Below are 57671 nucleotides of genomic sequence, written 5' to 3' on the forward strand. Positions count from 1 at the left end.
TTACCGGCACTGCGTCCGATGTCGGCGGACGTGTGGCCGGCATCGAGGTGTCGACCGATAGCGGCAAGACCTGGCACCCCGCCAGCGGAACGACGAGCTGGAGCTACACATGGGTTGCGTCGGGCTCTGGCGCGCAGGTCGTCGAGGCGCGCGCGACCGACGACAGTGTCAATGTGCAGGCGACCCCCGCCAGTATCAGCATCAACGTCACAGGTGGGGGGAGCGGAGGAAGCCTGTTCACGGCTTCCAACACGCCGGCGCAGACCAATTTGAATGATCGCTCGGCGATCGAGGTCGGTGTCAAATTCACGTCGTCGTCTGCCGGACAAATCACCGCGTTGAAGTTCTACCGAAGCCCGGGCGACACCGGCACGGATCTGCTCGACCTCTGGAGCTCGACCGGCACCAAGCTGGCCAGCGCCACCTTCAGCAACACCACGGCCACGGGCTGGCAGACCGTGACGCTGGCAACGCCGGTCTCGATCGCCGCCAACACGACCTATGTCGCCTCGTACCACACGAGCGGAGCCTACGTCGCGACCAATAATTTCTTCACCAACTCGTTCACGAGCGGCTCGCTGACGGCACCCTCATCGGCGTCCAGCGGCGGCAACGGCGTCTACGCCTATGGCGGCACCAACACTGCCGGGCTCTTCCCGACCAACAGCTTCAGTGCCAGCAACTACTATGCCGACGTGGTGTTCTCTTCGGGTTCGACCACCGACCCGGCGCCGGTGTTGACGAACCAGACACCCGACCAGACCGCGGTCGTCGGCTCGGCCTTCTCGCTGATGCTGCCCGCCAACACCTTTACCGTTGCCGACGGAGACCCGCTCACTTATGCGGCGACACTGGCCGACGGCACGCCGCTTCCCTCGTGGTTGAACTTCAATGGGCCGACCGAGACGTTCAGCGGCACGCCGACATCGGCGAACGTCGGCACGATCACCGTCAAAACGACGGCTAAGGATCCCGCCGGTCAGTCCGCCAGCGAGACCTTCAACATCGCCGTGTCTTCGACTGCGCCGCCCGCGAGCCTGTTCACGGCTTCCAACACGCCGGCGCAGACCAATTTGAATGATCGCTCGGCGATCGAGGTCGGTGTCAAATTCACGTCGTCGTCTGCCGGACAGATCACCGCGCTGAAGTTCTACCGCAGCCCGGGCGACACCGGCACGGATCTGCTCGACCTCTGGAGCTCGACCGGCACCAAGCTGGCCAGCGCCACCTTCAGCAACACCACGGCCACGGGCTGGCAGACCGTGACGCTGGCAACGCCGGTCTCGATCGCCGCCAACACGACCTATGTCGCCTCGTACCACACGAGCGGAGCCTACGTCGCGACCAATAATTTCTTCACCAACTCGTTCACGAGCGGCCCGCTGACGGCACCCTCATCGGCGTCCAGCGGCGGCAACGGCGTCTACGCCTATGGCGGCACCAACACTGCCGGGCTCTTCCCGACCAACAGCTTCAGTGCCAGCAACTACTATGCCGACGTGGTGTTCTCTTCGGGTTCGACCACCGACCCGGCGCCGGTGTTGACGAACCAGACACCCGACCAGACCGCGGTCGTCGGCTCGGCCTTCTCGCTGATGCTGCCCGCCAACACCTTTACCGTTGCCGACGGAGACCCGCTCACTTATGCGGCGACACTGGCCGACGGCACGCCGCTTCCCTCGTGGTTGAACTTCAATGGGCCGACCGAGACGTTCAGCGGCACGCCGACATCGGCGAACGTCGGCACGATCACCGTCAAAACGACGGCTAAGGATCCCGCCGGTCAGTCCGCCAGCGAGACCTTCAACATCGCCGTGTCTTCGACTGCGCCGCCCGCGAGCCTGTTCACGGCTTCCAACACGCCGGCGCAGACCAATTTGAACGATGGCACGCCGCTCGAGGTCGGCGTCAAATTCACGTCGTCGTCTGCCGGACAGATCACCGCGTTGAAGTTCTACCGCAGCCCGGGCGACACCGGCACGGATCTGCTCGACCTCTGGAGCTCGACCGGCACCAAGCTGGCCAGCGCCACCTTCAGCAACACCACGGCGACGGGCTGGCAGACCGTGACGCTGGCGACGCCGGTCTCGATCGCCGCCAACACGACCTATGTCGCCTCCTACCACACGAGCGGAGCCTACGTCGTGACCAATAATTTCTTCACCAACTCGCTCACGAGCGGCCCGCTGACGGCGCCCTCATCGGCGTCCAGCGGCGGCAACGGCGTCTACGCCTATGGCGGCACCAACACTGCCGGGCTCTTTCCGACCAGCAGCTTCAGCGCCAGCAACTACTATGCCGACGTGGTGTTTCAGCCCCAGTTAGCAGCATAAGGAATAGTAGGATGCATGCCGAAATCTATACGGATGGAGTGGACGAAATCACGGTCGGTGGGTCGATCGTGCGCGTAGACTTGGTGAGCCTGTCACCCACCGAACGGGACGACAACAACGCTCCCAAGAAAGTCTTTCGTCAGCGGCTAATCTTCTCGGTGGAAGCCTTCGCGAACTCCGTTGAGGTGATGCAGAACGCGCTTCAGGGCCTAGTCGATGCCGGCGCGATCCGGCGCGCCCGATCAGGCTCGACCACCGAGCCTTCGCACGTCGTTTCGTCGCTGGAGCGCGATCGACCCGCGCCAAATGCAGCACGGCCTCCTAATGTCTCAACCAACTTCCGCTGAAATCGATCGCGAATGCGCCCCGACGACCTCCGACGAAGGCGCGCCGTCGGCGTCTTGGACCGCGCTTGAAAGTTTGGCAAAGGTCGCCGCCCATCACGGCATCGACTTGTCTGCGGAACGCCTTCGGCACGTCTATGCCACCGACGGCTCAATGCTTTCGATCGACCGGTTGCTACGAATGGCCCGCGAGGCGGGACTTCGTGGGCAGACTGCGCACCTCGATTGGGGAGCGCTAAGCCACCTGGGCGAGGCATATCCGGCGCTCGTCCGGCTCTCGAACGACAATTGGGTCGTTATCTTGGGTGCGCCGCGAGCCGATGGCCTCGAGGCGGCCACCATCTGGGATCCACTCGCAGAGCGCAAGGACGAGCCGCTGATCGTTGACAAGGACCGCTTTTGCGCGCGGTGGAGCGGCGATGTCATTCTGATCAAGCGTGAGCGCCCGTCGTCAGCACGCCAAAGGGTGTTCGGGCTGAGATGGTTTTTGCCCGAACTGCTGCGTCAATGGCGGCTGTTCGCGGACGTCGCGATAGCGGCCATCTTACTCTATGCACTGGGTCTCGCGCTTCCCATTTTCTTTCAATTGGTGATTGACAAAGTTCTCGTGCACGAGAGCTTCACGACGCTTTACGTGCTCGCGGCCGGCGCGACCGTAGCCCTGGCCTTTGACGCGATATTCAGCTTTCTGCGGCGATACTTGCTGCTTTATGCGACCAACAAGGTCGATATCCGGGTCGCCACCAGGACATTCGGACACCTTCTCGGTCTGCCCGTCGCCTTTTTCGAGCACATATCCGCCGGCGTTCTAGTGAAGCATATGCAGCAGGCTGCGCGGATCCGCGAATTCCTCACCGGTCGGCTATTCCTGACGACCTTGGACGCTCTATCGCTGTTCGTGTTCATCCCGGTGCTGGCGCTCTACAGCGTTAAGCTGACAGGGCTGGTGCTCGCCTTCACGATCGTAATTGGAGGCGTCGTCGCGATCTTAACGGGGCCGTTCCGCCGACGTCTCTATGATCTGTATCAGGCCGAGGGCGCAAAACAGGCCCTGCTGGTCGAGAGTGTGCATGGTATGCGAACGGTGAAATCGTTGGCCATGGAACCGCGACAGAGTAGGGCGTGGGATGATTGCTGTGCTCAGTCGGTTTCGATGCGATTTGGCGTCGAAAAAATTTCCGCGGGGGCCCAGTCGTTGACGGGCTTCCTTGAGAAGATGATGACACTCGGCATCATCGCTCTTGGTGCGTTGGACGTCTTCAGCGGCGAAATGACGATCGGCGCGCTCGTCGCTTTCAACATGCTGGCCGGTCGCGTTTCGGGACCATTGGTCCAGATGGTGACGATGGTCCATGAATATCAGGAGGTACTCCTTGCCGTTAAGATGCTCGGCGAGGTGATGAACCAGCAACTGGAACACGACGGCAACCGCGAAGGGTTGCGGCCGCACTTCGCCGGTAAGATAGAATTCGAAAACGTCACCTTCCGTTATGGAGAAGGAAGGCCGGCACTTGATGATGTGTCGTTCTCGATCAAGGCTGGTTCGATCGTCGGAGTAGTTGGCCGGAGCGGCTCGGGCAAGACGACGCTGACGCGGCTCATTGCCGGAATGTACCCGGTGCAGCAGGGATTGCTGCGGATCGACGGCTATGACTCGCGCGAACTCGACTTGATTCATCTGCGTCAGAATCTTGGACTCGTGCTGCAGGACAATTTTCTGTTCCGAGGCACGGTGCGCGAGAACGTTGCCTGCGTTAAGCGCGATGCCACTTTCGGTGAGATCGTGAGGGCCGCGCAACTCGCAGGCGCTGATGAGTTTATCGAACGGCTGCCTCGCGGTTTCGATACCCTCTTGGAGGAAGAAGCATCGAACCTGTCAGGCGGACAGAAGCAACGGCTCGCGATTGCCCGCGCGTTGATCGTCAATCCGCGCATTTTGATCTTGGATGAGGCAACCAGCGCGCTCGATTCCGAGAGTGAAACCATCATTCGGCGCAATCTGCGCCGCATTGCCGAGGGACGAACGGTGATCATCGTATCGCACCGGCTATCGATGCTTTCGGACGCGAGCCAAATCCTGGTGATTGACCGCGGCAAGATCGTCGATGTGGACGGTCACGACCGGCTACTGCACAAGTGCACGATTTATAGACATCTCTGGAACCAGCAGACGAAGCAGATCGCATGATCGGGACAGAGAAAACGCGCGTTCAACCAAGCACCGACCTACCGGCCTCTCCAAAGAAGGGCGACCGGAGGCGCCGAGGGCTGCTGCGGCCTAGCCCAGCGCCGCCGCCTGTTGTCAGGGAATTTCAGCCCGATGCAGCGGAGATCGAACAGCGCAACCCGCCACGCGTAGCACGAATGACACTCTATTGTGTTGTAGCTGTGATCGCGGCCGCGATCACGTGGGCATCCGTCTCGCGAGTTGACATGATCGTGACCGCGCAGGGGAAGCTGATCACCACGCGTCCCAACCTGGTGGTTCAGCCATTGGAAACGTCGGTAATCCGCCAAATCCACGTCAAGCTCGGCGATCGCGTCAATCGCGGCGACTTGCTGGCGACGCTCGATCCAACCTTTTCGCAGGCGGATCTCGATCAGTTGCGTATGCGCGTCGCTGCGTTCGATGCCGCCATTGCCCGGCTACGCGCCGAATTGGACGGGACAGAATATGTAGTCAGGAATTTTGAAAATCCCGATGAGGTGCTGCAGCAGAAGGTGTTCCTGCAGAGAAGGAGCGCTTATGACGCACAGTTTCAGAACTATGAGGCGCAGATAGCTTCCGCGCAAGCGAATCTGAAGACAGCGCAAAATGAAGAGACGGTTCTGGCTCAGCGGCTGGAAAACATGCAGCTGATCGAAACCATGCGAAGCGCGCTAATGGCCAAGGAAGTGGGTTCAAGGCTGAATTTCCTGCTTTCTCGTGATGCGAGGCTGGAAGTCGAGAGCAATCTCGCGCGCGTTCGGGGCAGCATTGCCGATAGTTCGCATCGTTTGGACAAATCCCGAGCGGATCAAAAAGTATTCGCCGAAGAGTTTCGCCGCTCCGCTTACCAGGAGCTTGTCGAGACTTTGAGCAAGCGTGACAGCGCCGCTGAAGAGTTCAAGAAGGCCGAGCTTCGTCGCCAACTGATCGTACTGCGCGCTCCGGCAGATGCGTTCGTACTCGAGATTGCCAATCGGACCGTCGGGTCGGTCGTTCGCGAGGCGGAAACCCTGTTCCTACTCGTTCGCCGGGACGCTCAACTCCAGGCCGAAGTCAATGTGGATGGCAAGGATATCGGCCAGCTCGCGATCGGGCAGCGGGTACGGATCAAGTTCGAGGCGTTTCCGTTCCAGAAATATGGCACGGCGACTGGTGAGGTCCGGGTCATTAGCCAGGACTCGTTCTCGCCAGACCCGAAGGTCGAAGGTGCGCGTCGCGCGTCCAGTCCCTATTACCGCGTGCTGGTCGATTTGCGGGACACGCACCTTCGGCTGCCGCCGGAACATCTTCAGCTCATTCCCGGTATGGCGGTCACGGCTGAGATGAAGGTCGGAAAGCGCACGGTGATTTCATATTTCCTCTATCCACTACTCCGTGGTCTCGATGAAAGCATCCGGGAATACTGACGGGGATTACCATGGTGCACTGTCGATGATGATGATCAGCTCGAATTCTGGTGTGAAGCTCATAATGCCGGCTCCAGCGAAGGGGTTGTCGCCAAACTCGCCTCTGGTGAACTATGCGCTCAGAGGGCTGGAACGCTGCTGGTTGCCTCGCGAGCGCCGTTGGTCGCATATCTATCACCTCGACGGGCGGGCTTCGCCAAACGAGTCGATAGCGCATAGCGACGTGTTCTATACCCTCAATGTCTTGCTCGGGATGTCACGGGTCGCGGAACTTCCGGCTGACATTGATCTCCCGGAGATCTTCCATCGAAATGCCATGAGTCTCACCGCGCTTCCCGTGCGGAAATATGCGTTCGGCATGGCCTTGTGGGCCGCCGCCGAGCTCCGCCTTCCCATTCCGGAGCGGGTGAGGTCCGAGCTGAAAGCGATTCTCTCGGATCAGTCGCAATGGTCCGCGTTTCGGGCTCAGGACCTGGGCATGCTGCTGACGGGGGTCATCGCGCAGGCCAGGGCAGGCGAGAGGGAGTGGCTATGCTTCGCCAGCCCGCTCTACCGTTTCCTGAAGGAGCGTTTCCATAGCGAATCCGGATTGTTTTTCGATGCGCCGTCCGGCTTCCGTCGCCGCTTTGCGTCATTTGCGACGCAGACCTACCTTTCAATCGCCTGCTATCAGTACGGCGAATTCACCGCAGACGTGTCCGCGCTCGTCATGGCCGACACCTGTGTGCGCAATCTGATCGCGCTTCAGGGACCCCAGGGTGAATGGCCGTGGTTCTTCGATGCGAAGAGTGGCCGCGTCCTCGATTTCTACGAAGTCTATTCAGTCCATCAGTATGGAATGGCCCCGGCGCTGCTGGAATGGGCCGAGCGTTTCGGACGACGAGGAGCGCGGGATGCCCTGGTCAAGGGATTCAACTGGGTGCTGGGCCACAACCAACTGGGCCGGACAATGCTTGTGCCGGAGCTCAGCCTGACGCTCCGTTCGCAGGTTCGCAAGCATGAACTGAAGAGCAGGGCTCGGCGGATGTTGCGCGCGCTCAGAAACACCTGGCTCGAGAACGATGAAACCCTGATCGACAGTGCTGACGTGAGAGTTCGCCTCGAGTGCCGCAGCTACGAACTCGGATGGATTCTGTGGTCATTCGGCCGGCGTACCGACTTGCGGGACCTCAGCCACAACGACGTTTTCGAACAGCCATCGTGCCCGCCTGGTGACTAGTCGCAGCGCAGCGGCAGCGGCATCAGTTGCGATTCCAGACGACCGCGCCCTCTCCCCGAAGCAGGGCCAGCATCTTGGCCGTTCGATGGCTGCGAATTGCGCAGAGAACGGCGATCGCCTTGAGGCGGGCGCCTATGCCATGGACGCGCCGGCTCGTCATAACAGTGATCGCGCCGGCCGCCGGTGAGGCAAGGACGAGCAGCGCCAGGGCAAACCAGCGCAGCCGCCAGCCACGCGCGCCCTGTGCCATGTTGCGGTAGTGCGTGATTTGGCGATCCCATTTTGCATAGAGCTCCCGAAGCGACCGCCGCGCAGGATGGAACACGACCATTCCGGGGATGTAGCGAAATTCGCAGCCGGCGCGGATGGCCATTTCTCCCCATTGCATGTCTTCCGCGAACTGAATGCCCGGGAAAGGTCCGACCTTCGCAAAATCGGCGCGGCGGACCGCGAGATTTGCCGTGACCGAGTAGCCGTGTTTGGTGACGTACAAGCGATTGCGGAAGCCGAAAACGCTTTCGTAGGCTTCGATCGCGGTGAAACGTCCTTCGACCTCGGGCCGGATGCGGACCTCTCCGCCAAGGATCGTCGCCGGCCTGACTTGCTGGAACGCCTCATGTATGGCGGTCAGCCAGTCCGGATGAGCCCGACAGTCGGCGTCCATGAAAGCGAGAATGTCACCTCTCGCATGGGCTGCGCCGGCGTTTCGCGCCGGACCGGGACCGGGATGCGATTGGTACGTCAACCTCACGTCGGGATGGCCGGCAACGACCTCCACCGGGGGCATCGCCGAGCCGTTGTCCACCACGATGACCTCGAACAGGTCGCGGGACAGGGTCTGTGCATCCAGGCTCCGCAAGCAGGCTTCCAGAGCCTCCGCCTGGTTGAGGTGGGGAATGATCACCGAAATCATTTTATCAGCGCCATATTTAATTTTCCTTTGGTGCGCAGCGGGTCCGCCGGCGGTAGGGCCCAGTTTCACACTCGTTTGGCAGCCCGCATTTAATCCTTGCAATTAAATATTTGCCATTTATTATCGTTATTATAATCTTAAATGCAACTTAAACAAAATTGCATTTTGGAGGTCGATTCAAATGCGTGCATCGTTCCTGGCGTGCCCCATCGACCTGCTGACAATGGCGGAAACCGTGGAGCTGGCGCGCGGCGCCATGCGCAGCCGCCGACGACTGCAGCATGTGGCGCTGAACGTTGCCAAGTTCGTCAAGATGCGGTCCGATCCTGTGCTCGCGGCCGACGTCGCCGACAGCGATATTGTCAGCATAGACGGCATGGGGATCCTCTGGGGCGCGCGAGCGGTGGGGCTTCCGGCGACGTCGCGAGTCACCGGTGTCGATCTCCTGGCCGAATTACTCGCGGTGTGCGCGCGGGAAGGCTTCAAGCCGTATTTCCTGGGAGCCACCCAGGCGGTACTGCAGGAGGCAATGCAACGCGCGCGCGTGAGACATCCTTCACTTGTCTTCGCGGGTTGGCATGACGGCTACTTCAAACCCGAGCAGGAGAGTGACGTCGTCCGGGATATCCGGTCGAGCGGGGCCGATTGTCTCTTCATCGGCATGCCGACGCCGCGCAAGGAGCGCTTTCTGGCCGCCCACCGCGACGATCTCGGCGTCCCTTTCATCATGGGCGTGGGTGGGGCGTTCGACATTCTTGCGGGCACCGTCCGACGCGCGCCCGCACGGATTCAGAGGCTGGGCCTCGAGTGGCTGTACCGCATCTATCAGGAGCCCGGGCGAATGTGGTGGCGATACGCCACGACGAACACGCTGTTTGCGGGCATCCTGGTGCAAGCGCTCATCAAGCAGGCGATTCAGCACACGCCGGGAGCGCCGGGCCCCGTGCCGCCGGGCCCGAGTCGGATCGGAGGGTGAGACGTGCCCAAGCATTTTTTCATCCTCTTGGGGACCCGGCCCGAAGCAATCAAGCTCTTCCCGGTCATCAACCGGCTCAAGGCCGAGAATCGCAAGGACATTTCCCTGACGATCTGTGCGACGGCACAGCATCGACAGCTGCTTGATCAGGTCCTCAAGCTCGCCAAAGTGGTCCCGGATTTCGACCTGAACGTCATGACGGCCAATCAGACGCTGGACCATCTAACCGCGCGGCTGCTCGGAGAGGTCGGTGAGCTGCTCGAGAAAGTGAAGCCTACCAGGGTGATCGTCCAAGGCGACACGGCGACCGCCATGGCCGGCGCACTCGCGTCCTATTATCACCGGATACCGGTCTCTCACATCGAGGCCGGACTGCGCAGTGGCGACATCTTTTCGCCTTGGCCCGAGGAGGTGAACCGCAAGATCGTCGGCTCGATCGCAGATCAGCATTTTGCCCCGACGGAGCGCGCGGCGCGCGCGCTGCGCTCTGAAAACGTCTCGGACGACCGCATCCACGTCACCGGAAACACGGTGGTGGACGCTCTCATCCTGGCGAAAGCCATGGTCGAATCCGATCCCGGGCTCGCGGGCCGCTGGGATGGTATCAAGAAGCGTCACGGCAACCGGCGCATCATCCTGGTGACCTGCCATCGCCGGGAGAATTTCGGCGGCGGCGTAATCAATATCGTGAACGCGTTGGAAACGATCCTGCGCAGGGAAGACGTTGCGGTGGTGCTTCCCGTGCATCCGAATCCGAATGTGCGCGACTTGTTTGCGTCCCGATTGTCGGATCACCCGAGGGTCGTCCTCATTTCCCCGCAGGAATACACGGATTTCGTCAGCCTGCTCTCGTTGTCTCATCTGGTCCTGACGGATTCAGGCGGCGTCCAGGAGGAGGCCCCCACGTTCGGAAAACCGGTCCTCGTGATGCGCGACACGACCGAGCGCCCCGAGGGGGTGGAAGCCGGGACGGCGCGTCTCGTCGGTGCGAACTACGACAGGATCGTTGCGGAGACATTTCGCCTGCTCGACGACGACGAGACTTATGCTGCCATGGCCCGTTCGCATAACCCGTTCGGTGACGGGCACGCGAGCGAGCGTATCGTGAAGGTTCTTCTCAATGCCTGAATTCCAGAAGATCAATGTCGTTGGGCTTGGCTATATCGGGCTGCCGACCGCGGCCCTGATTGCGAGCCGCGGATTGCAGGTGGTCGGTATCGACACCAACGAGCGTATCGTCGATACGGTTGCATCGGGAAGGATTCACATCGCTGAGCCCGATCTCGATGGCCTCGTTTCCAAGGTCGTGTCGAGCGGCGCCCTGACGACATCCACCAAGCCGCAGGCGGCCGACGTCTTCATCATCGCAGTGCCGACGCCGATCGATCGCGACAACCGTCCAGACTTATCAAGCGTGAATGCCGCAGTCGACCAAATCGTCGATATCCTCGCACCGGGCAATCTCGTCATCCTCGAATCGACGTCGCCGATCGGAACGACCGAGGCGATCGCGAAGCGGATCGTTGAACGCCGGCCAGATCTGCACATCGGCGTCAACGGCAAGGAAGACGGGGCGATCTACGTCGCCTACTGCCCGGAACGCGTGTTACCTGGCCGGATCCTGACCGAGCTCATCAACAACGACAGATGCATCGGGGGCATTACGCCAACCTGCACGCGCCGTGCTCAGCGCTTCTACAAGATGTTCGTCCGCGGGGCCTGCGTCGGCACTACGGCACGCACGGCCGAGTTGGTCAAGCTGACGGAAAACGCCTTCCGCGATACCAACATAGCATTTGCGAACGAACTCTCGCTGATTTGCGACAGGTTCGACATCAATGTCTGGGAAGTGATCGACATCGCCAACCGCCACCCTCGCGTAAACGTATTGCGGCCAGGACCGGGAGTAGGCGGGCACTGCATTGCGGTCGATCCCTGGTTCATCATCGACTCCGCACCGGACCTGGCTCGGGTGATGCGAACCAGCCGAGAAGTCAACAACGCCAAAACGCGGCAGATCATCGAACGCACAGAGGCGCTGATCGACGATCATCCCTATGCAAACATCGCCTGCTGTGGATTGACGTTCAAGGCCAATGTCGACGATCTGCGCGAAAGTCCCGCCATGGAAATAGCCACGCATCTCGCGGCAAAGTACGGAGAACGAGTCAAGGTCGTTGAGCCGAACCTTCGGCGCCTGCCGCCCCAGCTGGCCGATCACCGTGTCGCTTTCGTGAACATCGAGGAGGCTCTGCGCAGTTGCGAGATCGCGGTTCTCCTCGTCGATCACGACGAGTTCAAGATGGTGCCCCTCTCGGAGCGTCGGCATCTCGACGTCATCGATACGCGGGGCATATGGCAGGACATGCCGGCGCGGACCTGATGCCCGGCGTGATGTGATCGTCTGCAACGGGATGATTGGAAGCGTACTCTCTGGATGCATCGAGGTTAGCATGCGAGACAGTCAGCTGGGAATCGGCGTCGTGGGCTACGGCTATTGGGGCCCCAATCTCGTTCGCAATTTCTCGGTCAATCCGGCCACGCGCGTCGTCAGCGTGAGCGACCTGAACCCAGGACGGCTCGACGCGATAAAGCAGCTTTACCCCGCGGTGGAGACGACCAGCCGCTACGAAGATCTGCTCAAGGACGCCCGTATCGATGCAATCGCCATCGCTACGCCGGTGCATACGCATTACGAGCTGGCAATTGCGGCGTTGAGAGCCGGAAAGCATGTTCTGGTCGAAAAGCCGCTTGCGCCGAGCGCTGAGCTCGTGACCCGCTTGATCGAGGAAGCCGACCGGCGCGGATTGACGCTCATGGTCGATCATACCTTCCTCTACACGCCGGCGGTCCAGAAGATCCGGGAGCTCCTGCTGAGCCGCGAGCTCGGAGACATCTACTACTACGACAGCACGCGCGCGAGTCTCGGGCTGTTTCAAAAGGACGTCAATGTGATCTGGGACCTGGCGGTGCACGACATCTCGATCATCCACCATATCCTCGATCGGGCGCCGATCGCCGTCTCGGCAACGGGGTCGTGCCACGTCGTCGGATCGCCGGAGAACATGGCGCACATCACGCTGTTCTTTGCCGACGCGTGCGTGGCCCACGTCAGCGTCAATTGGCTCTCGCCCGTCAAGGTGCGCCAGACCTTCATCGGTGGCAGCAAGAAGATGATCGTCTACGACGATCTCGAGCCGACCGAAAAGATCAAGGTCTATGACAAGGGAATTACGCTCGATGCGCCTCCCGAGGATGCGCATCAATTTCGGATTGGATATCGCGCCGGCGACATGTGGGCACCGCACATCTCGCCGACGGAGGCGCTACAGACGGAGGTGGAGCATTTTGTCGATTGCGTATCCACCGGCCGCCAGCCGATTTCCAGCGGCACCTCCGGACTCCGCGTGATCGAAGTCCTGGAAGCGGCATCGTGCTCGATCGCAAAACAGGGGGCGCCGGTATTGCTGCGAGAGCCTTACGGAACCCGGCAGCGCGCGAGAGCGATCGCATGACGCGCGCGGCGGCCTAGCTGACCTAATCGCCATGGCAGACGATGCAATGAGGTCCGTGCAGCGCTCGATCCTGTTCTCCGCGCTCGATCGTTACATCGGCCTCATGCTGGTCTTTGTCGCGACCGCCGTGCTCGCCCGTCTGCTGTCCCCTGAAGAATTCGGCATCTATGCCGTCGTAAACGCCATCACATCCATCATTGCCGCCTGCTTCCAGGAGTTTGCAGGTGCAAGCTATCTCATTCAGAAGCGCGAGTTGTCGCGGGCAAGCGTGCAGACCACGTTCACGGTTAACCTCGTGATATCGGCGGCCACCGCATTCATGCTGTTCGTGTTTGCGCAGCCCATCGCGCGTCTCTTCGAGCTTGACGGCTTGCGTCAGGGCATCGAGATCTCCGCTCTGAATTTTCTGTTGCTGCCGTTCTCCGGAACCATAGCCGCATTATTCCGTCGTGAGATGCAGTTTGGAACGCTCGCAATCTGTAACCTCGCGGCGGGTGCGACTATCGCCGTCGTTTCGATCGCTCTCGCGTTGGCCCACTTCAGCTACATGGCCCCACTTTGGGGAGCGGTGGCCGGCAATGCGGTGCTGGCCGTGATGCTGCTGATATGGCGGAGAGAGTTTGGCGCGATGCGCCCGTCCCTGGTCGATTTCCGGGAGATCATCGGCTTCGGCCTCTACTCGGGCGCGGTTAGTGTTGTGAACGTGTTCTATGGCCTAGCGCCGCAGCTCTTCCTGGCGAGGGTACTCGACTTCACGGCCGTCGGTCTTTACAGCCGCGCAATCGCATCGACGCAGATATTCGATAAGCTGGTGACACAAGTCATAAGTCCGGTCGTCATGCCAGCGGTTGTTGCGCGAAGCAAATCAGGGGGCGATCTCAAGGCCGTCTATCTGGAGGCCATTCAGTTGCTCTCCGCGGTGCAGTGGCCGTTCTTGGCCTTCATGGCCATCATGGCCCGGCCAATCATTCTGATCTGGCTCGGTCCGACGTGGCTGGAGATCGTCCCGCTCGTGCAACTGCTCTGCGTCGGCAATCTTGCGCTTTTCGCCGCCTGCCTGACCTATCCGGTGTTTGTTGCGGTCGGAAGGGTGCAGGATGCGCTGATCTCGTCCTTGATTTCGCTGCCCCCCTCGCTTCTGGTCGTCTTCGGTGCATCGTTTCTGGGCGTGCACGCCGTTGCAGCAACCGCCCTTGTCACATTGCCATTTCAAGCCGCAGTGGCGTTCCATTTTCTTGGGCGACATCTCGACATTCGGCCCGGTGAATTTGTACGCACCCTGCTCAGAAGCGGAGCTGTAACGGCACTCGTGATTGCAGGCGCGTCGATCTGTGCGGCGCTGACGGATGCGCAAGGACTTTCGCCGCTTGCTGGCTTGGCATCAGCCTTCTCCGTCGCTGCGCTTTGTTGGTGGCTGGGACTGGCGGTGACCGGGCACCCGCTCTTGCAGCAGTTCCACTACGCAGCAGCCGGCCTCGCGAGAATGGCGCCGGGGCTGTGGCCTTCGCGGACGGCGCCATAGCGGCTTCGGCCACATCATTCGGAGTTCGGACATGCCTATCAAAGAAGACGTCGAACTAGGTCGCGATGTCCGTATTCCTCACCCGGAACTGGTCAATCTGTACGGCTGCACTGTTGGTGACGAGAGCAGGATCGGAACGTTCGTCGAAATCCAGGCGGGGGCGAAGATAGGTGCGCGCTGCAAGATATCCTCGCACAGCTTCATCTGCGAGGGCGTCACGATCGAGGACGAGGTGTTTATCGGTCATGGCGTGATGTTTACGAATGACAAGCATCCGAGAGCAACAACCGCGGATGGTCGTCCTCAGCAAACGTCGGACTGGACCTTGGAGCGCACCCACGTCGGTAGGGGGGCCTCCATCGGCTCCAATGCCACCATTTTATGTGGTGTGACAGTCGGTGCGGGGGCGTTCGTTGGCGCGGGCTCGGTGGTGACGAAGGACGTTCCCATGGGCGCTACCGTCGCGGGAGTGCCGGCCCGGATCATGTCCGCAGTCGAAAATATGGCCACCGCCGCCAGTGCCTTGATCAGCGAGGCCTCCTAGCCGGGACCAAATTAATCGCGATTTATTTTCTTGAAAATGATGCTTGATTTAATATTATAATGCGAGTTAATTTTTAATATATAGTCAGCCAATCCAAGGTGTTGAATCTTGATACCCTTCCTGGATCTGAAAGCCCAGTACCGTCAAATCAAGCCGGAAGTCGACGCCGCGGTGGCCAGGGTCGTCAGCAGCGGGCACTTCGTGCTCGGGCCGGAGGTGAGGGCCTTCGAGGGACGCTTTGCCGAATATTGCCGGACTTCGCATTGCCTTGCGGTGAATAGTGGGACGTCGGCGCTCCATCTTGCTCTGCTGGCGGCGGGTGTTGGACCCGGTGACGAGGTCATCACGGTGTCCATGACATTCGTGGCGACAACCGCAGCCATTCTCTACAGCGGCGCCAAGCCGGTGTTCGTCGACGTTGACCCGGTCACGTGGACGATGGATCCCGGTCTGATCGAGGCTGCGATAACACCGCGAACCAAAGCCATCCTGCCGGTCCACCTCCACGGCTTGATGGCCGAGATGGATCCCATCATGTCGATCGCGCGGCGTCATGGTCTGGTGGTCATTGAAGACGCCGCGCAGGCGCACGGCGCGGAGTACCGGGGACGCCGTGCAGGCTCGATCGGGGATCTGGGGTGCTTCAGCTTTTATCCGGGCAAGAATCTGGGGGCGTTCGGCGAGGGTGGGGCGGTCGTCACTGATCGGCCTGAATTCGCACGCCGGGTGTCACTGCTGCGGGACTGGGGGCAGGAGGCGAAATACGACCACGTCATTGCCGGATACAACTATCGCATGGATGAGATCCAGAGCGCGATATTGAATGTCAAGCTGGACTACATCGAGCGCTGGACCGAGGCTCGCCGATCGCTCGCAGAACGATACGACGAACTGCTGTCTGAGCTCCCATTCGCGCGTCCGCAGCCGCCCAGGCACTCCCGCCACGTGTATCATGTCTATGCGGTCAGATTGCAGCGGCGCGATGATGCGCTAACGATATTGCGGGACGCCGGCATCGGTGCAGGGATTCACTATCCCATTCCGGTGCATCTGCAGAAGGCCTATGCAGAACTCGGTTGTCGGGCCGGTGATCTGCCGGTAACCGAGCAGCTTGCCAACGACGTTCTCTCGCTTCCCATTTATCCCGAGTTGCGGCCGGACCAGGCGACCGCAGTTGTCTCCACTTTGAGGAACGCCGGAGCATTGCGACCCAGCGAGGCCGTCAGCGAACGAACGCCGCATTCACAAAGCTTCATAACGAGGTCCTGCAACAGGAGGGCGTCTTGATCGAGCTCAAGGGAAAACGCGTTCTGGTCACTGGCGGGGCGGGGTTCATCGGCTCCCACATCGTTGATCTGCTCTGCGATGAGGGTTGTATCGAGATCGTTGCCCTCGACAACATGGTGCGAGGCCGACCGGAGAATCTCCGGCGCGCGCTCGGACGCGGCCCGGTGAGATTGGTTCACGGCGACATACGCGATCGCAAGCTGATGGAAGCCCTGGTGAAGGCTGCCGACATCGTTTTTCACCAGGCTGCACTCCGCATCACGCATTGCGCGGCAGAGCCGCGCCTGGCCAAGGAGGTCATGGTAGACGCCACCTATGACCTCCTGGAGCTGTGCATCAAGCACGACATTGAGAAGATCATCGCAGCATCCTCGGCATCCGTCTATGGCATGGCCGAGGAGTTTCCGACAACCGAGCGGCAGAACCCTTACAACAATCGGACTCTCTACGGAGCGGCCAAGGCATTCAATGAGGGCCTGCTGCGCGCCTTCAACGACGTGTGCGGCCTTGATTACGTGGCATTCCGGTATTTCAACGTCTATGGCAGCCGGATGGATATACACGGACGGTACACCGAGGTCTTGATCCGCTGGATGGAGCGGCTCGAGGCCGGATTACCTCCCGTCATCTTTGGCGACGGTCGTCAGACCATGGATTTCGTTCACGTCCGGGACGTCGCGCGCGCCAACATCCTCGCGGCCCGGGCAAAGATTACTGACGAGGTCTTCAACGTCGGAAGCGGCACCGAGACCAGCCTGACGGAATTGGCGACGGTACTTGCGTCGGTGATGGGGCGCCGCGGCCTGACACCCGAATTCGCACCTGAGCGCTCGGTCAATCCGGTGCCGCGACGGCTGGCATCGACGGGCAAGGCCGAGCGCCTGCTGGGATTCCGCACCACGGTTTCGCTCGAGCAGGGGCTCGCCGACCTCGTCAAATGGTGGCGATCGGAACGCGATCTCGCTTCGGATCGCCAGCGGCAGGCGGCAGCATCGTGATCCCGATCGCAGCGCCGCTGCTCGCGGACGAAGAGGCCGATGCTGCACGCGCCGTCGTGCTGTCGGGCTGGGTATCGCAAGGCCCGCAGGTGGCTGCGTTCGAGGACGAGTTCGCCGCACTCATCGGCGCACCGCACGCCTGCGCCGTCGCGAATTGCACGACGGCCCTGCAGCTCGCCTTGGCAGCGCTGGGTATCGGCAGGGGCGACGAGGTGATCACGGTCAGCCACTCCTTCATCGCAACGGCCAACGTGATCCGATATCAGGGTGCCACTCCGGTTTTTGTCGATATCGAGCCCGAGACGTACAATTTGGATTGCGCTCGGCTGGCCGAAGCAATCACCGAGCGCACCCGCGCGATCATCGCGGTCCATCAGATGGGCATGCCGTGTGACATGGCAGCACTCATGGCCGTGGCGCGCCGCCACGGGATCGCTGTCATCGAGGATGCGGCTTGTGCCGCCGGCTCGCAGATCCGGATGAACGGGCAATGGGAAGCAGTCGGCAAGCCGCATGGCGACATTGCCTGCTTTTCGTTTCATCCGCGAAAGGTGATCACGACAGGTGAGGGTGGCATGCTCACCACCGCCGATGCCGAGCTCGATCGCAAGTTCAGACTGCTACGTCAACACGGGATGAGCGTTCCGGATATCGTGCGTCACGGGTCGCAGCGTGTCATTTTCGAGGAGTACGTCCTCGTCGGCTACAACTATCGAATGACGGACATGCAGGCCGCGATCGGGCGCAAACAGCTCGAGCGTCTTCCGCAACTGATTGCGTGGCGGCGTGCGCTGGCATCCCGTTACGCCGAACTGCTTGGGAACATAGAGGGGCTGCGGCTACCGTTCGAGCCGGCGTGGGCCCGATCGAATTGGCAGAGCTACTGTGTGCGCTTGCCCGATCGAATGGATCAGCGGGCGACGATGCAATCGCTGCTCGATCAGGGCATCGCCACGCGCAGGGGCATCATGTGCTCGCATCGCGAGCCGCCTTATGCGGGCGCTGAGCCGCGCCACGATCTGCGACAATCCGAGCTCGCCCAGGACCACGCGATCCTGCTTCCGCTGTATGCGCAGATGGAGGAATACGAGCAGGTTTGTGTGGCCAAGGCTCTCCGCGCCGAACTAGCGAAGGACTCGTGAGTGCGCGGGGTCGTCTGGAGGCTGACATTGAGTGAGCTTGTCGAATGACTGGCGGAGTGGGAGCATGGCCAAGGTCGACGTTCTGGTACCTTGCTACAATTACGGCCGGTTCCTGACGGATTGTGTCAAAAGCGTGCTCACTCAATCGATTCAGGATGTAAGGGTTCTCATCATCGATGACGCGTCGTCGGACGATACTGTTGAAGTGGCAACCCGCTTAAAGGCCGCTGACGCTCGCGTAGAATTCATGCAGCACGCGCGTAACAGAGGCCATATAAGAACCTACAATGAAGGTATTGAATGGGCGAGTGGCGAATATTTTTTGCTGCTCTCCGCCGACGACTTGTTGGTTCCGCATGCTCTCGAACGCGCCACTTCAGTAATGGATCGAAATCCCGACATTGTGCTTACTTTTGGTGAGTGTGCCACGTGGCGAGAGTGCAGCCCGTTCCCCGAGGTCTGGCCCATGCGAGACTACTCGTGGACGCGCTTCAACCTGCTGAACGAGATGTGCACATTCGCAGCGAACCTCGTCCCGACGCCAACCGCCATCGTGCGAACAAACGTCCAAAAGACGATCGGTGGCTATCGGGAAGCGTTGCCCCACAGCGGCGACATGGAGATGTGGCTTCGATTCGCGGCTAATGGCGCTGTCGCCCGTATAGATGCGGTGCAGGCCATCTATCGAAAACACGAAACGGCGATGTCCAATTCTTATTGTGCCGAGATGCTGTTCGACTATCGGCAACGCTACTTGGCGTTCGAGAGCTTCTTTATTGAATATGGCCCTCGGCTTAAGGGAAGCGGCGAATTGAAGTTGCTGGCCCAGCGCAAGCTCGCTCGAAAGCTGTTCCGTGATGGAGTCGGACTTCTTCGGCGGGGACAGTTGAGTAGGGGCTTGCGATACCTTCGGGAGTGGACGGAATTGAATCCTCGTGCGAGTTCTTTCTGGCCGGTGCCGGCCCGGAACGTCGCCAATAGCCTACATCCTTCGTCACGGACGACGGAGGAAGGGTGATCGGCAGGGCACGCCAAGTAAGCAGATCGCCACACGGCGGAGCGGACCCTCCTGGCGATGACCTCTGGAAGTATTTCGCGCGAAGAGGCGCGGACCTACCGGAAGGTGCTCGTCATCCGTATCTGAGGTCGGAAACGACTTTGATCAACGTGCGAATGGTCTGAAACTGCCGCAGATTGAGCTTTGCAAGCGCCCAGTAAGTTCGAAGTGAGTCCCGCGATATTTCAAGCCCGCTTCTGGCGAACTTCGTACGCTTCCGAAACGAGTCGAAGAAGGCGCTGTTGGCGTTGAGGGCCCTTGCATTCCAGGGCTTTCTCCAGGTTGCGAAATGGACAATGCCCGGCCGTCGCTCGGGTGGGAGACATCGGAGATCTATCTTCTCATAATGGTCTATAAAATTCCAGCGCGAGTCCAGCTTCTTCCAAGCGCCATTGCAAGCGACGTTGAGGGCGTCCTGATCGGAAAACGGCGACTTGGGATTCTGCTCCAGATACCGCAGAGCTCTTTCCGAGACACGGCTTTCGCGCCACCTCGGAAGATTGATCAATAGGACCCCCGCGTTAAAGTAATTGTCTACCTTCGGGATGGCGGTTACGGCTAGGTCGCCGGCCTTGATCTGAGCGTCCAATCCATCCAAGACCGCCCCTACTGCGGCATTGCCGAGATTGGTGTCCCAGAGCGGCGCCAGGTCGCTCAAGACTAATGTATCGGAATCAAGATAAAGAACTTTGGTGACCGATCCCGGAAAAAGCGCTGGAATCAAAAGCCGGGCGTAGGTCGCCTTTGAAATGTGGTCTTGAGTCCATAAAGCATCGAATTGCCTCTCTTCGACCGAAATCCAGCGGAGCTGCGCGGCCCCTTCCGGAAGAGAGCGCGAGACCTTGCGTCTGGTTGCCGCCGAAATGCCAAACGCGAGAATGTGAATCTCCAGCGGCCACCATCGCTGATTTGCCTCGGCGAGGGAAAGCAACGCCGCGGCTAACGGCATTCCATATGCTTCATCGCTCGCGAGAACAATGGGACAGCGCATTGGAGATAGAATATCCATTTATTTTCATTAATTCTACATTTATATTGCGAATAAAAATGGTTTACACATGCCTTGTTGATTATTTAAAATCATTTTAATGCCGATGGCGTTTTACCCGGGTCCGGCGCGGCTCAGAAAGGTAACGGGTCAATGGGGCGTAATCCGCGAGTGAGCAGCTCTGGGCTGGGCGAGAATGAGCTCCGGCAGCGCGTGCTGGTCGCTATAGCGAGCTATGGGAGATCGAACGATCGCTATCTTCAGCGTCTCATCGAGCAATATCGATCCATGTCTTTCGACGTCCACATAGTGGTGCTGTCGAACATCGAGAAGAACCTGGGTTCCGGCGTGGAATGCAGAGTCGGGTTACCCAACAGCGATCCGTGGTCTTTGCCCTTTGCACACAAGAAGCTCTTTTCGGATAACGTCGCCAATTACGACCTATTTGTTTATTCCGAAGACGACATTCTCATCACCGAGAGGAACATCCGCGCCTGGCTGGATGTGACGTCGTTTCTGCCGCAGGATGAAATTGCCGGGTTTCTGCGGGTTGAATACGGTGAAGACGGCCAGCGGAACTACCCTGACATCCACGCGCACTTTCACTGGGACCCCTCATCGGTCAAGCGGCGTGGCGATTATATTCTGGCGCATTTTACCAACGAGCACGCCGCTTGCTTTGTCCTTACCCGGGAGCAGCTGGGCAACGCGCTGCGTTCGGGCGGCTTCGATGTAGCTCCGCACCAGGGGAAGTATGATCTGGCCTGTTCGGCTGCGACGGATCCATACACCCAGTGTGGTTTGAAGAAACTGGTGCCAATCTCGCATCTGGAGGACTTTACCGTTCATCACCTCACCAACCGGTATGTCGGCCGGATGGGAGTCGGGGTGAACGAGCTTGGCAGGCAGAAAGAGATTCTGCTTCAGATCGCTGACGGCCATTGCCTGCCGTACTCGTTGCTTCCAACAGAGACGCGCCTTCGTCGCGCGAATTTTTCCAAGGACTACTATGAAGCTGAATCCGAGGAGTTGATCTCGCTCGTGCCGGTCTCGGCGCGCAGCGTTCTTTCGATCGGCTGTGGTTCTGGCAAGACAGAAAGGCGGCTGCAAGCACGAGGCCTGCATGTCACGGCGATCCCACTGGATCCGGTCATTGCAGCCGGCCCGGCCGGCGACGGGATCGAGATGATCTACACCGATCTCGACACCATCGATTTCAATCGCTATGCCTACGACTGTGTTCTATGCCTCAATCTGCTGCACCTCGCTCCGGATCCGCGAAAGCTGCTTCGGAAGCTGCGATTGTTCATGCATGAGCAATCGATTGCAGTGATCCAGATGCCCAACACGATGTCCCCCAGGGGCGTTCGGTCTTATCTCAGAGCGAGTCTCCAATCCGGCCGCAGCGGCTACGAGGCCGCGGGCGCTCACTTCGCTTCGGCGCGCAGGCTGACGACTTGGTGCATCGAGTCGGGACTGCGAATCGAGACCATGTTCGGAATTCCGGCGGATCGTGGCGATGGATTGTTTGGCATGACCTCCAGGCTGAGCGGGTTCGCACCGGGATTCCTTTCGCTTGGGCTTGCGGCCTCGATCGTCGCCACCGCCTCGGGCGGAATGCCCAACTATGAGAAGACAGGCGAACTGGCTGACGAGCCAAAATCAAGTGGACGAGGCCTCGATGGCCGCGCCGGTCAAAATACCAATTTAATTTAATTGCATTCAATATTTAATATTATATAATCGGCAACGACAGACAACCGCAATACGAGAAATCCATGATTTTGGGCAGGACGACGACGATCGGCGATCGGTTTGCCGTCCTTTCGGCCCGAGGGCCCGGTTTTGATCAGATCCGACTTGTAGCCGCACTCATGGTGGTCGCTCACCATGCCTGGTGGGGCGTGAACGACGTCCTCTATCGGTTCAGCGGGGGATTCGTCCAGCTTGGCTTGCTTGCAGTCGTTATCTTCTTTTGCGTCAGCGGGTTCCTGCTCGCGCCCGGCCTGGCCCGGTCCGGGGATCTCGTTCGGTTCGCCGTAAATAGAGCGCTGCGTATCCTGCCCGCACTGTTCGCCGTCGTCGTCGCGTCCATGTTCGTGCTGGGACCGGCCCTGACTACTTATTCCCTGGCCCAATACTTCAGCAGTGCCGAGCTTTACCTGTATCTGAAGAACGTCCTTACCCTGATGTCCCACTACCTGCCCGGTGTGGTGCGGCATGGACGGGAAGTTCAGATAAATGGACCGCTGTGGACGCTGAATATCGAAGTCTGGTCATATGCTGCGCTGGCGGCGCTGAGCGCGGCAGGGTTTCTCCGCCGACGTGTGCTGGCGATGATCAGTTTCACTGTGGTCTACCTCGCCTATGTCGGGCTGGCGCTCTCGCCGGCGTTGCATGCTATCTGTCCGCAACGGCTCTTGGATTTCATCGGTCTCTTCGTCTATTTCATCGCTGGTACGAACCTTTATCTCTACCGTGAAAGTGTCCCGTTCTCCGGAGTTGGGGCCGCGGTCGCCGTGGGATTTGCGCTGATCGCCCTTGCCGGGGGGGTCGGAGCGGTAGCGCTGCCGCTGTGTGTACCCTACCTCGTGGTCTATCTCGGCCTCTCCGAGGTCGCCAGTCGAGTGCCGCTCAAGCACGATCTGTCCTACGGCGTGTACCTGATCCATTCACCAGTCATATTGGCATTCCTGACGGTATTCGATCTCGCAGCCGGCTGGCCGTTAGCCTTGTTGGCGGGATCCGTTACCCTCGTTCTGGCGTATGCGTCCTGGCGATTTGTCGAAGCGCCGGCGCTGAAGCAAAAGGTGCCGGTTTCGCGTTGGGTATCGGCGCACATGGCGCGCCTGGGTAGCGGACGAGGCGTTGAGATTCAGCCGGCCGCGCGCCGTCACGAGCAGAGCAACAGTCTGACAGGAACAATTGAGGCCGGCGCAGCGGAGTGAAATTGCGATAGCGGCGCCGGTCGGGTCTCGCGGCGACGACAAGGGCGGCAGTTGTGTCGAAAGGAGGGCAAAGTTGCTATGCGCAACGCGTGCCAAGATGACGAACGTCCGGAACTGGATCGGGAGCTGGATCTCTCCATCATCGTCGTGAGCTACAATACACGCCACCTGACGCTCGACTGTTTGGCATCGGTCGCCGCGGAGACAATGGGTTCGCGATATGAGGTGATCGTCGTCGACAACAACTCCTCCGACCAGTCGGCCGCCGCAATTGCCCGTCAATGCCCCGACGTCAGGCTGATTGCGTTGGACAACAATATCGGCTTTGCGCGCGCCAACAATCTGGCTGCAAAACAGGCGCGGGGCCGACGCTTGCTCCTGCTCAATCCGGACACGATTATTCTCGATGGCGCGATCGATCGGCTTCTGGAATTCGCCGACGCAAATCCGTCCTTTCACGTCTGGGGTGGTCGCACCCTCTTTCCGGACGGCAGCCTCAATCATACCTCGTGCTTTCGAAGAATCAGTCTGTGGAATTTGTTGTGCTTCGCGCTGGGGCTCACCTATTTCGGCCGCCGCAACCCGATTCTCAATTCCGAGGCCTATGGCGGGTGGGACCGCGATACGGCGCGGCACGTCGACATCGTTACGGGGTGCTTTCTGCTGATCGACCGGCTGCTGTGGGAGAGGCTCGGCGGGTTCGACCCGACCTTCTTCATGTACGGAGAGGAAGCGGACCTCTGCCATCGCGCGCGATCGCTGGGTGCGCGGCCCGCGGTCACGCCTGAGGCGACCATCGTCCACTATGGCGGGGCATCCGACGTCGTGCCTGTCGACAAGAGAGTGAAGGTGTTCAAAGGAAGAATCACCCTGATCAACCGCCACTTTGGCTGGCCTGCTAGGACGATCGGGCTGGCGTTGCATCTGATCGTGCCGCTCACACGCTGGTGCGGTTACGGGGCGGCAGCCGCCCTGGCGCGCAATGCGGAGTGGCAGGAGAACGCGGTGTATTGGGAGGCTGTCTGGCGGCGCCGGCGAGAGTGGGTTGGTGGTTACGAGGCACAGAGAGCCGAGTCGGCATGAGGGCGTTGTGCGGCGGCAAGCGAGAAGAACGATGAGATCCAATAGCGGAGGGACGCAGGCGCGGAATTGGCGAAGAGGCGGGGAGCGTGAGTCTGGCCGCAAGCGCCTGTGGGGCATGATTGTGCTCGACGCCGTCCGTATGGCAGCTGCGATCGCAGCACTCCAAATCCCGGCCGCCGTGGCAGCTGAACCGAACAGCCCGCCACAGCCGGCATTCGCCTCCCAATGGCCCGATGCAAGCAACACAGGGCCGCCTCGCGATCTCAAGCTGAAGCCATCGGGTCCGCTCACGATTGCTGTTGCGGGTACGACGATTTCGGGACTGGACATTCAGGGCGGCGTAACCGTCAACGCGGACAACGTGACGATCGAGATGTCCCGCATCTCGGCCAAAGCGTGGGCCGTCATTAAGATCGACCCGCATCGGACCGGAATTGTCGTCAGGGATTGCACGATCGACGGCCTGGGCGCCGGTCCCGATGGCAATGGAAACGAAGGCATCATGGGACAGGGTACCTTCCAGCGCAATAATATCTTCAATGTCGAAAACGGCATCGTGCTGACTGGAAAGGGCAATCTGATCGAAGGCAATTTCATTCACGATCTCAATGCCGGCGGGGCACCGCACTACGATGGTATCCAGATCGATGGCGGCATCTCGGACACGGTCATCCGGCGCAACACGATCATCAATTCTCACGGCGCGGCCGGCGCCATCATGATCGACAACGAGTTTGGCCCGGTCTCCAATATCGTCATCGAAGGCAATCTTCTCGCAGGCGGCAGCTATACGATCTATTCGGACGGGAAGTTCAACGACAATCCGATCTCGGATGTTTCGATCACCGACAATCACATCGGTTCCGGACAGTATGGGCCCACCCTGTTTCGGAAAAATCGTCCGTCCTATCTCCGAAATGCGACTGACGGCTGGCGCCTGGTCGGCAATCTGAACTTTGGCAACGTGGCGGCGCAGGAGGCAATCAAATGAAGCGCCCGCGTCAGCCTCGCCAACCGGACGGCCTGCCGGACTTGATGGCCTGCTTCAGCCCCTCCGGGGAGATCGCCGCATGAATCACTCCAGCGATGCTCTTCTCGCCGGGCAGCCGCGTATTCGCGCGACGGGAACGGGGGTCCAATCGACCATTCCCCAACGCAGCGGCTGGGCCGTCCCACTCCTTCTCATGGGCATCGTCTTGCCATCTGGGCTGCAGGTGCTGATTGCCGGCGCGAAGCTAACGCCGACCAGGATAAGCTTGATACTCCTGCTGCTGCCGGCGCTTGCGCGGTTATTGCAGCCCGCCCGGCGGCTCCTGCTGTCGGATGGACTGGCGGGCACCTTTGCACTCGCCATGGTGGGAGCGGCCGGTTATGCCGCCGGGCCTCAATCGGCGTTTTCCGCTGTTGCAGAGGCCCTCGACTTCGTCGCAGCATATTTTGTCGCGCGAGCCTTCGTTCTGGAGCCGCCGGCGGTCCAGCAGTTCATCCGTCTGGTCAAGGTATTCACGGCGGTTGCGGTATGCGCTGCGGTAGCGGACGTGTTGACGGGGCGTTGGATTGTCCGCGACGCCATGGCAGCACTCATGTCGCAACCTGAGGCGTTCGTCGACGACGGCACCTCGAGCGAAGATGGCGTACGAGTGGGTCTGCGACGGGCAATCGCGACATTCGATCATCCAATCCTTTATGGCGTGTTCTGCTCGCTGGCAGCAGCTATCGTGCTGTTCTCGGCGACAAGCGCCATCAAGCGTCTGTCGTGGGCTTGTCTGTGCCTCTTCGGCGGATTGCTGTCGCTATCTTCGGCTGCTGTCATGGGGATGGTCCTGGTCATGTCGTCCTACGCGTACGACCGGATGTTGTGTCGTTTCCCCTGGCGGTGGCCGCTCTTTTGGACGGGGGCGGGCATGTTCCTGGTGGCCGTTACTGCGGTGACAAACAACCCTCTCAGCTGGCTGCTGTCGCACGCAACCATCGAGCCCCAGACGGGATTCTATCGCCTCATGATCTGGGACGCTGTCTCCGCGCAGGTGTGGCAATCGCCCTTGACGGGAGCGGGGTTCGTGACGTTCGGCTATTATCTGCTCGACCGGACCGTTGACAGCGTGTGGCTCGTCACGAGCCTCCACTATGGCGTACCGGTCACCATCTTGCTGATCGTTTTGAATCTCTCGGCGATGCTGCCGGTGCGCGGGCATCGTCCGACGGACATTCAAAGGGGCTTTACGGTTGCCTGCATGGTCTTCCTGTTCACAGGTTTGACGGTGCATTTCTGGAACTACATGTGGACCTTCTGGGGCGTTTGCATCGGCGTGCGTGCTTCGCTCAGGGAATGGCAGATGTTGGGGGGGCAAGATGAGCAATTTTGACGTGGCATCATCGTCGACCGGAGGCATCAAGGGACGTTTGCGCCCCTATGTCTGGTCATTGCGCAGCGGCCTTCGGACGATCCGCTTCCTGTTCGGACGATTTGAGAGATCCTGTCCGGTCTGCGGATATCGCGGCCGGTTCTTTGCCTACGCAAATCCGCTGGCATTGGGGATCAACTTCGACTCGCTCTGTCCGAATTGTCTGTCGCACGAGCGGCACCGGTTGTTGGCGCTCTGCGACGCCGAGCAGAGCCTGTTTACGGGGAAGGATATCCTTCACTTCGCGCCTGAAGCGGGACTTACGAGGTACATAGAGGCGAGAAAGCCGCGCAGTTATGTCACTTGCGAATTTGGCGGCAAGGGCGCTGATCTCGATATCAACATTGAAAAAATAGATATCGAAAGCGACAGGTTTGATCTGATCATCTGCTGCCACATCCTGGAGCACGTGAACGATCGCCTGGCAATGCCCGAGCTCTACCGGATCTTGCGTAAGGGCGGAACCTTGGTCGCGATGATCCCGCTCATTGAAGGATGGCAGGAGACGTTTGAGGACAAGTCGAGGCAGGAAACGGTAGAGGATCGGATCCTGTATTTTAATCAGCATGATCACGTCCGCTTCTTCGGTCGTGATTTCCGGCGCCGGCTGGAGAGTGCGGGCTTCGTCGTCGATGAATATACCGCAGTCGAGCCGCAGGTCGCACAATATGGGCTCATCCGCGGAGAGAAAGTATTTTTGTGCCGGAAGCCTTAGACGCTCGGCAATGCTTTGATTGTTGCCGGCAAAACTAGGCCGTGGATTGCGGCTCTCGGAGCGCTAACTCTTGCGGACGACCCTCGTCCGCGACGACGGATCGAGTGATCTCTTTTGTCCATTCCGCTGCTCGCGCGAACTCGACGCGATCGCGCTCTATCACTCAAGTCCATTCACTGCGCCAGCCTGTGCATCGACGAAAGCGGGATCACGCCAAATCGTGCGGATTGTCGAGCTGAAATCTGCTGCAGGCGGAGGCGATTCGCGCGATGCATTTAATACTGTGTCGTTCCGTTTATTTATACATTCGTTGGTTTATTTAATGCGCGCCGACGTCGGACGGAATTGCGCTTCGGGGCCGCTCGTCGATTTGCGATCGTCGGCCAGATCACAAGCTTGAAAGAATTTTTGTGTGAAGTGCGTGGCGTGCGTATTCCGCGGCCATCTGATCGCGGCTAAAACGAAATCGCTTTTAATTTCCGTAACGTAGATTTCCGCATCGTATTTCCGGAAGCAAGATTCTGGCAGCGCTTGCGGCGAAATGACCTTAGCGGAGCCGTGGTCTTGTCAAAAAAAGGCCGTGTGCTGACGACCATTAACGCCGCGCAAGCACGGCACCGGCGTGTCTCGATCACGTTTAAATCGAAGGCGCAAACTCACAATAAAACGCTGGTGTCGATTAACGGGGATAATACAGAGAAGACGGAGAGACTGTTTTGGCGACCACAACGAATGCATGGCCTGACGCGACGAACACCGGCGTGCCGGCGGGGGTGACGCTCACTCCTTCGGGAGACGTGGTGATTACGCAGGCGGGAGCGGTGGTTTCGGGACTCAACATCACCGGAAGCGTCTACATCAAGGCGAACAACGTGACGCTTGAGAACTGCAAGATCACGTCCGGCGGATGGGCCGGGGTGACCATCGATTCCGGAGTTACGGGCGCAGTCGTTCAGAACTGCACGATCGATGGTACCGGCAGGGCACCGGATGGCACTGGCAATCAAGGCATCATGGGGAGCGGTACGTTTATCGGGAATAACATCTTCAACGTGGAGAATGGTATCGTTCCCGGGAGCAACTCCGTTATCCAGGGCAACTACATCCACGATCTCCATGCAGGCGGATCGCCTCATTATGACGGCATCCAGATCGATGGAGGCCTCTCCAACATTCAGATCAGCGGCAATTCGATCATCAATCAGTGGGGATGGACGTCAGCCGTCATGATCGACAACGGCTTCGGGGCCGTCTCGAACGTCACTGTCACGAATAACCTGCTGGCCGGTGGTGCCTTCACCGTGTACGCGGACTCCACCCTGGGCACCGCTCCGATTACCGGTGTGTCGTTCACCAATAATCACATTGGCGGCGCGCAATACGGCGATGCGATGATCCGTGGCAACAACTCGGTGTTCTCCGGGAATTACACGGACGGCGCGACGCTGGCATCGGCGCTCAATACGTCGGCAAATAGCGGTACCACGACCTCGCCGGCCCCGGCCCCGAGCGCGCCTGTCATTGCGTCGTGGTCGCCTGACTCCGGTGTGGCCGGGGATGGCATCACCGACGCCAGCCAGATCACCCTGCACGGCACCGCCGCGGCCGGCAGCACGGTGAAGATCTATGACGGTTCGACCCAGATCGGTTCGGCGACCGCGACTTCGACCGGAAGCTGGGACTATATCACCAAGGTCCTGACCGATGCGAAGCACACGCTGACGGCCACCGCGACCAACTCGTCGGGGCAGACCAGCGCCGCGTCGGCTGCGGTGGCGATCACCGTCGACACCAAGGCTCCGGCGGCACCGACGATCACCAGCGACACGGTCAACAGCGCCAATCAGGTTGTGGCGTCCGGGACCGCCGAAGCCAACAGCACGATCAAGGTGTTCGACGGCACGACTCAAGTCGGTACCGCTACGTCGAACGCTACCGGGGCCTGGACGGTGACGACGGCTGGTCTGGCGGCCGGCACACACGCCCTCACGGCCACGGCGACTGACGTTGCGGGCAACGTAAGCGCCGCGTCAGCGCCTTTTGATCCTGTCATTGGATCGTCCGGCTCATCCGGTTCGGGTACGTCCGGTTCGGGTACGTCCGGTTCGGGCACGTCCGGCTCCGGCACGTCCGGCTCGGGCACGTCCGGCTCGGGCACGTCCGGTTCAGGCACGTCCGGCTCCGGCACATCGGGCACGGGCACCACTGCGCCGGCCGCACCGCAGATCGCCTCTTTCTCGACGGACAGCGGTGTCGCCGGTGATCACATCACCAGCGACAAGACGTTGACCCTGGACGGGACTGCGGTTGCCAACAGCACGGTCAAAGTGTTCGACGGCACCACCCAGCTCGGTTCGGTCACGGCGGACGCGAACGGCGCGTGGCACTACACGACTGCCGCGCTGGCTGACGGCAAGCACAGCTTCACTGCGACCGACACGGCCTCCGGCGTCACCAGCAAGGCATCGGCAGCACTGGATGTCACGGTGGATGCCGCGGCTCCCGATGCTCCGATTTTGTTGAGCGATCCGACGACGCATAATCGCGCAACGGTATCCGGTACGGCGGAAGCCGGCAGCCTGGTCAAGCTCTATGAGGGCACGACCCTGCTTGGCACCACGACGGCTGCAACCGATGGCAGCTTCAGCGTGACGACCCCGAATCTCAAGCACGGGTCACACACCTTCACTGCGACGGCCACCGACGCCGCCGGCAACACCAGCGCCTTGTCGCAGCCGATCGATCCGCCGATCGGCTCGCACAGCGGCGGCAAGGACGCCTCGACCGTCGAAGTGACCAATGTGCGTCAGCACTGGGATCACACCGCAACCATCAAGGGCACGGCCGATCCCAACAGCGAGATCAAGCTGTTTGACGGAACGACCTCGGTCGGTTCGGCCACCACGGGAGCCGACGGCAAGTGGAGCTTCCAGACCTCCGATCTGTCGGGCAAGAGCCACGCCTTTACCGCGGAGCAGGTCGACACCACGGGCCACGTGGTCGGGACCAGCTCTGGCCAGGCGGTCATCGGCTCGGGCCACAGCGACACGCTGACCGGCACCAGCGGCAATGATGTCATGGTCGGCAAAGCGGGAGCGGATACGTTCCAGTTTGCGTCGAACTTCGGCCAGGACGTCATCAAGGACTTCGCTGTCAGCGGACCTGCTCACGACACGATCGAGTTCAGCAAGAGCGTGTTCGACAGTTTTGCGAGCGTTCTCTCCCACGCGGCCCAGTCAGGCCACGACGTCGTTATCGCGGCGGGGAGCGACACCCTCACGCTGAAGAACACCCAGCTCGACAAGCTGAACAGCCACGACTTCCACTTCGCGTAGAGGACGACTCGGCCACACTAGCTGGTACTCAACAACGGCCTCGGGGGATCTCTTGGGGGATCCCCCGACAAAGGCATGACTAAAGGGCAGGCACATGACTGACGCTGGACGGCGGGGGATGATCTCCCCGCCCGCGAATCTTTATCGAATCCCAATTATGCATTTGTCGGGACTTTGGTCGGCCGGGCGCCGGCTGACGGACGATGCCGAGCGGTCGACGTCGCGACTCGTCGGCTGGGCAAGGCGCCTGGTTGAAGTCCTTCGGCAACGGATATTCGTCGACCGCTTCCGGCCGGCGAAGAATTATGAGGAGCCGCAGTCGGAGATTTCGGCATTCCTGCAGTCGTGCCGCAGGATATTCTGGGCGCTCGCGACCTTCAGCGGGATGAGCAATCTCCTCATGCTCACCGGCTCGTTCTTCATGCTGCAAGTCTATGATCGCGTGCTGCCCGGACGCAGCATACCGACTTTGGTCGCCCTGATGGTTCTGGCTACGGTTCTTTACCTGTTCCAGGGTGGGCTCGACCTCGTCAGGAGCAGGATCAGCGCGCGGGTCGGCCGGTATTTCGATGAAAGGCTCGGCATTCGCATATTCGACGCGCTTGTTCGTCTGCCTTTGAAGACGAGGGCCGATGGCGACGGCTTGCAGCCGGTGCGGGATCTCGATCAGGTCCGCAGCTTCCTGTCGAGCGGCGGGCCGACTGCGCTCTTCGATCTGCCCTGGATGCCGATCTATCTCGGCGTTTGCTTTCTCTTTCACTTTTGGATCGGCGTCACCGCGCTGGCCGGCGCGCTGGTGCTTGTCGGCATTACGATCCTGACGGAAACCCGGACGCGGGGACCGGCCAAGGCGTCCTCGCGCCTCGCAGTCTCGCGAACGGCCCTCGCGATCGAGGGCCGACGAAATGCCGAGGTGCTGCAGGCCATGGGCATGCGGCAGCAGGCGGCGTTGCGGTGGCGGGATGTCAACGCGAAATATCTGGCGGCGCACGAGCGGGCCAGCGATGTCGCAAACGGGCTCGGGGGCGCCTCCAAGATCTTCCGAGCGATCCTGCAATCGCTGGTTCTTGCCGTTGGCGCAGTCCTCGTCATCAATCAGGAATCCACGGCCGGCATCATCATTGCCGGATCGATCCTCACCGCGCGGGCCTTGGCGCCCGTCGAAATGGCGATTGCGAACTGGAAAGGGTTCGTCGCTGCGCGGCAATCGGGACAACGGCTTGATGCTTTGCTGAAGCTGCTGCCCGGCGAGGAGGAGCGGCTGGCGTTGCCTCCTCCTGTTGAAACGCTCACGGTCGAGCATGTCTATATTGGCGCTCCAAACTCGGAGAGGCCCACCATCAACGAAGTCTCGTTCCAACTGCGGAGCGGCCAGGCGGTCGGAATCATTGGGCCGAGCGGATCCGGAAAATCGACGCTGGCACGAGCGCTGGTGGGAGTATGGCCGTGCATTCGAGGCCGGATACGGCTGGACAATGCCGCGCTCGAGCATTGGTCTTCCGACGCCCTCGGCAAGCATATCGGCTACCTGCCTCAGGATGTCGAATTGTTCGACGGCAGCATTGCGATGAACATCGCGCGGTTCGATCCGCAGGCGACGGCCGCCGCCGTTCTGGAGGCCGCGCATGCCGCGGGCGCGCACGATCTCATTCTCTCCCTTCCGGATGGCTACAGCACGAAAATTGGCGAGGGAGGATTGGCACTGTCGGCGGGGCAGCGGCAGCGCATCGGGCTCGCACGTGCCTTCTACGGCAAACCGTTCCTGGTCGTGCTCGATGAGCCCTCCTCCAATCTCGATGCCGAGGGCGAGGAGGCGCTGACAGAGGCGATCCTGAACGTGCGTCGCCGCGGCGGGATCGTCGTCATCGTCGCCCATCGTCCGAAGGCGCTCGAAGCCGTCGATCACGTCTTGTGCCTCGGGGACGGCAGGGTTCAGTCCTTCGGCAAGCGAGAGGAGGTGCTCAAGAAGGTGTTGCGAAATCCCGTGCCGCTCAAGGTGGTCGCGGAAGCTCAAGGAGGCAGCCGATGAACAGCCAGGTGGCGCCGGCGATGCAATCCATCCAGCGTTACATGATCGTGGGCATGATCATGTTCGGTCTGGTGACTTTTGGGATCGGCGGTTGGGCGACAACGAGCCAATTGTCGGGCGCGGTGATCGCTCAGGGCGTGGTCGTCGTGGATTCGAGCGTCAAGAAGGTCCAGCACGCCACTGGCGGAATCGTGGGCGAGTTGCGCGTGCGCCAGGGCGATCGCGTCAATGCAGGCGACGTCTTGATCCGCCTCGACCAGACGCAGACGCTCGCGAATGCGACGATCGTCACCAACAGCATCGATGAGCTGCTGGCACGGCAGGCTCGTCTCGAGGCCGAGCGCGATGGTGCCGAGCAGGTCGTGTTTCCCAAGGCGCTGCTCGACCGGGCCAAGGAGAGCAACTCCGAGGCGAGCCGTGCGATCACTGCGGAGCGGAAGCTGTTCGACCTTCGCCGTCAGGCAAGGAGCGGCCAAAAAGCGCAGCTCCAGGAGAAAAGCGCGCAGCTGGAAAACGAGATCAAGGGATACATGGGCCAGACCGAAGCCAAGCAGAAGGAAGTCGAATTCATCCGCCAGGAGCTGGAGGGCGTGCGCAGCCTCTGGCAGAAAAATCTGGTGCCGATCACGCGGCTCAATTCCCTCGAGCGCGACTCCGCCCGCATCGAAGGGGAGCGGAGCCAGCTTGCAGGAATGATTGCTCAGTCGAAGGGCAAGATCTCCGAAATCGGGCTCCAGATCATTCAGATCGACCAGGATCTGCGCACGGAGGTCGGCAAGGACCTGATCGAGACGCGCTCGAAACTCTCCGAGCTGGGCGAGCGCAAGACTGCAGCGGTCGACCAGTTGAATCGCGTCGATATCAGGGCGCCACAATCCGGCCGCGTCCACGAGCTCAGCGTCCACACCGTCGGGGGTGTTATCTCGCCCGGCGAGCAAATCATGTTGATCGTGCCCGACGCGGACTCGCTTGCGGTCGAGGTCAAGATCGCGCCGAAGGATATCGACCAGGTCTATGTGGGGCAGACCGCGACGATGCGCTTCGCGGCGTTCAACCAGAAGACCACGCCCGAAATCGACGGCGAGGTCAGCATGGTCTCGGCAGACATCACGCAGGATCAGCGTGCGGGCACGAGCTACTATACGGGCCGCGTCCTGCTGAAGCCGGACGAGCTGGCGAAGCTCGGCTCGGCCAAGCTCGTGCCCGGCATGCCGGTCGAGGTCTTCATCAAGACGGCAGGTCGGACCGCGCTTTCATACCTGCTCAAGCCGCTGCAGGATCAGGCGGGGCGGGCGTTCAAGGAGCGCTGAGTTGGTGCAAGATGGCAGCAGCGCTCGACCGCATGTCTTCGGCACCGGCGCCCTTTCCCTGGGCGTCGGTGTTGCGGCCGGCTGCTGGATGCCTGTTTTCTCTGGGGAACACGAGGGGGTGCTCGAACGATCGCCCGCTCAACACGTCCATTCGCCTGGCATGCAGGCTCATTGCGGCCACGAAGCCGAGTAGTGAAGCTTCAGCTCCCAGAATGACGAATAGCTCGACCGGCATGTGAAATAGGTCCCGCCCGAGAAAGCCTGATCGACCGTTTGGCTCCGGAAAATATTTAAATCAACCATAAAATTGTATGGTGGCTGATAATTGGCCGCCGCGGTGCGGAGCGTGGCGCGCTTCGACGCCTTCTACCGAGGGCAAGCGGCGCCGATCGAGGCCGTCTCTCCCCATTCCTTCTATCCATTCCCACCCGTCCTTGCAGGCGCCGGCGTCACCCTCGCTTTGCCTATTTAATATTTATTGCTATTTAAATAAGATCAAATATAAATAATATATTAAATAGCCCGTGCGGCCAGGTGCGCGCCGACCGGATCCGACAAAGTTTGGCGTATGGAGGGGATCGGCAGATGCGGCGAACCTCGGGCCCGGTCATTGCGGCAGCCATGGCGATCGTGATCGGGGGCGTTCAGTGGGCGCGTGCGGCGTTGCTGGTCACGCCCCCCCGAGCAGATCTTGCGCACATCGAGCTGGGGCGCCCCGCTCTTCCGCCCCTCACTTACACGATGTTTTGCCTGCGCTATCAGGCCGAATGTCGCCCGCGACGCTCCTTCCGCGGCGGGCCGGTCCGGTTGACCGAGAGGCGATGGGAGGACCTGCGGGAGATCAATCGTACCGTCAATCTGGCGATAGAACCGGTTCGCAACGAGCTCGGTCTCGCGGGCGAGGCGTGGACCATCGACCCTGCACGTGGCGACTGCAACGACTATGCGGTGAGCAAGCGCCACGCGCTGCTTCGGCGCGGCTGGCCGGCGCGCGTCCTCCTGTTGAGCGAAGTCGTCGTCAGTTCCGGTGAACATCATCTGGTGCTTCTCGTGCGCACCAGGAGCGGCGATCTCGTCCTCGACAATCTGACGCCACAGATCAAGCCCTGGTCGCGGACGTCCTATCGCTGGGTGCGCGTGCAGAGCCCGGGTCGTGACGGGCTGTGGGCCGCGGTTGGGCGAGAAGGGGTGTGATGCACCGGCGCTAAAGCCCCGAGCCGCCCATGGCCAGAACGGTTGCGCTTACTCGTGAGCGCATTTGAGCTGCTCGAGCGAAGCGAGCCTGTCTTCAAGCGCGACGATCCGGCGGAGAAGGTCGAGGCGCGACAGCCCGAGGGTCGCTCGCGTCGACCCAATGACGGAAGCGGCAGCACGCGGCTGCTCGGAGTTGGGAGGAAGGACGCTGAACATGCGCAGGACGCCGTCGCCGGTCAGCACATCCACCCAACCCTCGGAAGGTGACCGCCCAACGATCCGGCCCGGTACACGGCCGATATAGCAGGGAGCATCAAGCCGCGGCGAGGCGTTGACGACGATGAGCCGCTGTCCGTCAAGATGGGTGAAGGCACCGGGAAATGGCGGCGTCAAGCCGCGGATCAGCCGATCGATGGTATCGGTAGGCTGCCGCCAGTCGATCTCTCCATCATCCGGAACACGGGTACAGCCATAGGATGCAAAGTCGGTGTCTTGAGAGGCGCCTTGATAGCCGGTGATCGCTCGAACTACGACCTCGCCGAGCTCGCGTTCCTGGATCGCGTTGAGGCGTTCGTAGAGTGCGGTGACCGTGTCGTTCGCGCCGATCGGGATCGCTTGCTGAAACAGCAGATTGCCGCCGTCGAGCTCGGGGATCACGAGATGAATGCTGATGCCGGCAGTCGTCTCTCCATTGATGATTGCCCAGTTGACGTTGGCGCGACCGCGATAATGCGGCAGAAGCGAATAGTGAACGTTGACGAAGCGGCACAATGCAAGAATGTGCGGCGGGATGATCCGATCGAATGAAGAAATCACGACGGCGGACGGGCGCGTGTCCGCGATCACGTTCTGAAGTTGGGCCAGTTCCTGCAGCTCCGCGATCGGGATGCCGCGGTTGTTCGCAAATGATCTCAGCGCGCCCGCATCGGGCTGGTCCGGTTTCCGGAAGATCTGCACCACGCGGCACCGCGCTGCCAATGAGCGAAGCGCCGTGAAGCCGGTCGGTCCGTCCGCGAGGAGCACGACGTCGGGCTGCAGCCGCTCGGTCATGTCGCCCCCTGCCATGGTACGAGCTGGGCGAATCCATCTGGTGTAACGACACCGCCGCGGCGAACCCATTCGGCCGCGCGCAAGCCGCCAGTCTGCAATCGTACGATCGGCTGGGGACCAATCTCCGACAGCAGAATGCCCATATGGCCCTGCCCGACAGATTGCGTGGGCCAGACCGCAAGACCATTGGCGGCCAGCACCGCTCGATCGATGTCGCCCCAGAACTGGACCACAACGGCGCCGGCGGGGGCGCATGCGGCCAGATGGGCAGCCTCGGCCTGGCCGACGCGCGGCGTTTCCGCGGGCTGCAAGGCGACGACGAAGGCGTCCCATGCGCCGGGATGGACCGCCGCAACGCTGTTGAACGTCTTGACGTGCGCCCCCAGGCTTGCCAGCCCGTTGTGCAACGGGGCAAGGAAGTCATTGTCGCAGAGCAGGCCGATTCTGTTGCCGAGGACCGCCAGGCCACAGTCGTGCAACTGCTTCACGGCGAGCGGGCCAAGGAATGAGAAGACATCGACAGCGGGGTGCCGCTCGTTGACGCCGACTACCGGGATATTGCGTCGCGCGCACGCTTCGATATCCAGGTCCTCTCGACGAAATTCCCAAGCCTCGAACATCAAGGCGATCACGGCGTCATCGCGCAGCTGGGCGATCAGCTCGGCTGTGAGAGGACGAAGGTGGCCACTGTTGGTTATGATGTCGACGCTGTGAAGCACTTCAGGATTCATCTTCTCCAGAATCTCGATGCGATCAGCGACTCCAAGTGGAGCTGCGAGCTCCAAAGTCTCCCGCTTGGCGTCGGACACGGTCCCATGGCGGCCGGGTTTCGTGAACGCGTAGACGTGCTTGGCTCCGGCCATTGCAGCGAGGACCGGGGTCACGGCATAGGCGCCGGTCGCGGCTTCGGTCAGCACAGTCATTCCGGACATGTCCAGTCCTGTGTCCGCGAGGGCGAGCTTCATCAGCGTTCGCAGTCGAACGGGCGAGAAGCCCGGCCTGCGAAGAGCTTTCGCATCCGCATCGTCAGATCGCAATTGCGCGACCGTCGCTCCGCTCCCGGTCATTGATCGATCCCGCTGTTGCCGCTGGAAGACGCCGACTTCATGAAGTTTTCGACCGGTGCGCTCCGGATATCCGATCACGTGCTGCGCGGAGCACGTTGTAGAGCGGGTCAGGTATGAGCGCGCGCAAGTGATCCTGCCAGCTCATTCGCTCGATCCATTGATCCTCGCCGGGTCGCGCGGCCCAATACCGCACGCGGCGTTCACCGGACGCGGCGACGCGCCGCGTCGTCGTGTAGTAATAGGATGCGACGGATAGGCGTATTCGACCAGGCGGGCAGGTGACCGGATCAGGAAGACCGTGGAGCGTGGCGCCGTGCGTCTCCCAGAGGATCATGGTGTTGAAGCGCGGGAAGATACGGCGTCCGAGCGTCGACATGTCCGCAGGCCACAATTCGAGACTGCCGCCGTAGGCTTCGGGCCAATCTCGATTGAGATAGATGAGCACATTGACCCGGTGGAACAGTCCGGTCGTCGGGTGGACCTCGAAATCACGATGAATCTTCGTAAAGCCTCCTGGGGGCGTTCGATGCACTCCCGCAAATTTGTGCGTCGGATCGGAGAGAAGTTCACGAACGCCGGTGATTGCCGATACGAACTCTCGGAAGCGAGCACTGTCCATCAGGCTCAGCAGGTGCTGGGTGGCTGGCCCCAATCCATCTGAAATCTCCTGCTTCACCAGGCGGTCGGTATTCGTGGTGATCAGGTGGGCCTCGGGGAGGGCCGTGCACTCGGCCGCGACCATGTCCAATAGCTTTTCGGGAAACGCATCATTGATGACGATGTGCGGCCAAGGTTTTGCGCTGGCGTATTCGTCGCGCAGGGAGCCGGCTCGGGCAAAGAGGCCGCTCAACGAGTGAAGCTGGAAATCAACATGCAATTCCGCAGACTCCGGTTTGCAGTGCTTGGAGCTACGATCTCACGCCCGTCGGCTTCCTGAATTAAATCTATTATTGTTTAGTGGATATTAAATGTCAAAATAAATAATGCGGGAAGCTCGCTGGCGCTTGAGGCTCGGTGCGGCGGGAATGTCGGCCGACTGCATGTGCCAGGAGCCATGCAAATCGTGATCGCCAAGGGCAAAAATTAAATCGTTCGACTAACATATTTAACTTGAGGTGCGATAATAGCGGTCTATCCTGGAGATGGGCTGGATTGGAGCAGGACGAGCCGATGACCCATCTCGACGCAGAAGGCGACGATCGTCGCGAATTCCTGAAGAACTGCGGCAGATTTGCCGCCGTTACCCCTCCGACTGTGACGCTGTTGCTCTCGACCTCCCTGACTTCGGCCGCGATCGCCGGTTCAGCCGGTCACGTTGTGCATGGCAACAACGGCTTCGGCAATGGCGGCGATGACGGCAGTAACGGGAAAAAAGAGGACAGCGATCGCTAAGTTCGGCGGTCCAACGAGCGGCCGCGCGGGTATATAGGCCGCCGGAGCAGGGCCGGGGCTCAGCCGGTCCGGCGGCGCCTTTGTCCAGACGAGCGATCGATCAGGAGGTCGTTCAGCTTCTTGCCGGCTCGAAGCTGAGCTTTCAGCCATCGGGGCTGCTTACCGCGACCGGACCAAGTTTCGGATGGATTCTTCGGGTTCTGGTATTTCGGCAGCACTGGGGGGTAGGGGCGGCGAGGACGTTCCTCGTTCTGGGTCGGAGCGGCGGTCCCCTCAATCCTGCGAAGCCGCTCTTCGAGCTTGGCTTTTTCCGCGGTCATCCTGCGACCAAGAACAGCCGTGACCTCATCGTAGAGTCGCCACAGCTCGGCTGTGGTCATAGATGCCCAGTCCTCATTCCCCATGGAAGCCGTCCCCAACTACCTCCGAAACCCAAACAGGAGGGGGGATTATCAGGTCAAACCAGGGTCCGGCAAGCGCGATCCGCTCGCGCGGCTGCGCCAGTGTGCCACGTGGCGGTTTGAGTTATCGGCTGGCTCCGCGCCTCCGAGCGAGCGGTCGCTTTCCAAGCGCCCTCCGCCCGTGGGCTCGTCGCATGGGCGCAAGCAATCGCTGCTCGGCTTTCGACACGCGATTACGTAGGTTCTGCAATTCGGTGAATTGAACGATAAGAGCCTGATGAGTTTGACGCAAAACAGCTGAAGAATACATATGACCACCTACTCATTGCCCACGATGCTCCCCGTAACCGCTCATTGAAGTTGCTGAATTGACGAAGATGCAGCTCCAACTTGGGTGATCGGTCGTCATCGGTGCTACACGGGCTGCGATCAGATGCAGCCATTTCCGTGCTTGGTTACGCAGTTTCAGTTGGTGAATAGTATTACTTTTCCCTCCCTTTCAAAGGCGAGGCTGTCGAATGGCCTCGTCTTCGCCGAAACTTCGTCGAATGTTAGATTTGAATCGTGAATGTCCCAATATATCCTTCGTAATAACCGCACCAACGAAGTTAATTGGATGTTGACCATAATAACCAAGGCGGCCAAGCCGTGCCGTCGCTCACATTCTCCGAGAGAATGTGCCGATCGAATCTATCAGGAGTTGCCGAAAAAGACGCTGTTTCCGTCGAGGTTCTGCAGTCTTGAATTCTGTGGAGCACCGCATTCTTACGGTGCTGCGCATATTTGCTGCTCAAGTTAGCGTGGCGCAGCCATCGAACGCTGCCCGGCGGTCCGACACTTGAGACGGTGCGAGTCGGGGCCGAGCGGAGTGGTTATCCTCGCGTTTGAAGGAGATTGCTGGATTAAACGGCTGCACGAGGGGTTGTCAGCAATAGGCAGGGGAAGCATGCGCCGCATCAGAATTGTCATCGCGGATCGACACCCGATCGTCTTGCAAGGGATCAGGAGCGTTCTTGCGACGCAGCGTGATTTTGCGATCGCTGCGTCTTGCAGCGATGCTGCAAGCTGCATTGAGGCAATCCGATTTCTAGTGCCGGACGTCGCGCTAGTCGATGCTGCCCTGCCCGATGCCGGCTGGCAGCAGATTCTCGCTGTTGCAAAGGCTGCAGGGCCAGCTCCCGCGGTGGTCTTCTTCGCCGGTATCGCGGCCGATGGTGAGTTGCAGAGGCTGGCTCTGGACGGCGCCTGCGTCGTCCTCTCGAAGGATTCGGATGCCGAGATGCTGGTCGCAACCCTGCGGAAGGCCGCCCAGGGCCAAGCTGCGGCCTCGCCGAGCAACGGGCAGGCCAACGAGGAGCCCCGCGCCGATGAGAAGCCCCTGACACAACTGACGGACCGGGAGCGGCAGATCATGCGGCTCGTGTCGGAGGGGCTATCGAACAAGGAGATTGGGCGTCGGTTGAATCTTGCCGATGGTACGATCAAGGTCCACCTGCATCATATCTTCCAGAAGCTCGACATCAGCAATCGTACGGTTCTCGCGGCGTTGGCCATTTCGCGAAACGAGCTGCATGCCGCGCCACATGGGCTGGATTCCCCTGATCTGTTGCATCAGGATCCGACCAGCGCGAAATGATGAGAACGTCTGGCGTCTTTCGGAGCGTATGCGGGGCTATTGTGGCGCCAGATGCTCAGCCATGTCGCGGCAGGCCCCTTCAGCCTCGGCTAACGTGCGAAAGGGCGAGCCGCCAATCTTGATTGCGGCCTGGTTTTTGTGGAGCGGACGCCAACTCGCCAGATAGCCGGAGCGTCCGTGAAAGCCTGGACCTGTGGGGCTTTCGAAACTGATCACGAACGAGAACCCCTCGCTGGTCGCGCTCCAGATCTCCATGTCCCGGACGGACCGATGGAATTGTAGTGGCATCGCAACAATCCATTATAGCTGATTTTGCACTCGACCATGTTAAATGAAAATTAACCATAATTAAATCGAGAGCGCAACTCGAAACAGCGCGCGAGCGGCACGAGGGTGCCAGGAAGTCGAGGCGCGAGCAGGGAAAATGCCGGCGTTCTGCCGGCGGTGCACGTTAAACAACCCCAGGGCGGCAGAGAAAATTTTTGGTTGAATGGATATTTAATATATAATACTGTAAATAAAATTTTAAATCGAGGAGAGCGCATCGTGACCCGGCACGGCAACGAAGACGACGATCGGCGGGCTTTCTTGAGAACCTGCGGAAGATTTGCGGCTGTGACCCCCCCAGTGATGACCCTGCTTTTATCCACTTCCCTGACCTCAACGGCCATTGCAGGTTCTGGCGGCCTGCACGGCGTGAAGCAGGACGACAGAGGTCGGTCGTTCTTCGACAACGATCGGTCGTCCGCGGCCGGGCCGGGGAGCTCCAGCGGCGGGTCATCGGGGGGTGGGGGAGCACCTGGCAGTCTCTCCGCAGGATCATCTCGCCCCGGAGGAGCATCCGGCGGCGGCTCCGGCGGTAGCGGCGGGTCTGCTGGTGGCGGAGGCAGTGCCAAAGGGCCTTTCGCAACCGGCGGCGGCGCTGGAATTCCAAGCGCAGATGGTGGGCTCGATTGCGCGGACGAAGAGAATGAGGAGAAGCGCAAGGCCGATTGCCCCGGAGCTAGCACTCGGATTTCGAGCGCAACCGAAACCAGCCGATAGGAGCCTTCCTCGATCCATGCGCAGTCTGTGGGCCGCGGTACCGCTTGGCAAGACCATTCGCTCGACACCTGAACGTCAGCCGAGCGCCCCCTTGATGCACCGCCGCAACGCTTTTGTGGACGCAACATGCCAAATGTTAGTGCGATCGTCCGAGGATTGCATAGTTTTCCCGTCTCTCGAGAGTAGGCGACTTTCTCCCAAAGACCTCGATCAGGAGGCGCGTCATGAATACCCGCGTTCGAGCGGAGAATCCTGCGGCTGTGCTTCAAGAGCGTCTCGACGCGCTGGTCACCCAGCTCGTGGAGCTTGAGAAGCTCAGAGAGCGGGTAGGTCGAGAAGAGAGTCGTCAACGCAAGCTGCGCAAGGCGGGCAGTCGCCAAAGCCGAGTTCGGACCTGCGAGCGGCCGTTCCAGCTTCGCACCGGCAGAGCTCATGCCCGTGCTGCTTGCTTGCCATAAGTCGGGGCTGTCGTAACGAGCATCCCAACACGAATGGATGACGAGTTCGCGAAAGCGAACCTGCTCTACGAGCCTGTCCCGGCTATTCGGCTGCCAGCCGAGCGGGAGGCGCTCCGCGGAGGAGCCCCATGAACGAGCCCGACCGCGCCGTGCGAGACGATCCGATCGATTCTGCGGCTCATGACTTTGTAGCACTCGCATGCCATGGCCTCGAGCCGCGGCCGATCAATCTCAAGCGCGCCGCGTCGATTGGATTTCAGCGCTCGTGATGCGCGCATTGTGCTCACGACGTGAGTGACGGTGGTGCGGCGGACGCCGAGCAATTCCGACAATGTTTCCTGGGTCAGCGGGAGGAGATCGCTGCCATTTGCTCGATCGTGAATGTGAAGCAGCCAGCATGCTAGGCGGGCTTCGACGGAATGTAGTGCATTGCAGGCCGCCACGTGCTGAAGTTGCATCAACAACGATCTCGTGAAGACCTGCACCATGGATGCGATTTGGGTGCTGCGATGTTGGGCTGCCAGGAATCGCGCGGGTGAGATCTGCAGCGCGGCCCCGGATATGCGAACGACCGCCGTCGACGGCGAGTGGGATGTGCCAAGCGCTGACGTCAGACCCACAGCCCCCTCACGGCCGATGATCGCCGTGGCGACCGTCTGTCCGTTCGGCAGCTCCATGATACTGGCGATCGCGCCGGTGAGGGGGAAGAGAAGATGCTCGATCCGATCGCCCGATCGGACGAGCACGGAATCGCGTTCGATCACGACTTTCCGCAGATGAGGTGCAAGCAAAGCAAAATCTGCTGGCGGCAACGCTGCTAACAATCGGTTACCAACTCTGGTCGCGTGGTCCATCATGGGATTGGCCCCCGACGGATGCCCGGCACTCGAACGCATGCCGGTGTCGAGCTGCTCTGCAGAATCACAGCTCAACAGCAAGCCAACTGGCCACCCCAGATATGGTTCCCGTGATCAATGGGTGAGCATGCCGGGCCGCGACAACCGCACGCTGCGGCGGCCTCCGGCTCCCGCTGGCGCGCGGCAGGACCGCCGCGGGCATGGCGACCGATCGCATCAACGTTGTCGCGAGCAGGCCGCGCGAGGGCTGAAGAGCGTCCAGGGACCGCTCTCCGGACAAGCTCTTCGGTCGCGATTACTGAAGCGCAAGGTGCGGACTGCAACGCGCTCTGATGCGTTTCGGCGGGGTGCCTCTCACATCTCCGCCCGTTGGGATCAGGCGGGCCTTCGCAAGCTCGCCATGGGGAATTGCCGTTTCGGCTGGGAGAAGGACCCGGATGTCCTGAACACGCTGGAGCAGCAGGATTTCCTGAGCGCCAAAGACGTGCAGATGCGTCGTAAGGAACACTTTCGGCGGCGCTCCGTTAGCGCAGCAAATGCCGGGAGATTCTCCATGATCGACTATCCGAAGCCACCTTATCCTGCGCAGCGGCAACCGATGCCCGGCTCGACGCGGACGATGCAGCCTCGGCCGGATCATGGCGAGGAGAGCTACAAAGGCGCCGGGCGTCTGGCGGGAAAGAAGGCGATCATCACGGGCGGCGACAGCGGCATCGGCCGCGCAGTGGCGATCGCCTATGCGCGTGAAGGGGCTGATATCGCCATCTCCTATTTGAACGAGGACGAGGATGCGGCCGAGGTCAAGGCGCTGGTGGAGCGGGAGGGACGCAAGGCCGTCCTGATCCCCGGCGATATCGCCAATCCCGAGCACTGCCGCGCCGTCGTGCGTCGCACCGTCGAGGAGCTCGGCGGCATCGACATCCTCGTCAACAACGCGGCCCATCAGGCCACGTTCAAGGACATCGCCGATATCAGCGACCAAGAGTGGCAGCGGACGTTCGAGACCAACATCCACGCCATGTTCTATCTGACCAAGGCCGCCGTCCCCCACATGCGGCCGGGAGCTGCGATCATCAACACGGCCTCGGTGAACTCCGACATGCCGAACCCGATCCTGCTGGCGTACGCCACGACCAAGGGAGCCATTCAGAATTTTACGGGTGGGCTCGCCCAGATGTTGGCCGGCAAGGGCATTCGGGTCAACGCAGTCGCCCCCGGTCCGATCTGGACGCCGCTGATCCCCTCGACCATGCCGGAGGAATCCGTCAAGAACTTCGGCAAGCAGGTGCCGATGCACCGCGCCGGCCAGCCGGCCGAGCTGGCGACGGCCTATGTCATGCTGGCCGATCCGCTTTCGAGCTACACCTCGGGGGCAACGCTGCCCGTCACGGGTGGCAAACCGTTCATGTGATCGGGTGTTCCTTATCGGCTGCCGAGGACCGTGGTGGCGCCGCGACGGCAGTGGAACGCGGTGCGGTCGCGGCTGTTCCATTCCCATGCAGATCAGGAGAGCCGAATGAGCAATGGAGTGGATCATCTTGCGGGTCTGCTCGGACGTGCCGCGATGGAGGTATGGGGCGACATGCCTCGCGACATTCAGGAAGCGCTGTTCGAGACCGCCATGAAGGGACGCGCGACGGAGCGTGAGGAGCTCGCGCGGTTGCTGCACGAGCGGCATCCGCGCACGCTGCATCCGGCTCGACCGGGATGACGCAGCTGGGAACGATCGCGCGAGCTCCTGATTGGTGAATCGTCTGCCGGCGCTGCCGAACGGCCCAATGAGGCTGCAGTACGCGCATCGCCCAATCGTGATCAAATTTGTGAGCCGACCGACGTGACTGAGATGAATATCGGAGAATGGTACGACCCGATCTCGGAGCGGTGGATCGTGCCTCGCGAAACACCCACCATCGCTGCGTGTGATCAGTCAAGCGCGGAGAAGGTGCCGGAGACCAACAAGAGGGAAGAGGCGCAGCGGATCTGGGAGCTGCTGGTCGATTGCTGCGCACGCGGATGATTGAGGTGAAGGTCCTTGCGACACTTGATGTCCGGTGGCCCTGAGGCTGGCTTTGCGCGGGGCAGGCAAGCGTTTCCGTCAACGCTGATCTCGACGACGTCCGGAGCGGATCGGTATATTACCCCCCGATTTGCAGGCCGGAGCGGAACAAGGATCAGATGATGGACGATACGATTGGCTTTCCCGACCCCGGTCTCGACCTGTCGGACGGCTTCAGGCCGCACACCTCGCATTGGGGCGTGTTCTCCGCGCGTCGGGGCGCGGCTGGGCTCGAGGTCAGGGCCTATGCGGGTGATCCCGATCCGAACGGCATCATCGACAATTTTCCCGGCGCGCTCCGCCACCAGGCGCGCATCGCCCAGCCGGCGGTTCGCCGCGGCTGGCTCGAGCGCGGGCCAGGCCCCGATGATCGCCGCGGCCGCGACGAGTTCGTCTCCGTCAGCTGGGAGAAGGCGCTCGATCTTCTTGGTGACGAGCTGACCCGCATCCGTGACACGCGCGGGCCGGATGCTGTGTTCGGCGGCTCCTATGGCTGGTCGAGTGCCGGCCGCTTCCATCACGCCCAGAGCCAGGTGCACCGCTTTCTCAACATCGCGATGGGCGGCTATGTGCGCTCGGTCAACACCTATTCCTCGGGCGCTTCCTCGGTGCTGCTGCCACAGATTCTGGCCGGCTACGAAGACATCACCAAGCGCAACGTCACTTGGGAGCAGATCGCGGCTGAGAGCGAGATCGTGCTGGCGTTCGGCGGCATGGCGCTGAAGAACTCCATGGTGGCCGGCGGCTCGATCAGCAAGCATGTCGAGCGTGGCGCAATGGCAGCCGCGCACCGGCGCGGCTGCGAGTTCATCCTGGTCAGCCCGCTGCGCGATGATCTGCCGGTCGAGGCGGGCGCCGAATGGATGACCTGCGTCCCCGGCACCGATACTGCGTTGATGCTTGGCATCGTCCATACGCTGGTCAGCGAAGGCCTGCACGACCAGGCCTTCCTCGACCGCTACACCGAGGGCTGGCCGGTGTTCCTGCGCTATCTCACCGGCGAGAGCGACGGGCAAGCCAAGCACGCCGAATGGGCCGCAGCAATCTGCGGCGTCGGGGCGGATGTGATCCGCAAGCTGGCGCGGCGCCTTGCCGGAAAGCGCGCGCTCATCACCGTCTCCCATTCGCTTCAGCGCGCCGAGCATGGCGAGCAGCCGGTGTGGATGGGCATGGTGCTCGCGGCGGCGCTCGGCCAGATCGGTCTTCCCGGCGGCGGCTACGCCTATTCGTTAGGGGCGATCGGCTATTACGGACGTCGTGTCAACGACGTGCCGGGCCCGACGCTGGGCCAAGGCCGCAACGGTGTTGCCGATTTCATCCCGGTGGCGCGCATCGCCGACATGCTGCTCAAGCCCGGCAGCACGTATCGCTATAGCGGCGAGACGCGTACCTATCCCGACATTCGTCTGGTCTACTGGGCGGGCGGCAATCCCTTCCATCACCACCAGGACATCAACCGCCTGCGCAAGGCATTCGCGCAGGTGGACACGCTGGTCGTGCACGAGCTCGCCTGGACGGCTACTGCCCGTCACGCCGACATCGTGCTGCCCTCCACGATGACGCTGGAGCGGGAGGACATCGGCTATTCCACCAACGATCCCCTGATGGTCGCGATGCACCAGATTGCCGAGCCATTCGGGCTCGCGCGTGACGATTACGACATCTTCGCCGATCTCGCCGAACGGCTCGGAGCGCGCGAACCGTTCACTGAAGGGCGCACGTCGCGAGAGTGGCTGAAGCATCTCTACGAGCCGACCCGCGCCTCGCTTGCCAAGCGTGGCCTCGAGGCGCCGAGCTTCGACGAGTTCTGGGCGCGCGGCAGCCTGGTCGTGCCGCAACAGGCGGACGATGGCGGCCGGCTGCGACGCTTCCGCGAGGATCCCGTCAATCACGCCCTGCCGACGCCGAGCGGGCGGATCGAGATCTTCTCGGCTAAGATCGCGGCTCACGGCGATGCGGATTGTCCCGGTCATCCGGTCTGGCTGGAGAAGACCGACATGCCCAGGCCGGGGGCCCCGTGCTTCCTCGTCGCCAACCAGCCGGTGACGCGCCTGCACAGCCAGCTCGATTTCGGCCGACATTCGCTTAGCTCGAAGCATCGCGGCCGCGAGGTCGCGCGCATGAATCCGGCTGATGCGAACGCGCGTGGCATCAAGGACGGTGACATCATTCGCCTGTTCAACGAGCGCGGCGCGTGCCTGGCGGCGATCCACGTCACCGACGGCATCGCGCCGGGCGTGGTGCAGCTTCCGACCGGCGCCTGGTACGATCCGATGGATCCCGAAGAGGAGGCGCCGCTCTGCGTTCACGGCAATCCGAACGTGCTTACCCGCGACGTCGGCACCTCATCCCTGGCGCAGGGCTGCACCGGCCAGTTGACGACGGTCGAGGTGGAGAAGTTCACCGGCAATCTGCCGCCGATCCGCGCGTTCGATCCGGTGTAGGGCTTTTCAGCGCAGCCCGGATCGAGCGTGTGGGGCGGCGCTCGCCCCACAGCTACGCGGCTGCGCTGGCGATCCAATCGCGCTCCGGAAGCGCGCGCCGCTTCGGCCGCGCTTCGGCCTCGAGCCGTTCGCCGGCGTTGGCGAGGCGCCAGCGCGCCGGAGATTGACCGCTGATGCGCTTGAAGACGGTGGAAAAATGCGCCTGCGTGCTGAAGCCGACGACCAGCGCGATCTCCGCCAATGGCCGCTCGGTGGTCGCGAGCAGCGCCTTCGCATGCTCGACCCGCTGCGTGAGGAGATATTCGCGCGGACGGTAGCCGGTCGCAGCGCGGAATTGTGCAGCAAAGTGCATCCTGGACAGGCCGGCGACATTGGCGAGCTCGGAGAGGCTGATGCAGCGGTCGAAATGTTCGGCGATATACTGCTCGACGCGCCGCAGCCGCCATTTCGGCAAGGCATTGACCTTGACGCGCGGCAGCTCGATCCGGGTGAGATGCATCGCCAGGGTCTGGCCGATGCAGCGCGTGAACTGCAGGTCCGCGGCGTCACCATGTTCGATCAGCGCCTTGGCGAGCTCCGCAGCGAGCGGATCGCGCAACAGCACGAGGTCATTCAGTCCGTCGGCATGGGCCGGAAGATGATTCGTGGAGATGTGGACGTGAAGGAAGGCGGACGGCGACTGGAATTGTGCGCCGAGAGGCTGCGACGGCGCGGTGACATACAGCGACCCCGCGGGCATGGTGCCTTCGAAGATGATCCGGCCGTTCCGTGTCAGCTTCGCGCGCGTGGTCTTCAGGGCAATGCCGACGAAATAGCGATCCTGCGGCGTGGTCGTCTCGTGCGACGAGGTGCTCCGCGGATCATCCCATCGCGAGATCGTGATGCCCTCACTCGCCTGCTCCGGCGTGCGGTCGATCCGACGCCATTGGCTCTCCCGGGGAATCGCCTGAGTTGCGCGAATCTCATGATTCCGCGCCGTAACCGGAAAATCAATCCAGGCGTGCGCCGCGTGCAAGTTGCTCGACATCGTTGGTCCTCTCCGGGATTCGCTGCCGTTTGCAGCGACCGGCAAACGCGCAAACCGAATGCTCTCCATGCTGAGAGGATAGACGTGAGCTGGCCAGGACGCCCGTTAGTGGTGATTAGGATCTGTTAGATTTTGTGCGCGTGCATCGGGTGCGGCAACTCGTCGCAGACGCTCTGATTCGAGCAAGCGTCGTTCGTTGCGCGCGAGTGTGCAGCGAGGCCGTCTGCTGGTTCGGTAGTATTGCTAGGCGTTGAGGGGCCGTGGCTGCCGTTTTCGCGGGTCCTCGTCCCTACTCGAAGACGGCGTCGAAGATCTCGACATCCATCAAGACGGGCTTGGCGATCACGCTTCCGTCAGGCTGCAGCGTTTGCGCGCGTCGAAGTGTCGGCACAACGATGCCGCCGAAGCTGTCATGAGCCCAGGAGTGGTGTGCGACCTTGATCCCGAAGAGATCGTGGTCCGTCCGCCGTTGCAGGGCGCTCTCGTCGAAATAGAAGATCTGTTCGGGTGCGAGCGTGATCAGGTCCGAGGGGAATTGCGCCCGCAGCCGCCGCCACGTTTCGGCGCCCTCACGCCAGGGCGGCAGCTCCTCCACCACGACATCGGGATGGGCGAGCAGGAATGGGTTGGTCAGATAGTTCCAGATCGCGACGCCGCAGAAGAAGACGAGGTGGAGTTCGTCCGCAAGCGCGGGCAAGCCGATCTCGGGGAACGCGAGGCTCGGGTTGCGCCAGGTCCGCAGGACTTCGCCGTCCAGGCCCTCGATCGTGATCGCGTCGGGTTGAAAGGAGCCGGAATGTTCGCCTCCGGTGATGCCGGTGAAACGGAGCGACTGCGTGCGGGTCGAGCCTTCCGCGGTTACGTCCTTGAATTCCCGGGCGTGTCCGGCGCTGGAGAACAGCGATCCGCCGACGGACAGGTGGAGCGTAAACCGGTCCAAGCTGTTCCAGCGGGCCAAGCCGCCGCTGGCATCGATTACATCGTCAAGAAGCGCCATATTCCGCCACGTCCACCATGAAGTGCCGCCACCATGGCGGGGCGTATGCGGCTTGGCGTGTTAGAAGTTGTTAGGAGTTGCGAGCGGGCACCTAGGAGGGCATCCCGTTGAAGATGCTGTCAATTCAGGGTACCCAGCAGCTCTCTTGCAGCAATCAGATCGCGCGTCTGGAGCCCCTCTTGGTAGCGCGCGACGAGTGGAGCGAGCAGGTCGCGTGCGTCGCCGGCTTTTCCGGCCTGGCGCCAGATGCGGCCAAGGCTGATCGCGCCGCGGAGCTCCCAGCCGACCGCGCTTTGTCGCTGCGACAGATCGAGCGATTGCCGCAGGACGTTCTCGGCCTCCGCGAGATGGCCTGTCCGTACGAGGATGTCGCCCTTGACCCTCAGCATCTCCGGCATGTCAAAGGACTCCCCATGACCGGGAATCTCGGCAATCGCCTCGTTGATGGTCTGCAAGGCCTCATCGGGCTGATTCTGGGAAACGAGACCCTCCGCGAGGGCCGTCGCAAATACGGTCGTCATGATCCGGTGCCGTGTCCCGTATAGCGTGGCCCGACTGCGGCGAAGGTGCTCGATCCCTCCGGCAACGTCACCGCGGCGCAGCAGGAGCTCGCCCTTCTGGCCGATGCCGACCGCGTGATAGGGGCCGAGGAAGTGCCGCGCCGAATGATCGATCAGCCGCTCGATCAGAAGTTCGGCGTTGTCCCAGTCGCCGACCCAGAGAAACACGTGGATCGTCCAGATCAGGGAGATGCCGAGGGTGAGCGGCTGTTCGAGCAGCTCAGCCTCGCGAACCGTGTATTTCGCCGCCTCGATCGCCCGCTCGGGCCGGCCGGTGAGCCAGAGTCCCCGCGCCAGCGCCACCAGCGCGACGATGCGGTCGTCATACCCGAGATGGCCGATGTTCAACCGTTGCGAGTCGGGATTGTGCACCATCGCGCTCTCGCAGAACCGAACCGCCTTGTCCTGGTTGCCGATCAAATGATGCGCGACGCCAAGCATCCATTCGACGTTCAGCGTGGCGGCGGGATCGTTCAGCTTTCGCGCGACGCTCTCGCCCTGTTCGCCGGTCCCGAGCGCCCCGTGAAAATCTCCGACCCTGGTCAGATAGATGTGCAATCCGCGCAGCAGCCAGAGCTGCCAGTGCAGGTCCTCGAGTTCCCGGGCCAGCTGGAGACCGCGCGTGAACGCCGACCGGACCGCTTCGGTATTGCCCTGCGTGAACATCAAGGAGACGCCGAGCGCGGCCTGCAAGGTCATCTCCTTCCGGCTGTCCACGGCGCTCGTATCGAGTGACGCCAGCGCCTGCTGGGTCCAGCGGCAGCATTCCGTCAGCAAGGTCAATTCCAGGAAGAACTGCGCCGCCGAGGCTGCCAGGTCCACGCCGACAGTCCGATCGCCGCGCTCCGAAAAGCTGAAGGTCAGCGCGGCCCTGACATTCGGCAAATGGTCGGCATAGGGAAGGAAGCCGCCAGCGCCTTGCATGCCCGTGGATTTGAGCGCGATGTCGTGCAGGAAGTCGCGGAAATATTCGGCGTGGGCGCGCGCGACGCGGTCCGCTTCCCCGTTCTCGACGAGCTTGTCCGCAACGAAAGCGCGGGTGGTATCGAGCAGGCGATAGCGCAGCCGCCGCTCCGCCGGCGAGGTCGCAATCAGGGATTTGGAGAGCAGGTTCGAGATCGCCTCGACCGCTTCGGGCGCGCTGATTCCCTGGATGGACGCGACGGCCAACGCGGCCTCCAGCGTGAATGGCCCGACGAACACCGACAAGCCGCGCAGCGTCGCGCTTTCGGCCGGCGGCAGCAGGTCGTAACTCCAGGCCAGCGCCGCGCTCAAGGTCTGGTGCCGCGGAATCGCGGTGCGCCGCCCCCGCCACAGCAGCGAGAAGCGGCTGTCCAGCAGCGAGGCGGTCCCGGCAATGCCATAGGCGTTGACGCGTCCGGCCGCGAGTTCGATCGCGAGCGCAATGCCATCCAGCCGCCGGCAGATCTCGGCGACGAGCGGGGCATCCTCTTCGCGAAGCTCGAATTCGCTCAAAGTTTCGGCAATGCGTTCAACGAAGAGCCGGCTTGCCGGATAGGCAAGGATGTCGGCGATGCCGAGGCCTTCGCGCTCCGGTGGGCAGTCCAGCGGAAACAGCCGATGGACGCGCTCACCTTCGGCGCGAAAGGATTCGCGGCTGGTGGCCAAAATATGCAGTTGCGGCGCCTCGCGGACGAGGCGCTCGGCCAGAGGAGCGAGTTCGTCGAGCATGTGCTCGCAGCTGTCGAACACCAGCAGCATGCGCCGGCTGCGCAGGACCGTCAGCAGGCCTGGTATCGGGTCCTCGGAATTGACGGTCTGGCCCAGCGCGGCTGCAATCGTTCCGGGGACGAGCCGGGCATCGGTCAGCGCGCCGAAATCGACGAAACACACCTGGCCGTCGAACGCCGCGAGCTCGCCCTGCGCGACGGCGAGCGCGACCGACGTCTTTCCGATCCCGCCGGGGCCGACGATCGTGACGAAGCGATGTTCGGCAAGTTCAGTGGAAATCCTCTCGACCGCACCGTCCCGGCCGATCATCTTCGCGAGCGGCAAAGGCAGGGAGGGTGGCGAAGCGGCGGGCGGGCTGCTCCGGCTCTCCGATGCGGCAGGCCGGAGCAGCGGAGCCGCGAAACAATAGCCGCGTCCCGGGACGTTGACGACGTAGCGGGAGCCTTCGCCGGCATCGCCCAAAGCCTTGCGCAGCGCCGTGATGTGGAAGCGCAGGCTGCCTTCGTCGACGTTCACGTCGGCCCAGATGCGCTTGATCAGCTCCCGCTTGTCAACGACCTCCCCGGCGCGCTCGGCGAGAAAAATCAGGATGTCGAGCGCACGGCCGCCGAGGTGAAGCGGGGCGCCGTCCTTCTCGAGCAGTCGCGATCTCGCGAACAAGCGGAACGGCCCGAAGGCAATGACCGAATCCTGCTCGCTAGTGTCCGGCACGGGCCAATGATTCCAGTGAACGAGCTGAAGTCTGCAGTTTGATTTACCAGATCAAGACCTTCAGTAAACTGGCCGAAAGTGGCGAAATCGCGTGGCGACGCCCGCGCGCGCCGGCAAGCCCGCCGCAAATTTGGTTTAAACGCGAGCGGTCTACAGGCGACCGCGACAATCCGTCAGCGTGCCTGACCGTCGAGGCGCGGGTCGTCCGCCGCGAGATTGCGGATGCTGCCGATCATAACAGAATCTCGCAACGTCTAACGGGCAAAACGCGCGCGCCGCATCCAGTATGGCCTTCGAGTTCAATCTATTCCAACGGGGAGGCTATGATGTCCTGTATCGGCGCTCGGCCGAACGACCATGTGGCTCGACTTCAGTTCGTTGCCAGTATCGATGATCAGTCGCATGATTGGGAGCTCGTGCTGCGGGAGTCCCACCACCGCATGAAGAACACGCTGACGATGCTGGGTGCGTCGGTCCGCCGCGACTTCACGTGCGCGGCTACACGGGACATGTCGCTGGCGGTGGACCGGCTCGAACGGCGCATCGTCGCCTTCGGCCGGCTCTATCAGCTTTTGTCGGACAGCCACGATCCATCGGCGGTCGCCGTGGAGCCGTTCTTCGAAAATCTATGCGGGGCCCTCTCCGAAGCGGTGCTGGAGCCGGCAGGGATTCGCTGTGAAGCCGCGATCGAGAGCGGCAGGCTGCCGGCTGCGCAATGTCATCGCCTCGCGCTGATGCTGACGGAGCTGGTCACGAACGCGGCAAAGCACGCCTTCCCCAACAAGAGCGGTGCGCTGATCCGCATCGAATTGACGAGCCGCGACGGCGCCTGGATCTGCACGGTCGCGGACAACGGCGTTGGTGCGACCGGTCCGCTTCAGGGCACCGGCAGCCGTATCCTCGAAGGGATCGCACGCAGCATCGATGCGCGGTTGCACGGCGAGGTGGGCCAGGGCGGCACGCGCGTGACCATCGTGATGCCGGCCATTGCATGAAGGACAGCCTCAACTCACACCACGGGAGCTCGCCATGACGACAATCGAAACCGAACGCGAAACCGGAATAGGGCCCTCGGCATCGCGCAGCATCGATATGAAGCTCGAGGTTGTCGTGATCCCCGTATCCGACGTCGATCGTGCCAAGGCGTTCTACGCGCGCCTCGGCTGGCGGCTGGACGCCGATTTCGCCTCGGGCGACGACTGGCGCGTGATCCAGTTCACGCCGCCCGGCTCGGCCTGCTCGGTGATCTTCGGCAGGAACGTGACCGCCGCAGCGCCCGGCTCGGCGCGAGGCCTGTACCTGATCGTCTCCGATCTGGAAGCGGCCCGGCAGGACCTGCTAGACCGCGGCATCGAGGTCAGCGCGCCATTCCACGGTGCCGGCGACCTTCATGCCGGCCCCGACGAGCCGTATCTGTTCGGCAGCGTTCGGGCCGGCGGTATCGACCCGAAACGCGGCAGCTACAGCTCATTCGCATCGTTCAGCGACCCCGACGGCAATGGTTGGCTGTTCCAGGAGGTCACGACCCGGCTGCCCGGGCGCATCGCCGGCGACGGCGCGACATTCGCGTCGGCGACCGATCTGGCGGCGGCGCTGCGCCGTGCCGCGATCGCGCATGGCGAGCACGAGACGCGGACCGGCGGACACGACGAGAACTGGCCGGATTGGTACGCCGACTATATCGTCCGCGAGCAGGCCGGCCAGGAGCTGCCAACTTGACGCAGCTGCATCCCTGGCCAACGCCGCGCGACGATATGGTCGTCGCGCGCCGGCGACAGGCGGTCACGCCGATGCCGCCTTCCACCGGTACGGTGGGCCGGTGCTGAATTCAAAAGGAGAATTGAGATGATCCGCAAGGCAACGGCAGTCTGGAAAGGCACCGGTCGCGATGGGACCGGTCATCTCTCGAGCGAATCCGGCGTGCTCGCGCAGACGCCCTATTCGTTCAAGACGCGCTTCGAGAACGAGAAGGGGACCAATCCCGAGGAGTTGATCGCGGCGGCGCACGCCGGCTGCTTCACCATGGCGTTGGCCTTCGGCCTTCAGATGGCAGGATTCACGCCGGATGAGCTCTCGACGGAAGCAGCCGTCACGCTCGAGCCCGAAGGCAAGGGATTCAAGATCAGCAAATCCGCGCTGACCCTGCGGGCGAAAGTGCCGAATCTCGACGACGCCGGCTTCGCCCGCTTCGCCGGCGAGGCCGAGAAGAACTGTCCGGTTTCGAAGGTACTCAACGCCGCGATCACACTCGACGCCAAGCTGGTTTAGAGGTGATCGCCTTGGGTCCATCCGCTCCCAGGAACCGGATGGACGCACGTGCAATGCGTGGCTTTCGGCCGGGCAGCCGAAAGCCTATATGATGCGATGGCTGCAGAATAGGCAGAACGATCATGGGAGCGGACAGATGACGACAGAACGCGCAGTTTTGGCCGGAGGCTGCTTCTGGGGCATGCAGGATCTCATCCGCAAGCAGCCGGGCGTGATCTCCACCCGCGTCGGCTACACCGGTGGGCACGTCAAGAACGCCACCTACCGCAATCACGAAGGCCATGCCGAAGCGATCGAGATCATCTTCAATCCGGCGAAGACCAGCTTCCGGACCATGCTGGAGTTCTTCTTCCAGATCCACGACCCGACCACGCTCAATCGCCAGGGCAATGATATCGGCACGAGCTACCGTTCGGCGATCTTCTATACGAGCGAGGAGCAGAAACGGATTGCCGAAGACACCATCGCCGACGTCGAGGCGTCCGGCCTGTGGCCGGGCAAGGTGGTCACCGAGGTCGCGCCTGCGGGCGAGTTCTGGGAAGCCGAGCCCGAGCATCAGGATTATCTCGAGCGCTATCCCGACGGCTACACCTGCCACTTCATCCGGCCCGGCTGGAAGCTGCCGCGGCGCGCGGCAGCGGTGGGCGGGTAGAGCATGATGAAATTGATTCGCCGGGCTGTGCGTGGCTCACTCCCCGAGGGGCTCACCCGGATCGCGTCTTCGACGCGCTCAGACCTCTCCCCATGGGAGAGGTGAACCGAGCCCCGAGCGCGCACTCATTCAACCAAACTCATCCCGCTCCAGATCGCGCGGTCTGCGCGCGGCGTCAGGTGCGCAGTTGCGCCATCAGTTCGTGTGCAGTGCGCATATCCGCGATCTCTGCGCCCTCCCTGAACGACCCCGAGACATTCTCCAGAACGGTCAGAGCGTCCGTGTTCTGGCCGGCCCCCATCTTGAGCCGCGCGAGGCTGATCGCGCAGCGCAACTCCCAGAAGCGCGCGCCCTGCTGGCCGGCAATCTCCATGGCCTCGCGAAAGCGTGCCTCGGCGTCCTCGCAATGCCGCGCGCTCCTGAGCATCAACTCTCCCTTGATGCGGGTCAGCTCCGGCAGATACCAGAGCTCCTGGCGATCGTGGCAGCGGGTCAGGACGTCCTCGATCACGTCGAGGCCGCGGTCGACCTGGTCGGCCTCGCCAAAGCAGGCCGCAAGCTCGCCGAGGAGCGGAAGAAAGCGCGGCAGGTAGCGCGCATCGCCGGCACGATTGAGTTCTTCGCGCAGCAGCGGCAGGCCGGTCGCGACGTCGCCGCGCCTGGCGATGACCGCCGCATTGAAGGCGCGTGCCCACAGTCCCCACAGTCGGATCGCGTGCCGCTCGGTGTGCTCGAGCAGCTCGCTGCCGTGGCGTTCCGCGGTGTCGAGATCGCCGGCCCAGAAGGCGATCGGGCAGGCAGCCTGCCCCAGCACGCTGCAGAAGGTCAGGGCGTGGCCGTTGGCCCGGCCCTCCTCGATGTTTCTTGCCGCCAGCGCCTGGGCCTGGTCGGCGAGACCCTGCAGCCACAGGATGCGCGCGCGGAAATATTGCGTGGAGATCCTGAGATCGAGCGGGAAGATCTTCGGCCTCCCCACCAGCACGTGCAGCGATGCGTTGACCCGGTCGATGCGCCGCCGGGCGTCGTTCTGGTTGCCGAGATAGTGCAGCGCGACGGCCATCAGCCGGTCGCCCAGCATGAGGTCGGTCTTATCAGGGGAGTTCGCCGCCGCGCTCGCAAAACGATCGGCGAATGCGCGGGCCTTGCCGAATTGCCCGTTGTTGAACTGGTCGATGCACAGGCCCCACAGCGCGCGCAGCCGGAAATCCTTGTCGTCGAGCCTGTCGGCAAGCTCGAGCGTCGTCTCCAGGATCGGGCGCGCCTCGCGCGCGCGGCCCTCGCCATACATCAGTGACCAGCCGAGCGCCGACAGCAGCTGCATGCGGATGCGATCGTCGCCTTCGGTGTCTCCGAGCGCTGCAAGCGCCGTTCTGGTGCGTTCGCGGCATTCGGCGAACAACGAGAGGCGCACCCACAGCGTGACCGCGGCCGCCGTGAGCGCGATGCCGAGCCTTGTATCGCCGTCGGGTGCGAAGGCCCAATCCAGCGCCGCGCGCACATTATCCAGCTCGCCCGCATAGATGCTCAGCCATTCGGGCAGCGGTGTCGATGTATCGGCCTCCGCCTGCTCGAAAAAATCTCGAAAATGCTCGGCATGGCGCCGCGCGAACTGCCTGAGTTCACCGAGCTCGTTCAGCTTCCCGAGCGCGTAGGTGCGCGTGGTGTCGAGCAGGCGATAGCGCAGCGTCCGCGAACCGGATGGCGAGATCAGCGATTTGCTGACCAGGCTGTCGATCGCCTCCAACGTCTCCGAGGTGCTGAGACCCTCGCCGGATGCCACAGCGGCGGCCGCCTCCGGCGCGAATGGACCTGCGAACACCGACAGTCGCCGCAAGGTGGCGCTTTCCGCAGGAGGCAGGAGATCGTAGCTCCAGTCCAGAGCCGCGG

46 protein-coding genes and 1 pseudogene (2 of these 47 cut by a window edge) are annotated in these 57671 nt (G+C 61.8%); 36 read left to right on the forward strand and 11 right to left on the reverse strand.

Annotated features, from left to right (window positions below; all coding sequences use genetic code 11):
• The 5 genes in view from P6U27_RS10510 to P6U27_RS10530 are tightly spaced (at most 25 nt apart) and all read left to right on the forward strand, a layout consistent with a single transcriptional unit that may run on beyond the window.
• Positions 1 to 2333 carry the 3' portion of a DUF4082 domain-containing protein gene (locus tag P6U27_RS10510; protein WP_407193998.1) on the forward strand. 1840 nt of this gene lie to the left of the window's left edge, so the window shows 2333 of its 4173 coding nt (coding positions 1841-4173); its start codon lies beyond the left edge, outside the window; its stop codon occupies positions 2331 to 2333.
• 11 nt (positions 2334 to 2344) lie between these two features.
• Positions 2345 to 2680 carry a hypothetical protein gene (locus P6U27_RS10515; RefSeq protein ID WP_122402108.1) on the forward strand — a complete coding sequence of 112 codons (336 nt, stop codon included), beginning with the start codon at positions 2345 to 2347 and terminating at the stop codon, positions 2678 to 2680.
• Complete coding sequence (locus P6U27_RS10520; RefSeq protein WP_209296092.1) at positions 2658 to 4865, forward strand: peptidase domain-containing ABC transporter; 2208 nt, start codon at positions 2658 to 2660, stop codon at positions 4863 to 4865. The genes P6U27_RS10515 and P6U27_RS10520 overlap by 23 nt, the downstream gene beginning before the upstream one ends.
• The gene (locus P6U27_RS10525; protein ID WP_407193999.1) at positions 4862 to 6292 is read left to right on the forward strand and encodes an HlyD family type I secretion periplasmic adaptor subunit; all 1431 of its coding nucleotides are present in this window, start codon (positions 4862 to 4864) and stop codon (positions 6290 to 6292) included. The genes P6U27_RS10520 and P6U27_RS10525 overlap by 4 nt, the downstream gene beginning before the upstream one ends.
• 25 nt (positions 6293 to 6317) lie before the next feature.
• A complete protein-coding gene (locus P6U27_RS10530; RefSeq protein ID WP_407194000.1) occupies positions 6318 to 7511 on the forward strand; it encodes a hypothetical protein in 1194 nt (397 codons plus the stop codon).
• A 22-nt stretch (positions 7512 to 7533) separates the two neighbouring features.
• Here P6U27_RS10530 and P6U27_RS10535 read toward each other — a convergent pair whose 3' ends face one another.
• A complete protein-coding gene (locus P6U27_RS10535; RefSeq protein ID WP_209296094.1) occupies positions 7534 to 8424 on the reverse strand; it encodes a glycosyltransferase family 2 protein in 891 nt (296 codons plus the stop codon).
• A gap of 181 nt (positions 8425 to 8605) precedes the next feature.
• Here P6U27_RS10535 and P6U27_RS10540 point away from each other — a divergent pair, with 181 nt between their 5' ends.
• From P6U27_RS10540 to P6U27_RS10585, 10 genes are all read left to right on the forward strand, one after another.
• Positions 8606 to 9400: a WecB/TagA/CpsF family glycosyltransferase gene (locus P6U27_RS10540; protein ID WP_209296095.1), complete on the forward strand. Its 795-nt coding sequence runs from the start codon at positions 8606 to 8608 to the stop codon at positions 9398 to 9400.
• Positions 9401 to 9403: 3 nt separating this feature from the next.
• On the forward strand, positions 9404 to 10528 hold the full coding sequence (wecB, locus tag P6U27_RS10545; protein WP_122402113.1) for a non-hydrolyzing UDP-N-acetylglucosamine 2-epimerase: 1125 nt from the start codon (positions 9404 to 9406) through the stop codon (positions 10526 to 10528).
• The gene (gene wecC, locus P6U27_RS10550) at positions 10521 to 11783 is read left to right on the forward strand and encodes a UDP-N-acetyl-D-mannosamine dehydrogenase (protein ID WP_407194001.1); all 1263 of its coding nucleotides are present in this window, start codon (positions 10521 to 10523) and stop codon (positions 11781 to 11783) included. The genes wecB and wecC overlap by 8 nt, the downstream gene beginning before the upstream one ends.
• Positions 11784 to 11853: 70 nt before the next feature.
• Positions 11854 to 12915: a Gfo/Idh/MocA family protein gene (locus P6U27_RS10555; protein ID WP_209296097.1), complete on the forward strand. Its 1062-nt coding sequence runs from the start codon at positions 11854 to 11856 to the stop codon at positions 12913 to 12915.
• A 31-nt stretch (positions 12916 to 12946) separates the two neighbouring features.
• The gene (locus tag P6U27_RS10560) at positions 12947 to 14437 is read left to right on the forward strand and encodes an oligosaccharide flippase family protein (protein WP_407194002.1); all 1491 of its coding nucleotides are present in this window, start codon (positions 12947 to 12949) and stop codon (positions 14435 to 14437) included.
• A gap of 31 nt (positions 14438 to 14468) precedes the next feature.
• Positions 14469 to 14981 (forward strand): acyltransferase, encoded by a 513-nt coding sequence (locus tag P6U27_RS10565; RefSeq protein ID WP_209296098.1) that lies wholly within the window; start codon positions 14469 to 14471, stop codon positions 14979 to 14981.
• Between the two features lie 108 nt (positions 14982 to 15089).
• On the forward strand, positions 15090 to 16268 hold the full coding sequence (locus P6U27_RS10570) for a DegT/DnrJ/EryC1/StrS aminotransferase family protein (protein ID WP_209296099.1): 1179 nt from the start codon (positions 15090 to 15092) through the stop codon (positions 16266 to 16268).
• Complete coding sequence (locus tag P6U27_RS10575) at positions 16265 to 17266, forward strand: NAD-dependent epimerase/dehydratase family protein (RefSeq protein ID WP_209296100.1); 1002 nt, start codon at positions 16265 to 16267, stop codon at positions 17264 to 17266. The genes P6U27_RS10570 and P6U27_RS10575 overlap by 4 nt, the downstream gene beginning before the upstream one ends.
• Complete coding sequence (locus P6U27_RS10580; RefSeq protein WP_407194003.1) at positions 17206 to 18408, forward strand: DegT/DnrJ/EryC1/StrS family aminotransferase; 1203 nt, start codon at positions 17206 to 17208, stop codon at positions 18406 to 18408. Before P6U27_RS10575 ends, P6U27_RS10580 begins: the two co-directional genes overlap by 61 nt.
• Before the next feature lie 64 nt (positions 18409 to 18472).
• The gene (locus tag P6U27_RS10585) at positions 18473 to 19426 is read left to right on the forward strand and encodes a glycosyltransferase (RefSeq protein ID WP_209296102.1); all 954 of its coding nucleotides are present in this window, start codon (positions 18473 to 18475) and stop codon (positions 19424 to 19426) included.
• Between the two features lie 112 nt (positions 19427 to 19538).
• On the opposite strand, the gene P6U27_RS10590 is transcribed toward P6U27_RS10585, so the two are convergent.
• Positions 19539 to 20474 carry a glycosyltransferase family 8 protein gene (locus tag P6U27_RS10590; RefSeq protein WP_209296103.1) on the reverse strand — a complete coding sequence of 312 codons (936 nt, stop codon included), beginning with the start codon at positions 20472 to 20474 and terminating at the stop codon, positions 19539 to 19541.
• A gap of 267 nt (positions 20475 to 20741) precedes the next feature.
• Here P6U27_RS10590 and P6U27_RS10595 point away from each other — a divergent pair, with 267 nt between their 5' ends.
• The 10 genes from P6U27_RS10595 to P6U27_RS10640 all read left to right on the forward strand — a co-directional run bounded on the left by P6U27_RS10595 (position 20742) and on the right by P6U27_RS10640 (position 35472).
• The gene (locus P6U27_RS10595; protein WP_407194004.1) at positions 20742 to 22169 is read left to right on the forward strand and encodes a class I SAM-dependent methyltransferase; all 1428 of its coding nucleotides are present in this window, start codon (positions 20742 to 20744) and stop codon (positions 22167 to 22169) included.
• A gap of 62 nt (positions 22170 to 22231) precedes the next feature.
• Entirely contained in the window at positions 22232 to 23401 is a 1170-nt protein-coding gene (locus P6U27_RS10600) for an acyltransferase family protein (protein ID WP_407194005.1), read from the forward strand.
• 78 nt (positions 23402 to 23479) lie between these two features.
• Positions 23480 to 24484 (forward strand): glycosyltransferase family 2 protein, encoded by a 1005-nt coding sequence (locus P6U27_RS10605; protein WP_209296106.1) that lies wholly within the window; start codon positions 23480 to 23482, stop codon positions 24482 to 24484.
• 115 nt (positions 24485 to 24599) lie between these two features.
• A complete protein-coding gene (locus P6U27_RS10610; protein ID WP_209296107.1) occupies positions 24600 to 25475 on the forward strand; it encodes a right-handed parallel beta-helix repeat-containing protein in 876 nt (291 codons plus the stop codon).
• A gap of 79 nt (positions 25476 to 25554) precedes the next feature.
• Positions 25555 to 26850, forward strand: a complete 1296-nt coding sequence (locus tag P6U27_RS10615; RefSeq protein WP_407194006.1) for an O-antigen ligase family protein — start codon at positions 25555 to 25557, stop codon at positions 26848 to 26850.
• Positions 26837 to 27604: a class I SAM-dependent methyltransferase gene (locus P6U27_RS10620; RefSeq protein ID WP_407194007.1), complete on the forward strand. Its 768-nt coding sequence runs from the start codon at positions 26837 to 26839 to the stop codon at positions 27602 to 27604. Before P6U27_RS10615 ends, P6U27_RS10620 begins: the two co-directional genes overlap by 14 nt.
• 716 nt (positions 27605 to 28320) lie before the next feature.
• A complete protein-coding gene (locus P6U27_RS10625) occupies positions 28321 to 30939 on the forward strand; it encodes an Ig-like domain-containing protein (RefSeq protein ID WP_407194008.1) in 2619 nt (872 codons plus the stop codon).
• A gap of 385 nt (positions 30940 to 31324) precedes the next feature.
• Positions 31325 to 32968, forward strand: coding sequence for a type I secretion system permease/ATPase (locus tag P6U27_RS10630; protein ID WP_376707311.1), 1644 nt, complete (start codon positions 31325 to 31327; stop codon positions 32966 to 32968).
• Complete coding sequence (locus tag P6U27_RS10635) at positions 32965 to 34278, forward strand: HlyD family type I secretion periplasmic adaptor subunit (RefSeq protein ID WP_209296111.1); 1314 nt, start codon at positions 32965 to 32967, stop codon at positions 34276 to 34278. The genes P6U27_RS10630 and P6U27_RS10635 overlap by 4 nt, the downstream gene beginning before the upstream one ends.
• Positions 34279 to 34863: 585 nt before the next feature.
• Positions 34864 to 35472 carry a transglutaminase-like cysteine peptidase gene (locus tag P6U27_RS10640; RefSeq protein WP_209296112.1) on the forward strand — a complete coding sequence of 203 codons (609 nt, stop codon included), beginning with the start codon at positions 34864 to 34866 and terminating at the stop codon, positions 35470 to 35472.
• Positions 35473 to 35520: 48 nt separating this feature from the next.
• On the opposite strand, the gene P6U27_RS10645 is transcribed toward P6U27_RS10640, so the two are convergent.
• The 3 genes from P6U27_RS10645 to P6U27_RS10655 are packed head-to-tail and all read right to left on the reverse strand — an operon-like array spanning position 35521 to position 38466.
• The gene (locus tag P6U27_RS10645) at positions 35521 to 36522 is read right to left on the reverse strand and encodes a methionyl-tRNA formyltransferase (RefSeq protein WP_407194009.1); all 1002 of its coding nucleotides are present in this window, start codon (positions 36520 to 36522) and stop codon (positions 35521 to 35523) included.
• The gene (locus P6U27_RS10650; RefSeq protein ID WP_407194010.1) at positions 36519 to 37589 is read right to left on the reverse strand and encodes a hypothetical protein; all 1071 of its coding nucleotides are present in this window, start codon (positions 37587 to 37589) and stop codon (positions 36519 to 36521) included. The genes P6U27_RS10645 and P6U27_RS10650 overlap by 4 nt, the downstream gene beginning before the upstream one ends.
• A gap of 37 nt (positions 37590 to 37626) precedes the next feature.
• Entirely contained in the window at positions 37627 to 38466 is an 840-nt protein-coding gene (locus tag P6U27_RS10655; protein WP_245163213.1) for a 2OG-Fe(II) oxygenase, read from the reverse strand.
• Between the two features lie 293 nt (positions 38467 to 38759).
• On the opposite strand from P6U27_RS10655, the gene P6U27_RS10660 reads away from it, so the two are divergent.
• The gene (locus tag P6U27_RS10660) at positions 38760 to 38981 is read left to right on the forward strand and encodes a hypothetical protein (protein ID WP_209296114.1); all 222 of its coding nucleotides are present in this window, start codon (positions 38760 to 38762) and stop codon (positions 38979 to 38981) included.
• Positions 38982 to 39040: 59 nt separating this feature from the next.
• Here the strand turns inward: P6U27_RS10660 and P6U27_RS10665 are convergent, their stop codons facing one another.
• On the reverse strand, positions 39041 to 39385 hold the full coding sequence (locus tag P6U27_RS10665) for an H-NS family nucleoid-associated regulatory protein (RefSeq protein ID WP_122402145.1): 345 nt from the start codon (positions 39383 to 39385) through the stop codon (positions 39041 to 39043).
• An 865-nt stretch (positions 39386 to 40250) separates the two neighbouring features.
• Between P6U27_RS10665 and P6U27_RS10670 the strand changes: the two genes are divergently transcribed.
• Positions 40251 to 41018: a response regulator transcription factor gene (locus P6U27_RS10670; protein ID WP_244607941.1), complete on the forward strand. Its 768-nt coding sequence runs from the start codon at positions 40251 to 40253 to the stop codon at positions 41016 to 41018.
• 543 nt (positions 41019 to 41561) lie between these two features.
• Positions 41562 to 41903, forward strand: a pseudogene (locus tag P6U27_RS10675) (hypothetical protein); the annotation flags it as partial.
• A 682-nt stretch (positions 41904 to 42585) separates the two neighbouring features.
• Here the strand turns inward: P6U27_RS10675 and P6U27_RS10680 are convergent.
• The gene (locus P6U27_RS10680; protein ID WP_407194011.1) at positions 42586 to 43377 is read right to left on the reverse strand and encodes a Crp/Fnr family transcriptional regulator; all 792 of its coding nucleotides are present in this window, start codon (positions 43375 to 43377) and stop codon (positions 42586 to 42588) included.
• Between the two features lie 553 nt (positions 43378 to 43930).
• Between P6U27_RS10680 and P6U27_RS10685 the strand changes: the two genes are divergently transcribed.
• The 4 genes from P6U27_RS10685 to P6U27_RS10700 all read left to right on the forward strand — a co-directional run bounded on the left by P6U27_RS10685 (position 43931) and on the right by P6U27_RS10700 (position 47877).
• Positions 43931 to 44788, forward strand: a complete 858-nt coding sequence (locus P6U27_RS10685) for an SDR family oxidoreductase (RefSeq protein ID WP_407194012.1) — start codon at positions 43931 to 43933, stop codon at positions 44786 to 44788.
• Positions 44789 to 44893: 105 nt separating this feature from the next.
• Entirely contained in the window at positions 44894 to 45088 is a 195-nt protein-coding gene (locus P6U27_RS10690; RefSeq protein WP_122406527.1) for a hypothetical protein, read from the forward strand.
• Positions 45089 to 45211: 123 nt separating this feature from the next.
• Positions 45212 to 45394: a hypothetical protein gene (locus P6U27_RS10695; RefSeq protein WP_145987005.1), complete on the forward strand. Its 183-nt coding sequence runs from the start codon at positions 45212 to 45214 to the stop codon at positions 45392 to 45394.
• 161 nt (positions 45395 to 45555) lie between these two features.
• Complete coding sequence (locus P6U27_RS10700) at positions 45556 to 47877, forward strand: molybdopterin guanine dinucleotide-containing S/N-oxide reductase (RefSeq protein WP_407194013.1); 2322 nt, start codon at positions 45556 to 45558, stop codon at positions 47875 to 47877.
• A 52-nt stretch (positions 47878 to 47929) separates the two neighbouring features.
• Here the strand turns inward: P6U27_RS10700 and P6U27_RS10705 are convergent, their stop codons facing one another.
• The 3 genes from P6U27_RS10705 to P6U27_RS10715 all read right to left on the reverse strand — a co-directional run bounded on the left by P6U27_RS10705 (position 47930) and on the right by P6U27_RS10715 (position 52864).
• Positions 47930 to 48904: a helix-turn-helix domain-containing protein gene (locus P6U27_RS10705; RefSeq protein WP_407194014.1), complete on the reverse strand. Its 975-nt coding sequence runs from the start codon at positions 48902 to 48904 to the stop codon at positions 47930 to 47932.
• Positions 48905 to 49193: 289 nt separating this feature from the next.
• Positions 49194 to 49901: a hypothetical protein gene (locus P6U27_RS10710; protein ID WP_122402149.1), complete on the reverse strand. Its 708-nt coding sequence runs from the start codon at positions 49899 to 49901 to the stop codon at positions 49194 to 49196.
• A 119-nt stretch (positions 49902 to 50020) separates the two neighbouring features.
• Positions 50021 to 52864 carry an ATP-binding protein gene (locus tag P6U27_RS10715; protein ID WP_407194015.1) on the reverse strand — a complete coding sequence of 948 codons (2844 nt, stop codon included), beginning with the start codon at positions 52862 to 52864 and terminating at the stop codon, positions 50021 to 50023.
• A gap of 326 nt (positions 52865 to 53190) precedes the next feature.
• Here P6U27_RS10715 and P6U27_RS10720 point away from each other — a divergent pair, with 326 nt between their 5' ends.
• The 4 genes from P6U27_RS10720 to msrA all read left to right on the forward strand — a co-directional run bounded on the left by P6U27_RS10720 (position 53191) and on the right by msrA (position 55784).
• On the forward strand, positions 53191 to 53859 hold the full coding sequence (locus P6U27_RS10720; protein ID WP_407194434.1) for a sensor histidine kinase: 669 nt from the start codon (positions 53191 to 53193) through the stop codon (positions 53857 to 53859).
• A gap of 34 nt (positions 53860 to 53893) precedes the next feature.
• The gene (locus tag P6U27_RS10725; protein ID WP_122402151.1) at positions 53894 to 54583 is read left to right on the forward strand and encodes a VOC family protein; all 690 of its coding nucleotides are present in this window, start codon (positions 53894 to 53896) and stop codon (positions 54581 to 54583) included.
• Positions 54584 to 54709: 126 nt separating this feature from the next.
• Positions 54710 to 55132 (forward strand): OsmC family protein, encoded by a 423-nt coding sequence (locus tag P6U27_RS10730; protein ID WP_122402152.1) that lies wholly within the window; start codon positions 54710 to 54712, stop codon positions 55130 to 55132.
• 136 nt (positions 55133 to 55268) lie between these two features.
• On the forward strand, positions 55269 to 55784 hold the full coding sequence (msrA, locus tag P6U27_RS10735; protein ID WP_407119828.1) for a peptide-methionine (S)-S-oxide reductase MsrA: 516 nt from the start codon (positions 55269 to 55271) through the stop codon (positions 55782 to 55784).
• 175 nt (positions 55785 to 55959) lie between these two features.
• Here the strand turns inward: msrA and P6U27_RS10740 are convergent, their stop codons facing one another.
• On the reverse strand, positions 55960 to 57671 hold the 3' portion of the coding sequence (locus P6U27_RS10740) for an ATP-binding protein (RefSeq protein ID WP_407194016.1). Its footprint extends 1132 nt past the window's final position; 1712 of the gene's 2844 nt are visible here — the last part of the coding sequence; its start codon lies beyond the right edge, outside the window — the gene reads right to left on this strand; its stop codon occupies positions 55960 to 55962.

Origin of the sequence: Bradyrhizobium sp. STM 3566, from assembly GCF_045571445.1 — a bacterium.
In the GTDB taxonomy this organism is placed as follows: Bacteria; Pseudomonadota; Alphaproteobacteria; order Rhizobiales; family Xanthobacteraceae; genus Bradyrhizobium; species Bradyrhizobium vignae.

What these genes read in the sequence shown, in the direction of transcription:
- msrA (WP_407119828.1), top strand. Translation starts at nt 55,269, where the DNA reads ATGACGACAGAACGCGCAGTTTTGGCCGGAGGCTGCTTCTGGGGCATG.
- P6U27_RS10710 (WP_122402149.1), bottom strand. Translation starts at nt 49,901, where the DNA reads ATGGCGCTTCTTGACGATGTAATCGATGCCAGCGGCGGCTTGGCCCGC.
- P6U27_RS10520 (WP_209296092.1), top strand. Translation starts at nt 2,658, where the DNA reads ATGTCTCAACCAACTTCCGCTGAAATCGATCGCGAATGCGCCCCGACG.
- P6U27_RS10660 (WP_209296114.1), top strand. Translation starts at nt 38,760, where the DNA reads ATGACCCATCTCGACGCAGAAGGCGACGATCGTCGCGAATTCCTGAAG.
- P6U27_RS10620 (WP_407194007.1), top strand. Translation starts at nt 26,837, where the DNA reads ATGAGCAATTTTGACGTGGCATCATCGTCGACCGGAGGCATCAAGGGA.
- P6U27_RS10720 (WP_407194434.1), top strand. Translation starts at nt 53,191, where the DNA reads ATGTCCTGTATCGGCGCTCGGCCGAACGACCATGTGGCTCGACTTCAG.
- P6U27_RS10630 (WP_376707311.1), top strand. Translation starts at nt 31,325, where the DNA reads ATGAGCAATCTCCTCATGCTCACCGGCTCGTTCTTCATGCTGCAAGTC.
- P6U27_RS10690 (WP_122406527.1), top strand. Translation starts at nt 44,894, where the DNA reads ATGAGCAATGGAGTGGATCATCTTGCGGGTCTGCTCGGACGTGCCGCG.
- P6U27_RS10705 (WP_407194014.1), bottom strand. Translation starts at nt 48,904, where the DNA reads ATGTCGAGCAACTTGCACGCGGCGCACGCCTGGATTGATTTTCCGGTT.
- P6U27_RS10615 (WP_407194006.1), top strand. Translation starts at nt 25,555, where the DNA reads ATGAATCACTCCAGCGATGCTCTTCTCGCCGGGCAGCCGCGTATTCGC.
- P6U27_RS10515 (WP_122402108.1), top strand. Translation starts at nt 2,345, where the DNA reads ATGCATGCCGAAATCTATACGGATGGAGTGGACGAAATCACGGTCGGT.
- P6U27_RS10595 (WP_407194004.1), top strand. Translation starts at nt 20,742, where the DNA reads ATGTCTTTCGACGTCCACATAGTGGTGCTGTCGAACATCGAGAAGAAC.
- P6U27_RS10565 (WP_209296098.1), top strand. Translation starts at nt 14,469, where the DNA reads ATGCCTATCAAAGAAGACGTCGAACTAGGTCGCGATGTCCGTATTCCT.
- P6U27_RS10725 (WP_122402151.1), top strand. Translation starts at nt 53,894, where the DNA reads ATGACGACAATCGAAACCGAACGCGAAACCGGAATAGGGCCCTCGGCA.
- P6U27_RS10730 (WP_122402152.1), top strand. Translation starts at nt 54,710, where the DNA reads ATGATCCGCAAGGCAACGGCAGTCTGGAAAGGCACCGGTCGCGATGGG.
- P6U27_RS10610 (WP_209296107.1), top strand. Translation starts at nt 24,600, where the DNA reads ATGATTGTGCTCGACGCCGTCCGTATGGCAGCTGCGATCGCAGCACTC.
- P6U27_RS10700 (WP_407194013.1), top strand. Translation starts at nt 45,556, where the DNA reads ATGGACGATACGATTGGCTTTCCCGACCCCGGTCTCGACCTGTCGGAC.
- P6U27_RS10645 (WP_407194009.1), bottom strand. Translation starts at nt 36,522, where the DNA reads ATGACCGAGCGGCTGCAGCCCGACGTCGTGCTCCTCGCGGACGGACCG.
- P6U27_RS10635 (WP_209296111.1), top strand. Translation starts at nt 32,965, where the DNA reads ATGAACAGCCAGGTGGCGCCGGCGATGCAATCCATCCAGCGTTACATG.
- P6U27_RS10555 (WP_209296097.1), top strand. Translation starts at nt 11,854, where the DNA reads ATGCGAGACAGTCAGCTGGGAATCGGCGTCGTGGGCTACGGCTATTGG.
- P6U27_RS10560 (WP_407194002.1), top strand. Translation starts at nt 12,947, where the DNA reads ATGGCAGACGATGCAATGAGGTCCGTGCAGCGCTCGATCCTGTTCTCC.
- P6U27_RS10600 (WP_407194005.1), top strand. Translation starts at nt 22,232, where the DNA reads ATGATTTTGGGCAGGACGACGACGATCGGCGATCGGTTTGCCGTCCTT.
- P6U27_RS10665 (WP_122402145.1), bottom strand. Translation starts at nt 39,385, where the DNA reads ATGGGGAATGAGGACTGGGCATCTATGACCACAGCCGAGCTGTGGCGA.
- P6U27_RS10590 (WP_209296103.1), bottom strand. Translation starts at nt 20,474, where the DNA reads ATGGATATTCTATCTCCAATGCGCTGTCCCATTGTTCTCGCGAGCGAT.
- P6U27_RS10530 (WP_407194000.1), top strand. Translation starts at nt 6,318, where the DNA reads ATGATGATGATCAGCTCGAATTCTGGTGTGAAGCTCATAATGCCGGCT.
- wecC (WP_407194001.1), top strand. Translation starts at nt 10,521, where the DNA reads ATGCCTGAATTCCAGAAGATCAATGTCGTTGGGCTTGGCTATATCGGG.
- P6U27_RS10640 (WP_209296112.1), top strand. Translation starts at nt 34,864, where the DNA reads ATGCGGCGAACCTCGGGCCCGGTCATTGCGGCAGCCATGGCGATCGTG.
- P6U27_RS10540 (WP_209296095.1), top strand. Translation starts at nt 8,606, where the DNA reads ATGCGTGCATCGTTCCTGGCGTGCCCCATCGACCTGCTGACAATGGCG.
- P6U27_RS10585 (WP_209296102.1), top strand. Translation starts at nt 18,473, where the DNA reads ATGGCCAAGGTCGACGTTCTGGTACCTTGCTACAATTACGGCCGGTTC.
- P6U27_RS10685 (WP_407194012.1), top strand. Translation starts at nt 43,931, where the DNA reads ATGATCGACTATCCGAAGCCACCTTATCCTGCGCAGCGGCAACCGATG.
- P6U27_RS10580 (WP_407194003.1), top strand. Translation starts at nt 17,206, where the DNA reads ATGGTGGCGATCGGAACGCGATCTCGCTTCGGATCGCCAGCGGCAGGC.
- P6U27_RS10535 (WP_209296094.1), bottom strand. Translation starts at nt 8,424, where the DNA reads ATGATTTCGGTGATCATTCCCCACCTCAACCAGGCGGAGGCTCTGGAA.
- P6U27_RS10680 (WP_407194011.1), bottom strand. Translation starts at nt 43,377, where the DNA reads ATGATGGACCACGCGACCAGAGTTGGTAACCGATTGTTAGCAGCGTTG.
- P6U27_RS10525 (WP_407193999.1), top strand. Translation starts at nt 4,862, where the DNA reads ATGATCGGGACAGAGAAAACGCGCGTTCAACCAAGCACCGACCTACCG.
- P6U27_RS10605 (WP_209296106.1), top strand. Translation starts at nt 23,480, where the DNA reads ATGCGCAACGCGTGCCAAGATGACGAACGTCCGGAACTGGATCGGGAG.
- P6U27_RS10650 (WP_407194010.1), bottom strand. Translation starts at nt 37,589, where the DNA reads ATGACCGGGAGCGGAGCGACGGTCGCGCAATTGCGATCTGACGATGCG.